Here is a 57,671-nt window from a genome sequence, read left to right as displayed (position 1 = left end):
GCTCCGGGGGCACACACGGGCCGGCACGGATCACGGTTTTCCCTTCCGCGGAAACGACCCGCATCAGGGCCTGTCGTCCTCCTCCGCAAGGCGTATGCATATGCCGTTGCGGCCTTTCCGCTTGGCCTGATACAGGGCATCGTCCGCCCGCTTGAAAAAGACTCCCAGAGTTTCCGGCGCGGAAAACTGCGTCACGCCGAAGCTGCACGTCAGTATTCCGCCATGAGGAAAGGTACGGCAGTCCCGCACGGTATCGCGAATACGCTCGGCAAGCACCAGAGCGCCTTCCCAGCCTACCATGGGAAGCAGAATCACGAACTCCTCTCCCCCGATACGTGCGACGATATCTTCTGCGCGGCAATGTTCCTGAAGCGCTTCCGCAAGGAACTTCAACACGGCATCCCCTATGTCATGGCCGAAGGCGTCATTGATTTTCTTGAAGAAGTCCACGTCCATCATGATCATGGAAACAGCCTGCCCGTGCCGGACGCTCAGTTTCATCCATTCTCCGGCCCGCTTTTCGAAGGCGCGGCGGTTGAACAGCCCGGTCAGCGGATCGGTATAGCTCATTCTGCGCAGTTCCGCCTGGGCGATTTCCAGCTCCGTAATCTTGTCGGCAAGCGTCTGTTCCATGAGCTTCATGTCGAAAACATCCACAAGATTCCCCACAAGTCCCTTTTCTCCCGTATGAGGGACGCAAAAGCCCTTGCTCCAGTACAGAATATGCCTGGGTCCCGCATGAGTATTGCACACGGATTCATAGTGAACGACACTCCCCGTCCTGATGGCCGCCATGTCCTCACGCTGACACCTTTCCCGCGATTCCCTGGAAAGATGGTCGAGTTCCAGCACCGTCCTGCCCAGCAGACCATGACGGTCGACATGATAGAACTCTTCGTACGCCTTGTTGAAAAAGCAGAAACGCGCATCGGCCGACTTGGCGAACACGGGCGTCGGCAGTTCATCCAGTACGGTTTCAAGAAAGCGCACCTTGCGGTATAACATCTCTATGGTTTCAGCGTCGGTATCTCTCATCATATTCACCATGAAACGATATCCGGCAGAAGACGGACCGCTTCTGACGACAGGCTTATTAAAAATTGCGCCGCGGAAGGCTCGGACGGCAGGCATGTATGCCCATCATAAAGAGGCGAAGGGTTCCACCATCGGGAAATACCGGCCTTCACCTCCTGAAAAAACGGCAAATATCATAGGGCTGTAAGCCACAAAAATTTCTTTGCAGTTCTCTTTATCACACGAAGTGCACTTCTGTTGAATCCTTCATACCGGAAAGAACATTCCGTCTCCGACAACTGTATTTTCCGCAGGGGCAGTCCGGGCCTCCCGTTTCAAAAGGATTTTTCAGCTTTCGGTACTTTCATCCATATTTTCTCCAAACTGCCTTGAAAATACACCGCTGTCAAGATTTCCGACCTGTCTCTTTTGCAAAGTTATTTACATCGGAAAAACATATTCAAACAACATGTACATCATTCATGACAACACACAACAAAATATATATTTATTGCACATGCCATCCATATTATTATATACATCAAACACAATATCAAACCCACAAAAAAATACATATTCGTTTACAACTTATGTCAAATCACAAAACGCATTTTATCATTTGTTCATTTTTCATATGTATAGCGATACAGAAAAACATGTTACTTTATGCCCGAGATATGAAAAGAATCATTCCATATTCATGTTACGGCATACGCTGACTTCGGAAAAGCCCGCGGCTCCCGGCGGACTTCATCCTCCCCGGATGCCGTCCGGCATCTCAATAACGGAAGCCGTGTCTCTTCCGAAAACATCATGCAGCCGGTACGCAGGCCGACAAAGCTCCGGCAAGCTTTCCGGCACGTTTCCTTCAACGAAACCGTGTTCCTGTACCGTACGGAAAGGTCGCATCACCGGACCCGTCATCCGTCAGAGCGAATACCCGGGCGAGGCAGATACGGCGCAAGCCGTGCCCGAAGGCCTTTTCCTCCCTCCGAAAAAACGTCTGCATGGCTCCGGGCAAGGCGCGGGTCCGAGTTCTCTTGCGTATGCGACAGCGTCCTCTCTTGCCGTCTGTCCGGGGAAACCGGCCTCCCCTTCCCTCCCGGCCGGAACGTATGGGTACTGGTGCAGGCAGCATACGTTTTTCCCCAGTCGTGCCGAGGAGCGTTTCCCCCAAAAAAGAGCGTCAGGCGGAGCCGGAGATTCCCCCTGTGCGCCTGTAAGGCGCTCTTTACCAGCCGCCCCCGAAGGCGCATGTGCGGTTGACATCGGCATTTCTGTTACCGGCGGCCCGTAAACGGGCTTCCGGCGTACGGGATGCTTGTTCGCCGTGCCTGTCCTCGTTCGGTGGATTCCTGATGTACTCGGTTCTCTTTGCCTTATGCTTGCCTGCGGTATCGACATAGTACCCGCGGCGCAAAAATTCCCGATTGCGATATTAAACTTCAACTCCCTGAACTGTTCGTATATCCAAAGGCGGCTCTTCCCTTTCCCATACCCAGCGAACGCCGATACGCTCATCCGGGCTTGAGACATCCTTGTGATGTGCTTCAGGGCGCAGCCCCCTTTTCCTGACAAGTCAAAAGAAGGGCTTATCACCTCCTCATGGCTATAAGTTTTCTGGCCCCAGCCTGGCCGGGGGCTTTTAGTCAGGACCACCCGTAAAACGGGTGGCTTGACCAGCCCTGTAAGGGCTTGTTACTTACTCGCGCCTTAAGGGCGCCGGCTTGAACTTCTCTGGTCGGCGCCCTGCCTTTTTTTCAACAGTTCAAGCCCNAGACAACTGGTTATCTCACAAAGGAACCCCTTTTTTAACTTATGTAAAGGCTTCGCCTTTTTGGAACTCCCCGCATAGCGGGGAGTTTTCAGTCTTAAAGTCAGGACCACCCGTAAAACGGGTGGCTTGACCAGCCCTGTAAGGGCTTGTTACTTACTCGCGCCTTAAGGGCGCCGGCTTGAACTTCTCTGGTCGGCGCCCTGCCTTTTTTTCAACAGTTCAAGCCCCCATGTACTTTGACTCGTAGCCTGCTCCTAAAGGAGCTTTCCCTGCTTTGGACTGAACGGATCCGTATATTCCCTGCACGTCCTCTTATCAAGCATGATATCTTCTCTATCCTGATCCCGTATATATTTCCTGATCGTTGCTTCGTTCAAACCTGCTGTGCTGACGTAATATCCCACGCTCCAGAATCTCCGATTGCCATACCGGTATTTCAGCTGGGAAAATTTATCAAAAATCATCAGTGAACTTTTACCCTTTATATACCCCATAACCGACGATATCGCATACTTTGGCGGTATCATGACAAGCATATGCACATGGTCTATCATCATATGTCCCTCAATAATTTCGATTCCCTTGTAATTACAAAGCTGTCGTATTATTTTTCCTATTTCTTCACGGTATTGCCCGTAAATCACTTTTCTCCTATACTTCGGAGTGAAGACAATATGGTACCTACACAGCCATTTCGTATGTGCCAGATTTTGTTCTTTCGCCATAAAAAAACACCTTTTCGATGTGGACGGGAGCCTGAACAACTCCGTCTTATCGAAAAGGTGTTTTTTTAGGTATAACCATTTTGTGGTCCACCCGCTAAGCGGGTGGTTTTCTGTTTCGGTCGCTTCCGCTCCCTCAACTGCCTAAAGGCCTTAAAAAAAGCGCGTCCGGCAGAGCCGGACGCGCTGATCATGCTGCGGGCGTGCCCGCGTCAGGGATTAGTCGTCGGTGGCGGCAATGCAGTCGCCGGCGTTGGCCACATAGCCGAGGGTACCTTCCACTTCCACTTCGCTGCTGCGGCTGCCGAAGGCGGCGGCGCCGGGCATACGGAAGCTGGAGCAGTCGGCGGGAGCGATGGCCACTTCAGGGGTGTGTTCGGCCTGAGGCACCCATTCGTAGGGCACGCGGTAGGCACGGTACACCATGTTCATGTTGCGGCCGTCCTTGTAGGGGTTGATGAATTCCCACACGATCTCATGGTCGGCGGTCACTTCGAGCAGGCGGCCGTCGGAACCTTCGGTGATGAGGGTGTTGCCGTTGGGCAGACGCTGAGCGGCGCTGATGAAGGGGCTGTAGAAGCGGCTGGCGTCCAGCGGAACCACGAAGCCGGCTTCGTGGGGAGTGTACTGCCACACGATGTCCAGCGTGATGGGATCGAATTCCAGAACGCGGGTGTAGTCGCGCTGAGCGGCCTTCACGCCGATGGGAGCGCCGGGGTTGGGGCTGTCGTAACCGGCCCAGCCGCCGTTGTCGAACACGAGGATGTTGCCCGCGCCGGGGAGCCCGTCGGGAATCATGTGCGCATGATGCTGACCGATGATCCAGCCGAGCTTGTGTTCGGGATGGCCGAGGCTGTAATCGGGGCCGACCTTCCAGACGATCTTGCCGGTTTCCTTGCTGATGATGAAGATGATGTTGGTTTCACGGCCGTCCATGATGATGTTGTCGGGATGGAAGCGTTCATCGCCGGCATCATACCACTTGTTGGGGCCGAGGGTGGACATGGAGTTGATGTGCATCCAGTCGCCGAGACCGGGAGCGCTGTCGATGAGGGAACCGCCGCGGTAGTTGGGGTTACGGCACATGGCGTTGCGGGCGGCTTCGGAGAAGCCCATTTCCTGCACATGATCGGAGGCCTGCCATTCCCAGATGATTTCGCCGTCCCAGTTCACTTCGTACACGACGTCGTCGAGCAGAGGCTTGTCGGAGATGTATTCGCAGTGAACGTCGCGGTGGCAGAGCACGAGGGTGTTGCCGGACATGGACTGAGGTTCATGGCCGGGAGCATAGTAGCCGGTGGTGCTGCCTTCACGCTGGAAATCGTGGTGCTGACGGGCCATCCACTGGGGCTTTTCACCCGGATCCTCAATGAATTCGGCCTGGTTGAATTCCCACACCACGTTGCCGTCCCAGTCCACCTGGATGAGGTCGACCTGGTCCTGAAGGCCGTACTTGGGGTTGCGGATGCCGCGGCTGCCGAGCAGATAACCGCCGGGGAAGATCTTGTTCGGGAAGCCGTGAACGCCCTTCCAGAGCTTGATTTCCTGGCCGTTCATGTCGATGAGCATGGCGCCCTGGCCCTTGACGGGCATGACGGTATAGCCGTTGTACGCCTTTTCAGGATTGTAAAGGGTAACACCGGTAGGGTAAACTGTAGGATGGCCCATGATAAAACTCCTTTATAAGAGTTAGGGGGGACGTTCCGGGGGCCGAAGCCCCCGGGAGCGGGAAAAGCATTAGAGTACTTCCGGACCCATGAGGGTGTAAGGCAGCCAGAGGGCGATATCCGGGATGAAGGTGATGAGCACCACCGCAAGAATCATCAGGCCCACGAAGGGAACGATGCCCTTGAAGATGGTTTCGATGGGGATACCCTTGGCCACACCGGCAAGAGCGAAGACCACCACGCCCACGGGAGGCGTGATCTGGCCCATTTCCATGATCATGACGGACACCACGCCGAACCACACGGGGTCGAAGCCGAGGGCAACCACGGTGGGGAAGATGGAAGGCAGGGTGAGCATGAGCATGGGGATAACGTTCATCATGCAGCCGAGGATGATGTAGATGACCACGATGATGGCGAAGACCCAGTAGCGGTTGAACGGCAGGGAGACGATGAAGTCGGCCAGCAGGAAGGGCAGACGGGTGGCGGCGAAGAAGTAGCCGAGGATGGCCACGCCCACCATGATGCCCATGATGCGGGCGGTGAGTTCGCCGGTTTCATGCAGAGAGGCGAGCAGGTTTTCCTTCGTCACCTTACGGCGGGCGAGGGCATACAGGAAGGCGCCCATGGCGCCGATGCCGCCGCCTTCGTTGGGAGAGCAGATACCGGCCACGATGCTGCCGAGCACCAGCACGAACAGGGCAAGGATGGGAAGCAGGCCCATGGAGGACTGAATCTTCTCCTCCAGGGTGTACTTGGGGCCGCGGGGAGCCAGCTCGGGATGACGCACGGCCATGTAGTAGATGTAGCCCATGAACATGAGGGCCAGCATGATGCCGGGCACGAGACCGGCCATGAACAGACGCCCGATGGAGACTTCCGTCACGATACCGTAAATGATGAAGCCCGAGCTTGGCGGAATGAGGATGCCCAGCGTACCGCCTGCGGCCAGAGAGCCCGTGGCGAGGGAGGGCGAATACTTGAGGCGCATCATTTCCGGCAGAGACACGGAACCCATGGTCACGGCGGTGGAGAGGGAGTCGCCGCACACGGCGGCAAAGCCCGTGCAGCCTGCAACGCCGGCCATGCCCATGCCGCCGGGCATGTGGCCTATCCACTTGTTGGCGGAATTGAACAGGTCGACGGAAATGCCGGAGTAAAGAATCATGCAGCCCATGAGCACGAAAAGCGGCAGGGCCACAAGGTTGTAGTTGGCGGAAGCGGCGTACGGCGTGGTACCCACGGCGGCCAGAGCGGCGACGATGTTACGGGAAACGGCCACCATGCCCATGGCGCCGATGATGCTCATGGCCCAGGCGATGGGCATACGGATGAACAGGAAGAGGAAGAGCAGGCCGAACGCTATGAGTCCGAGGAAGAGGTTGGAAATTTCGTAGGGGCTTTCACGGTACCAGAAAGGCAGATAGGCCAGCGCAAAGGCAAAGGCGACGCCGAGCACGAAGGGAACATAGTGGCCGGTGCCGATGCACTTGACGCTCTCGCGCAGGAACTGGAACAGCGCCACGACGGCCGTGAGGCAGAGACCCATCACGGGCATCCAGTAGTAGAATTCCAGAGGAATGTAGAGCTCCATGGACTGGGTGCCGAACTTGCTCAGGAAAGCGTCGTAGCTTTCGAAGGTGAGCAGCACCATGACGCCGAGCACCAGAGAGGCCACCGTCATGTCGCACCAGCGCTGCATACTCTTGGACATGCGCTCATAGATGAAGTCGATCATCATGTGACGGTCGTGCAGCTGAAGAACCGCCATGAAGGAGAAGGTGGTGAGCGCCAGAAGATTTTCCTGAAGTTCCAGCGAGCCGGGCACGCTGAAACCGAACAGACGGCAGCATACGTCCACGGTGATGAGCACGGGCAGAATGGCCATGGCCACATAGCTCAGCCAGCTCACCTTGGTGGTCAGTTTTTCAAGAAAGTCATGTATGCTCTGAAAAGCGGGAGAAAGGGAAACTTGTTCTGCCATGGAGACCTCGGCTTTTCACGATCCGCACCCGGGCGGACCGCACAGAAAAGGGTAGCCAGAAAACGTGCCTGTGATGAACGGACGGGAGGGAGACGGAACTCTCCCTCCCGCGACACATTACATCTTGTAGTCGCCGTACTTGCCGGCTCTCATCTCTTCGGTATAGAACTTGGAACGTTCCTGAGCGTACTTGTACACGGCGTCGATGACTTCGGGCTTTTCGCCTTCGCAGGAGGCCTTCCAGTCGTTGACGAACTGGCCGAGAGGCGCAAGGAAGGGAGCGCGTTCCTCATCGGTGAGATAGAAAAAGGTGTGGCCCTGAGATTCCATCCAGGCCGTGTCTTCCTTGGCGCCGTCTTCCAGAGACTTGCCCACGCCGAGCGCCATTTCCATGCCGCCGGTCTGCTTGAGATAGCTCTTCATGTCGTCGGGCATGGAGTCCCACAGGTCCTTGTTCGCTTCCATGGTGAAGGCCTGCACCATGATGTTGAGCATCAGGTGGTACTTGGTGGCTTCGGTGATCTTGTAGGACTTGAGGGGAGCGAGCGGGCAGATGACGCCGTCGCCCATGCCCTTGGACAGGGCAAGATAGGTATCGGGAGAGCTCATGCGGATGGGGTTGGCGCCGAGAGCCTTCACGAGTTCAAGCGCGACGGCGTCCCACACGATGATCTTCTTGCCCTTCAGATCTTCCATGGTCTTGACGGGCTTGAGGGTATGCAGCTGATACGCGGCGGAAGCCCAGGAAGTGAAATGCACGCTGTTGTCGGGAAGTTCGGCACGCGCTTCGGGGAACTTCTCGATGATGTCCTCAAGCACCAGGGAACCCACGATGGCGTTGGGGCACATGCCGGGAATGGCCACCACGTTCAGCAGGTTGTACTTGCCGGGATACACGGAGGGACGAAGCACGCCGAAGTCCACGCGGCCGTCGGTGATGGCCTGAGGAGCTTCGGATTCGGGATACAGGGAGTTGGTGGCAAAGTAGTCGAAGGTCAGCTTGCCGCCGAACTTTTCGTCCGTGGCCTTGAAATAGGGTTCCCAGTAGTTCACCACGGTGGGATGCTTTTCAAGGTAGCTGCCCATGAAGGACAGATGCTTGAACCCCTTGGCGGCCATGGCGGTTCCCGACATGGCCAGCATTCCGCCCACGGCCAGAGCAGCGGCCAGAGCTCCGAATCGTTTCAACATATCCGACTCCTTGTAATGTGAAAATTGTCCTTATACCTGCCGAAAAGCCGTCCCCAGGAACAGCTTCAAAGCCTCATTCATTAGAGTCTTAGTAAAATAAATATCAACCTTAAGTCAATAGGGAAAATTTTTTCCATGGCCTAATTCCATGAAATCATTACCGTAAAAATATCCTTTTCGCAAAAGGCAGCATGATGGAAAAACGCATAAAAATGTCGCTTTCCGGCGTTTCTCCTGGAAAAATCCGCTGCCTTCCCTCCTGAAAAAACAGTCGAAGGGAAGAAAAAGTCATGGAAAACGCCCTATTGGATAAAAAAAGCACGAAGCGCACCGCAGATGAGGGTCCCCCGCTCCCTGCTCCGGGACCTGCGGCCTGACCGGTGCGGGCACGGCTCCCTGCCGCCTGAGGCGACAGGAGCCCCGGACGGCTGCGCCCCGGGGCTCCTGAATTTCCGGCGGACACCTTCCGAGGCTGTCCGCCCGCTCCGAAGCCGCACGGCGTCGGAACCGATGCATCGCGGCCATGCCGCGTCCATGCTAGATCTTGTAGTCGCCGAACGCGCCCGAGCGGACCTGCTCCGTATAGTACCTGCTGCGTTCGCGGGCGAACTTCAACACTTCCTCGACAAGTACGGGGTCCATATTCCCGCACTCTTCCTTCTGCCAAAGATCGGTGAACTTCGCCAGAGGCGCGAGAATGGCGGCACGTTCCTCATCATTGAGATAATAGAAGGTGTGCCCCTGCTTTTCCATCCAGGCGGTGTCGTCCTTCGCCCCGTCTTCCAGAGACTTGCCGCAGGCTTCGGCCATCTTCAGGCCGCCTTCCTGCTTGAGCCAGGCGCGCATGTCGTCGGGCATGGAATCCCACAGGTCCTTGTTCGCTTCCAGGCAGAACGTGTTGACGCCGAGATTCAGGATGAGATGATGCTTGGTGGCTTCGGTGATCTTATAGGAACGAAGAGGGGCCAGCGGGCAGAGCACGCCGTCGGCCATTCCCTTGGAAAGCGCGAGATACGTGTCGGGAGAACTCATGCGGATGGGATTGGCGCCGAGAGCCTTCACATATTCCAGAGTGGTGGCATCCCAGGCAATGATCTTCTTGCCCTTCAGTTCTTCCGCATTGCGGATGGGCTTGAGGGAATGAATCTGATACGCGGCGGAAGCCCACGAAGTGAAATGTACGGAGTTCGGCGGAAATTCATCGCGCACGGCCTGGAACTTCTGGATGAGTTCCTCGGCCACCATGCTGCCCACGATGGCATTGGGGCACATGCCGGGCAGCGCCACCACGCCGAGCAGATTCATTTTGCCGGGAAAAACGGAGGGGCGTACTTCGCCGATGTCCACACGGCCGTCGGTCACGGCGGCAAACGCTTCCGATTCGGGATACAGGGAGTTGGTGGAGAAATAGTCGAAGGAAAGCTTGCCGTTGAACTGCTTTTCGGCAGCCGCGATGAAAGGCTTGAACACGTTCACCGTGGTGGGGTGCTTCTCCATGTAGCCGCCCATGAAGGACAGATGCTTGAACCCCTTGGCCGCCACGGCGGTTCCGGTAAAGGCCAGCATTCCGCCCATGGCGAGAACCATGGCCATCACTCCGAACTTTTTCAGCATATGCAAGCTCCTTTTTGTGAATTTTTTACCGATTTTTTCACCAACAAAAAACAGCGTCACGGCCTTTTTCCCGTGTATGATTTTTATAGTAGGGAAGCCAGCCCCCCGTCAACAGGAAAATTCCCGCCATCCCCTGTCTCCCTTGAATTTTCCGCCTCCGCAGGCCGGAAGGACGCTGAAGAAGATTCCGGCGGAAAACTCCTTTCTCCCGGACAGAAAAACCTGAACGGACCCTCTTATCGTGCTTTTTATCACAATACCTGTTTTCCCGTTCTTTCCTCAACCAACACTCCGTCACCCGGCGACCTTCTTCTTGTAAACATGCCTTTCATCCTCCCCCTGCCGCATGGCGGAAGCTTTCATTTATACGGTCCGCAGGCACATCTTGCGGAAGCGGCGCCGCTTTCCCCTGCGGCCGACGGCCCATGAGGAGAAAAACGCAAAAACGACACGGCCGCATTTCCCGTGCGTTTCCGCCTTTCCGGGAAACGGAAAACCTCTTCCCCTCCGATGCGGACCCGTGCCCGGACTCGCCTTCCGCATTCGTTCCGCGTGCGCCTCCCCTCCCCGAAGAAAACTCACTCAAGGGGGCCCGTCATGCAACATTCCCCGCCGTCATGCCTCAAAACGCAGCGGCCCGGCGCGTCCGGCGCAGCATACGCCCTCTTCCGCCTCCGCCGGACGAAGGATACAAAAAAACCGGCGCAAGGCCGGTTTTTCTTCTGCTTCAAGGCCGGAATCTATTCCGCCACAGGCTCGTAGTAGCAGCGCTTGGGGGAATGAATCTTGCCCGCCTTCTTCAGCTCGGCGCAGGCCTTGGACACTTCCTTGGAATCCACGCCGAGAATCTTGGCAATATCGCCGGGGCGGACGGGCTTTCCGGCTTCCTTCATGGCTTTGAGAACCTGATCTTCCATGCTAATCTCCTTTTTTGTACGGCGCATGAGCTGCGCCTGAGCCCTGCTTGTAGCCTTTCTCCCGACAAAAGGCAAGACTTATCAGGAAACATTCCTGATTATTTTTTCATCTCCGGCGGGCGAACCCCTGCGCAAGGCGGAGACTTCGCGCTTCCGCCGCAGAAAGGACAACGCGGAAAGCCGGTTCCGCGCCGAAAACGCCCCGCTTCAACACGGCAGCTCCGTGCTGCGGCCGATATGAGTATGGTATGAAGCTCTCCCTTCTTTTCACGGCATCGGCCCTGGCCCTGCTTTTTGCCTGCACACCCAAAGTGCCCGTATCGGGGCATACGGAACTTCCGGGCAGGCCGGGGCCAGCCTATATTCAGTGGCTTGAGGAACAGGCATGTCTGCGCAGGGCTGGGGAAGTGACCTCTGTCGTAAGCGGCTCCTCCCTGAACTGGCGCTGCGGTTCGCGCACGTCGCTTCTGCCCCAAACGGCAGGAACATGGTTCCGGGCCTCCCCCGCGCTTACGGCATGGACGGGGCAGGGTTCCTTTCTCTCCGCGCTCGCCAGGAAGAACACGGCGGAAGAACTTGCCTCTCTGGGCATACGGGGCCTCTATCTGTCCGGCATGGCCGACACCGGCGACGAATGGAAGGGGCGTTCCCCGGCCTGCGGACTGGGAGAGGATGCCACGGGGCTTTCCCTCGGCAGGACGGCAGGCGGCAATGAAGAATACGACGCTCTGCTCGCTTCCCTTGCCGGAGCGGAGCTCCTCGCCGGCGGAACGATGCCGCCCGCCCACACCGGCATGGGGCCGGACTTTTTCCTTGCCCTGCGCGCCGTGCGCGACTACCCCGGCCTGTATGCCATGCTGGAAGTTCCCGGTGAACTGCAGCATGTTCTGCCGGACCTTGCGCCGCAGGAGCAGGCCGCCCTTTCTTCCGCCGAAACGGACGCGCTCGCCGCGCGGGGCCTCATGGCGCCCGCCCTCGTGCAGGATGCGCCGGGTTTTGCGGAGGAGGCGCGGGGCTGGGCGGCCACAGGACCCGTCGTCGGGGTGGACGGCGTGAAAAGGCGCTGGATATACCGCTGGTACGCCAGCCCGGAACGGCCCGTTCTGTACTGGGACGACCCTTCCGGCGCGGCGAGACGCATCATGGAGGCGGCGCTCATCGAACAGGCGGGACTTCGTCATCAGGCTCTCGTCGGTCTCCACGCGGCGGCATGGATGGGGCTGGACGCCGTCTCCCCCGGTGAGACTTCCACCGCAAAGGATAATCTTGAGCCGGGCCTTTCGGCCCTGAGCACCCTTTCGCGCAACGCACACCGTTACGGCGCGGCCCTGCTCATGGAAGATTCCCTGCCCATGGAACGCCTGGCCGCCCTCCAGCGCTCAGGCGTGGACTTCTGCTTCGACTCCGTGCTCTTTCCCTCCCTGGAAAAATCCCTGCTGCTGCAGAATGCGGACCCCGTGCGGCGGAGTCTGCGCCGCTCGCTGAGGCTCGGCGTGGATCACAAGGCGCTGTGGCGCGCTGCCGCGGACGGGCTGCCCCGCCGTGCCGGGGAAGCGCTGCTTCCCCTCATGCCGGAAGGCTGGGCTTCGCTTCTGACGCCGCAGCACGGACAGGAGAAAGCGCCCCGCATCAGCGCCCCCGCTCTTGCCGCCGCAAGCCTGCGCCTCCCTCCCGGCAAAGCGCCGGAGCAAACGCCCGCATACGCCGTGGAGGACGCCCATATGCTCCAGATAGCGGCGCGGGCCTTTCTGCCGGGGCTGCTCATGATTTCCGGTTCCGATCTTTCGGGAGCCCTGCCGCTGGGAGAGGACTGGCCCGCCACGCCCCCGCTCTGGCAGATGGACCCCGTCCCCGCAAGCCGCCGGGGCCTGCCCTCCGGCCTCGCTCTGTACCGCCGCCCCGGCAGCGACGCGAAAGACAGGCTGAGAACCATGATCACCGCCCGGGAAAACTGCGGCATCTCCAAGGGAAGGCTCACCCTCGTGCCGGACTGCGCGGAGCAAAGCGTACTCGTCACGGTAAGCGTGCTTCCCTCCGGCGCAAGTCTGGTCTTCTTCGGCAACTTTTCGGAGAACGGCACGACCGTTGCCCCGGAATTTTCCCTGTGGGACGGCGCATCCTCAAGGGTCGATCTCCTTACCGGAAAAACCGTTTCCCCCGGAAAGGTGACGCTTTCTCCCCTGGGATGGAGGGCGGTTCTGCTGCGCTGACCCCTGCCGCGGCCCCGGAGAAACGCCGACGCGCGGAAAAGCGCATGAAAAATCGCCCGGAATACGGCGCGGGGCTTGCGCCGCCGTGGATATTTTGGGATACTTTCCACACTTGTCGACAGGTTTGAAGACCTTTTATGAACCTCAGCGGAGCCCGCCATGGACGAAAAGATAGAACGCACCGAACAGGACAAGGAAAAATTTTCCGCAGGCAACGACACTCCCGCCGCTCAGGAAACGGAAGCCCCCGCAAAGGAGGAGACCCCCGCCCCCGAGACCCCGCAGGCCGGGGAACCTGCGACGGAAGTCAAGGCGGAAGAATCTCCTGAACAGGGGGAAAACACGCCGCAGCCGGAAACGACGGAAACGCCCGGAGAAGAAGCGAAGGCGGCGGAAGATACTCCGCTGAAGCTCGCCGAACCCGTGAAAAAGCGCAAGGTCGTCCGCAAAAAGTTTTCCGCTGCGGCGGCGCCGGAAACGCCTCCGGCCCCGCCCTCCGGCCCCGCCGCAAAGGTATTCGACGCGCTCTCCTATGCGGGCCTGCCCCTGCTCATCGTACTTGCCGCCGCCATGACCTTCCTTGAAGTCTGGCAGGTGCGCGATCTGTGGTTCTCGGATGAGGTGCGCCTTGCCGACGCCTTCATGAATCTCCGCAACGGCGACTGGCTCATGCTCACCCTGAACGGCATACCCTACCCCGACAAGCCGCCGCTCTATTTCTGGTTCATGGAAGCGCTGTGCAGGATTCCCGGCGTCACCATGCCCATGGTCTTCTTCCTGGCCGTGGCCGTTTCCCACGCGCTGTTCATCGGTTCCATCTGGCTGCTGGCGCGGGGCACGGGTCACGACAGGCGCGAGGCCTTCGCCTCCGGTCTTGTGGCTCTGAGCTGCCTCTACATCAGCGGCGCGGCCTGCTATCCCCGCATGGACCTTCTTTTCGCCGCCGTGGTCACGCTGGGCATGACGTGCCTGTACCGCGGCTGGATCAAGTCCTTCGCACCGTTCTGGCTCACGGCGGGCTTCGTGCTCATGGGCGTGGCCACGCTCATCAAAAGCCCCCTCGGCATCGCCTTCGCCGTGGCTGCGAGCATTCTTTTCCTCTTCTGGCGCGGCACTCCCGGCCGCCTGAACGGACGCGACGGTCTGCCGGGCTTTCTGCTCATGCTTCTTGTGGTTGCCGCCTGGCTCGGCGCCCTCTACCTTGAAGGGCATCAGGACTATCTGCGCGACATGCTGGGCACGCAGCTTGCCGGCCGCGTACTGGAAGGCGGCCATCATGCAGAGCCCTGGTGGTACTACCTGGCCGCCATTCCCGTCATCTGGGCCCCCTGGGTGCTCATCATCCTGTTCGTGAACTGGTTCGCCGCGCTGCGCGGCATTCCCGGCGCGTGGAAATCCCGCAGGGAAAACGGCGGCTCGAGCTGGCTGTGGATATGGTTCTTCTCCGGCGCCGCCATGCTTTCCTGCGTACAGGCAAAAATGGCCGTCTACGCCCTGCCTCTGCTTGCGCCCCTCGCCGTACTCACCGGCCGCTCGCTGCTCCGCCTCACTCCCGGCCGCAGCCGCTGCTTCTTCAGCCTTGTTTCCGCCGTGCTGGCCGTAGCGGGCCTCGCCCTCGTGCTGGTGGACGTGTTCCCGATGCTCCGTCCGTACATCGGCGGCTTCCTGCCCCCGGTCCCGGCCATGGCCGATCCCTGGCTGGAAGCGCTGGAAGGCGTCATGTACATGGGCGGCATCCTCGTGCTGCTCGCCGTGGTGCTGCTCTTCTTCACCCGCCTCTCCCTGCCCGGCGGCGCGCTGCTCGTCACCGCCGTGGGCATGGTGCTGCTGCTCCAGCCCTATCACTTCTTCGTGGCTCCCTCCATGGACAAGCTTCTCAGCCCGCGCTCGCAGGCCGTCGCCATGGCCGAAAAGGTGAAGGAAGGCTACGCCCCGGCCGCGTTCCACGTCTATCCCGGAGCCTATGCCTGGCATATCAATGAGATCATCCCCTCCGAAGGAAAGCGCATCTCCGTGCCCGATCTCGCCAATGAAAAAGCGCGCGACGCATGGCTGAAGGAGCACCCCAGAGCCGTCATGGCCATGCCCGAAGCCGACTGGAAGGCATGGGCCGACAAGCCCGCCGGAGCGAAGACCGTACTCACGGCGTGGATGGTGCACAAGCCCTATGTGGTAGTGACCGTCGACGCCGCCCCCGCCCCTGCGGAAAGCCCGGCCGTGCAGGAAGTCCCCGCCGAACCCGCCGCCGACCCTGCAGAACAGGCCCCCGCTCAGGACGCTCCGGCGGAAGCTCCCGCTCCTGAAACCGCGACGCCTGCCGCCGAGGCTCCCGCCGAAGCCCCGGTTCCGGTTGAAGCTCCCGCTCCAGCCCCCGCCCTGTAAACAAAGCCCATGCCCGGCGCGACGGCAGGTCGCGCCGGGCATGTTTTTTCCGCACAGGCAGAACCTCAACCCGGACATATCATCATGACCTATCTCGCCCTTCTCTTCTGTGTCGCTCTGGCCTTCCTTCTCGGCGCCGTCCCCTTCGGACTGGTCATCGCCAAAACCTTCAAGGGCATAGACCCGCGCAAGGCGGGGAGCGGCAACATCGGTTCCACCAACGTCGCCCGGCTCTGCGGTCTGCCCTGGGGCATACTCACGCTTTTCTGCGACATCATGAAGGGCCTGCTGCCCGTGCTGCTGGCCGTGCATCTGCTGCCCTCCGCCTACATGCAGAGCGCCGTGGCTCTTGCGGCGGTAACGGGACATGTGAAATCCCCCTTCCTCGGCTTCCGCGGCGGCAAGGGCGTGGCCACCACCATAGGCGCGCTCCTGCCCCTGGCCTTCTGGCCGCTTCTCTGCGCCGTGCTCTGCTGCGTGGCCGTCATTGCCGTCACACGCTACGTTTCCCTCGGATCCATGGTCATGTCGGTTTCGCTCATCCTGTTCTACGCCCTGTTCGGCCGCTTCGACCTGGTGCCTCTCGCGGTCATTCTCTGCGCCATGATAGTATGGGCGCATCGCGCCAACATCGGCCGCCTTGCAAGGGGTGAGGAAAGCAAATTCCTTGCAGGAAAAAAGCGGTAAAATCCATAAAAAAAACCTGTGCATTGCAACAGCGGTAATACTGGACCTTCATCATCTTCTATGCTACGTTGCTTTTTAAGAGCAAAAGACCGTATGGTCCGATGTCTTTGCGTCCCATGAACGCGGGGCCACCCCGCTCCCGGCCTGGCCGGGGAAGGAATTGCTTATGCAGATCGAAGTTGTTTTCCGTAATCTCACCCCTTCCGATCCCCTGAAGAACTACGCCCTCAAGCGTTTCCAGAAGATAGACCGCATGGTCGGAGATGAGGCGGCCAAGCTTCTGGTCACCCTTTCCATGGAAAGCAACAGGCCGAAAGTCGACCTTCTGCTCACCGGGCAGGATCTGAACTTCGCCGCCAGTGAAAAGAACGACGACATGTACGCCGCCATCGACCTGTGCAACGACCGCATCGGACAGCAGCTCCGCAAGGCCAGCGAACGCCGCAGCCAGATCAACCGCGACACCATGGTGAACTCCCTCGGCGAAGCCGACGAATAGCTCGCCCCTTTTCCCCTTTTGAATTCCGCCCCCGGTCGCAACGCCGGGGGCTTTTTTGTCCGTGCTCGTGCTCCGCCCCGCTGCCCTGAAGGAAGAGAAAAATTCCCGTTTTTCCGCATCGCGGATGCACCGCGAACGCCTGAAATTTTTTACGTGACAAGCGAAGTCAAACAAAGTATTCTCTTCGCTCTATGATTTTGGAGGCTTCAAATGAGTCACGAAATAGATACGCACATCATGACGGTCGGCAAGGCCAAAATAGACAATCCGGCCATAGGGCCTTATGTCGACGATACTCCCATTCCCTTCTACCTTGACGCCGAACACGGCGGAGAAGACGTTCAGGGTCTTGAAGGCGCTCCCGTTTCCATCGAGCAGGCGGGGCCCCGCCAGCACGTCTACTATGATCCCGGCAAGACCAAGGCCGCCATCGTCACCTGCGGCGGCCTCTGCCCCGGCCTCAACGACGTCATCCGCGCCGTGGTTCTGGAATCCTACTACGGCTACGGCGTGCGTTCCATCCTCGGCATCCGCTACGGGCTTGAAGGCTTCATTCCCAAGTATCACCACGACATCATGGAACTGACGCCGCGCAACGTGTCCGAAATCCACACCTTCGGCGGCACCATTCTCGGTTCCTCCCGCGGCCCGCAGAGCGCCGAGGAAATCGTGGACGCGCTGGAAAGGATGAACGTCAACATCCTGTACATCATAGGCGGCGACGGCACCATGAAGGCCGCTGCGGCCATTCAGGAAGAAATCTTCCGCCGCAATCTGCACACCTCCGTCATCGGTATTCCCAAGACCATCGACAACGACATCAACTTCGTGCCCAAGTCCTTCGGCTTCGACACCGCCGTGGACGTGGCCACCTCCTCGCTGCGCTGCGCCCATACCGAAGCCATCGGCGCGCCTTACGGGGTGGGCCTCGTCAAGCTCATGGGCCGCGAATCCGGCTTCATCGCCGCTCAGGCCACGCTGTCGCTGAACATCGTCAACTTCGTTCTCGTGCCTGAAGTGCCCTTCAAGCTCGAAGGCGAAGGCGGCCTGCTCCCCGCTCTGGAAGAACGCCTGCGCAACCGTTCCCACGCCGTCATCGTCGCGGCCGAAGGCGCCGGGCAGGATCTGCTTACCGCCAGCGGCAAGACCGATGCTTCCGGCAACCGCGTCCTCGGCGACATCGGCCTCTTCCTCCAGAAGTCCATCAAGAACTATTTCGCCACCAAGGACATGGACGTCACCGTCAAGTACATCGACCCGAGCTACATCGTGCGTTCCGTGCCCGCCAACACCAACGACAGGGTCTACTGCGGCCTCCTCGGCAGAAACGCCGTGCACGCCGCCATGGCCGGCAAGACCAACATGGTGGTGGCCCGCCTCATGGACCGCTTCGTACACCTGCCGCTTCAGCTCGTCACGCGCCGTCGCCGCCAGATAGACATCAAGTCCAACTACTGGCGTTCCGTCATCGCCACCACGGGCCAGCGTCTCGCCTAAAAGGCGACGTCTTATGGTGCGCATCACGCGCCGGAGGCCCCCGCAGCAGAACGCTGCGGGGGCCTTTTCCTTTCCTGCGGACAGTTCTTCTTGCGAAGAGGGGCCAAATAGCCGATGATGGTTGAAGGGAGAATGCCCTCCCGGACAACCCCGTTTCCCATGAGCGAATTTCGACAGATCAAGGCGTCCGCCGGGTCCGGCAAGACCTATACCCTGACCAGTACCTTCCTCTCCCTGCTGGCCGGATCTTCCGGCGCGTCGTGGAGCCGCCCGCCCTCCGGCTGCGCCCTTGCCGAAGAAGACTGCTACGGCTGGCAGGAGATTCTTGCCATCACCTTCACCAACAAGGCCGCCGCAGAAATGCGTGAACGCCTGCTTCAGCGCCTGAAGACCATGGCCCTCGCTTCCAGAAAGGACGCGAAGGACGCCTTCTGGAAGCCCGCCAGAGCCCGCGAAACCGTGGACATGCTCATACGGAGCTACGGTTCCCTGAACATCCGCACCATCGACAGCCTGCTGCACCTCATGGTGCGCCTTTCCGCGCTGGACTTCGACCTTTCCCCCGACTTCGAGCCGCGCTTTTCCGACGAGGAGATCACCGGTCCCCTGTTCGACGACATGGCCGAACGCGCCCGCACGGACGAGGAACTCGGGGCCATTTTCCGCCGTGCCTGCCGCCAGATGCTGCGTTCGGAAAAGGTAAGGGGCTTTCTTGCGGGGGAACGCATACGCGACCGCGTGACGGCCATGGTATCCCTCATGCTTGCGGCGGACGGCTGGAGCGTCCGCGATCTTGCCTCCCCCGAAGAAGCGGAGGAACATTTTCAGGAAATTCTCCGCGGCATACAGAACGACGCGCGGGAACTGCGCGCCCGCCTGGAACAGGAGGAGCTTTCCGCATCCAAACACTTTCTGAACGCCCTCACGGCCTGCATAGAATGCGGCGGCCGCGCCTCGAAGCTCCCCTTCTCCTCCGCCATGCTCCAGAAGGAAAGCTTCGACGACTGCCTGCTCAAGGCATCAAAAGGCCGCGCCGGACTTGCCCTGCACGCCCTGTATGAAAGCATACGGGACGACATGCGGCATCTTCGCGTGCTCATGGGGGCCCGCCGCCTCATGCCCTTTGCGGAACTGGCGCAGGCCGTGTATTCCAGGCTGGAAGACGAGGAACGCCGCACGGGCATCATTGCCGCCTCGCAGGTACCGAGGCTCGCCATACGCGCCGCGGACGACAGCGAAGGCGTGAACGAACTCTTCTGCCGCCTGGGCGCGCGGGTGCGCCACATGCTCATCGACGAATTTCAGGATACCAGCCGCGACCAGTGGATGGCTCTTCAGCCTCTGGCGGAGGAAGCTCTCGCCAAAAACGGTTCCCTCACCATCGTGGGCGACGTGAAGCAGGCCATCTACGGCTGGCGCGGCGGCGACGCCGCCCTCTTCGACGAACTCGTCCGCAAAGGCTCTCCTCTGCTCTCCCTGGCGGGGCAGCCCACGCTGGAAACCCTGCCCTTCAACTGGAGAAGCCGGAAAAGAATCGTAGCCTGGAACAACGCGCTGTTCTCCCCCCTCGGAAACATGGAGGTGGCGCGGGAGCTGCTGCGTCCCCTTGCCGAAGGCGATGCGGAACTGCTGAACGAGCAGGCCGCGCTGCTGTGCGAAGCCTTCGACCGCGCCGCCCAGAGCGCGGAAAAATGCCGTTCCGGCGGCTTCGTAAAACTGAGCAGACTGGAAAAGGGCCGGGAGGAGGAGCGTCTCTCCCGTCTTCTGCCCGACATGGTGGAAAAGCTGGGATGCTCCCATTCTCTGGGAGACATCTGCATACTCACGCGCAACAACGAACAGGCGGCCAAGGCCTCTTCGTGGCTCATGGCGCGCCACATTCCCGTGGTGACGCAGGGGAGCCTGCTTCTGGCAGAGCAGCCCGTCATTGCGGGCATCGTCAGTCTGCTGCGCTTTCTGAACGACCCGGAAGACGATATCGCCTTCTGGTCCGCCCTGCTCTGCGAAGAGCTGCTCCCCCCGCTTCCCCATAAGGATGCCTTTCTTACCGGTACGGACCTTCTCGACTGGGCGGCCCGGCGTCCGCGCAGAAGAAGCATGGCTGCGCAGTTCTCCCAGGATTTTCCCGAAGCATGGGAGGCAGTGTTCGCCCCCCTGCACGACAACGCGGGACTGCTCACCCCTTACGACGCCGTCATGGAAATCGTGGAGCGCTGGAACGTCATGGAACGCCGCCCCGAAGCGGAAGGCTTCGTGCGGCGCTTTCTGGAAGTGCTCTTCTGTGCGGAGGAGGCGGGAATTTCCGACCTTTCGGGCTTCCTCGACCTCTGGGACGAAAGCGGCAGTCAGGAAAAGGCCCCTCTGCCCGAAAGCATGGAAGCCGTGCGCATCATGACCATGCACAAGGCCAAGGGGCTGGAATTCGATGTGGTCATTCTGCCCTGGCTCAACTTTTCCCTGGGCCGGGCCTCCGACGACAAGGCCCTGTTCTGGAAAAGCCGGGGCGTCGGTCTGCTCGCTCCTCTGTGCAGGGAAATGGGCCGCCCCTGGCTCAAAGACCGCATGGATACGGCCCGAGAATCCCTGCATCTCATCTATGTGGCCATGACGCGGGCCGTAAGCGAACTCTACTGTTTTCTGCCCGATGCCTCCGACGGCCCGGTCTCCCTCATGCTCGATACGCTCATCTCCCGCCAGACGGACGTGCTGAAGGAAGAGGGCGACGACCTTTACTGGGGGGACAAGCCGAAGGCTCCCGCGGAAGAGACTCCCCGCCCCGCCGCAGAAAGCGCCGCGCCTGCCGCCCCCGCGCCCGAAAACACGGTGATGCCCCCGGAAAAAGCAGATACCGAAACGCAGGAAGAGCAGGAGGATGCCTGGCGGCCCATGGGCTGGCTGCCGCGCCTGCGCATTTTCAAAAACGATCTGGAAGACTGGACGTTCACGGCAAAACGGCGCGGTACGCTCATCCATCACTGTCTGGAAGGCCTTCAGATTTCCGGCGTGGGAGAAGCTTCGGCAAGGCGCGATGCCGCCCTCGCCGCCGCGCGCGGCATATCCACCTTCCCTCTGCCCGTACCCGACAGGGAAAACGTGCAGAAAGAAGTGGAAGACTGCCTCGCCTGGTATGCCCGTCTGCCGGAAACGCCGCACTGGCTGGCCTTCGGCACGCCGGAACATTCCCTGCTGGATGGAGAAGGCAGGCAGTTCCGCGTCGACCTTCTGGTGGACGACGGCAAGGAACTCATCGCCGTGGAGTATAAAACCGGCACCTCCGGCGACCTGCCCGCAGACGGGCACAGGCAGCAGCTTCTGCATTATCTGGACCTTCTGGAAAAGGCCATGGGACAGAAGGCGCGCGGCGCGCTCGTCTACCTCGACCGCCGCGAAATTTTCCCGATTTTCCCCGGAGACAGCCATGACTAGCCGCCAGCGCACCTTCAGTCCCTTCCGTATTGTCCCCTGGGACGACGACTTCATGCAGCGCGTGCACGAGCTTGCCCACGATATGACCGGAGGAAAACCGGGCAAGGCGATCATCGTGTTCCCGCTCAACCGTCCCCGCCGCTATCTGCTGGACATCTATAAAAAGGAAGCGAAGGCACCGCTTCTTCTGCCGCACATCGTCAACGTGAGCCAGCTCATCGAAACCTGCATGGAAAGCTGGACGCGCACCGTACCGCGCATGGCGGGCACGCTGGATCAGGTGGCCGTGCTCAAGGACTGCCTGCTTGAGATCGGTCTGGACGAAGAGCGGGAAACGCCGCTGACAAAACTTGCCCGGAGCCTTCACGATGAAGACGGCATGGCCCGCTTCTTTCCCTGGGGCGTACGCCTCGCCCGCCTCCTGGACGAATGCGCCATGCACATGGTGGAGGCGGAAGATCTGCTCCATGTGGACGACATGGTGGCCCCGTATGCGGTAACGCTTCTGGGGAGCCTTGGTCGCATACAGGAACGCTGGCGCGCTCTTCTGCGCGGCCGGGGCATGAGCACCGCAGGTCTGGAAGCGCAACATGCGGCGCAGCTTGCCGGCGCCGGCCCCGACCTTCCCCTCAGGCTTCAGGGGCGCAGAATCATCATCGCGGGCTTTGTGCGGCTCACCCGTGCGGAAGATTGCCTTTTCCGCTATCTGTGGGAGCGCGGAGCCGCCGTCTGCCTGCATACCGATCCGGGCATTCTTTCCGGCGGCGGGCACTGGAGCTGCGTCGACCACAAGGAATGGCTCTCCCGCTGGAAGGCGCGGGGAGAGCTCTTCGGAGAAAGCCGCAACCGCGAGCCGCATATCCATTTTTATGCCGGGTATGATCTGCATTCCCAGCTTCGCGCCCTGAAAAGCGAGCTCACGGCAAGACCCTGCCGCGAGGAACGGCGGGCCGTGGTCATCTCCCACGATTCGCTGCTCATGCCCACGCTTCACCATATTCCCGAAAAGAGCATCAACATTTCTCTCGGTTATCCTCTGCAGCGTTCCCTGCTCGCCCAGCTTGTGGAAAGACTGCTCGACACGCGGCGCAGCATGGATGAAGAGGGGCGCGTGCACTGGAAAAGCCTCATGGCGCTCATCCGTCATCCCTATGTGCGTATGCTGGGTACGGAGGGAGAAGACGGCGCCATCCTGTCCCTGCGCCCCTTTCTCTCCCGTATGGAAGGCACGCTCCGCCGGGGCGGCCGCATGGTGGACGCCCTTACCTGTGCCTCCGACCTGGTGGACGACATTCTGGGAGATCTGGAAGGCGGCCCTCTCGCGGAAGGACTCTGCGAGGAAAACGGCCGTCTTCTGGAAAAGACCATGCGCGTGCTGGTGGAAGACTGGCGCAGCGTGACGACGCTGGAAGAGACGGCAGCCTGCCTGCGTTCGCTCTGCGCGCTGCTTCTGGAACACGGGCGGCATATCTGGCCGCGTTTTCCGCTGGACGGGGAATGCCTGGCAAGGCTCATGCAGAACGTCATCCCCGCCCTTGCCGACAACGCCATGACCAAAGAGCGCCTTTCGCAGGATTCGCTCTTTGCCATCGTGAGGGAAAGCCTTGCCGAACAGCGCGTGCCCTTCGAGGCCGACCCGCTTACCGGCCTGCAGATACTGGGCACGCTGGAAACCCGTCTGCTGCATTTCGACCGCGTCTATATGCTGGACGTTACCGAAGATGCCCTGCCCGGCGCGCCCGCACGCGATCCTCTCCTGCCCGACAGCCTGCGCCCCATGCTGGGCCTGCCGGACAACAGCCGCCGTGATGTTCTCGCAGCGCACACCTTTCACCGGCTCATCGCCGGGGCGAAGGAGGTTTTCCTCTACTGGCAGGAGGGCGTGCAGAGCGGCGTCATGGACGGCAAGAAACTCCGTTCCCGCCTGGTGGAGGAATGCATCTGGCGTGTGGAGCAGCGCGCGGGGCACATGCTCCGCCCCGGCGAAGAGCCGCTGCTTGCCGCGGCCTTTCCCATGGCGGAACCGCCCATGCCCGGGGAAGCGCCCATCGTGCGTACGCCCGCCATGAACGAACGTATGCTGGATATCCTCAGCCGCAAGATATCCCCCACGGCGCTGGACGCCTACCTTTCCTGCCCCGCCTTCTTCTTCCGCAAATATGCCTGCACGCTGCGCGAGGCGGAAGAAGTCATGGAAGGGGACGATCACCTCGGCGTGGGCATCATGCTCCATTCCGTACTGCTCCGGGCCTTTCAGCCCTTCCTCGGCAGGGCGGTGAAAACGGGGAGCATACCGGCGGAAGAGCTGGAAAAGCTTTTCCATGAGGAACTTGCCGCGAGCAGTCTCACCCTCAATCTCCCCGCACAGAGCCGCTTCATGCTGGAGGCCGCAGGCCCCTCACGCCTGAAGGACTTTGCCGCGCATCAGCCCGACGTGCTGGAGCTCATGGCGCTGGAACACAATGTTTCCGCCATGATAGAGGAAGGCGGACGCCGCTTCATGCTGGAAGGCAAAATCGACAGACTGGATCGCCGCGCTCCCGGACTGGTCATTCTCGACTACAAAAGCGGCAGTACGAGCCGTCAGCCGCATCCCTCCTTCTGGGGCGATGAAGAACTCTGGAACGCCATGGAGCACTGGCAGCCCGGCCTGACCGATCCTCTGCCCGAACTTGCCCGTACGCTGCCCAGCGTGCAGCTTCCCTGCTATGTATACCTGTGTATGCACGATCCTTCCCATGCCGATACGCTGCGCCGCGCCCCGCTCTGGGATGCGGCTCTGGTGCAGCTTGCCGACAGAGGCGATGAAATTCCCCTGCTCGGCGACGGCATCGACAATGAAACGCGCAACATCATCATGCAGGAACGCATTCCCGCCCTTCTGCGCTTTCTGCTGCGTCACATGGCCACGGCCACGGAGTTTTCCCTCCGCCGTACGGAACGCTGCGCCCGCTGCCCGTATCAGAGCTGCTGCCGCTGACAGGGAAAACTCTCCGTCTTTTCTCCGCCGCTCCCGCCCGGAGGAAGCCCTTCCCGAAAAAAAAACGGGCGCTCCGGTAACGGCCTGCCCGGGCACGGGAGTGCCGCCTGCCGTATCAGGCGCGACTTTTCGCGTCCTTGTCCAGCATATCCGCAAGGATATCACAGGTACGCTGCGTCATTTCCCTGCATACGGAAACAAAGAGTCCCTTTTCCGCAGCCTCGCGCATCACGCCGGGCTGCGTAATATCCATGCCGAGCATGTCCCTGCACATGCGGTGCGGCTGCTTTTCGGAAAAACGCCGCTCGAATTCCGCGACCTTTTCCAGAAGAACGGGCTTTTTAAGCTTTCCTTCCTCCATGGTGTCCGCACTGCCGTAGTAAAGCCCCAGCACAAGATGCGCGCCGCTGATGCAGCCGCAGATTTCGGCGTGCCCCATGCCCGTGCCCAGCGCAGAGGCCATGCCTATGGCCTGCGCATCGCTTATGCCGAGGCGCGAGGCACAGTGCAGGCACACCGTCTGCGCGCAATATCCAAAACGTGACGGAGCAGCCATATCTCTCCCCCTTATTACGGTTCATGGCCCCGCCTCTGACGGCAAAGGCCGGAAACATCTCCGGGAAAACGCCCGTCTCCCCGCTCATGCTTCCCGTTCTCCGGCTCCCGGGCGTGCCGAACGGGAAAAGGCATAGCCGTACTGCGTGAACATCGCCCGGGCATCCTCCACGGAAAAGCCCCTCCATTCTCCCGGCACTTCCGCATCCGCACGGGGCACGGCGCCCGTTTCCACCACCAGAACGTTGGCCCCCCACGACACCGCAAGAGCCGACGGCGGATGCACGCAGACATGCTCCGTGCGCGTGCCTCCGCAAAGGCGCACCACGGCTGCCACCAGGGCAAGACGTTCCTCCGGCACTTCCTCCCGGCCTTCAAAGGGCGTACCCGGCACATGGCTTCGGGCCATGACGCCGCTGATCGCAGCCCCGGAAGACAACGCCGTCAAAAATGCGTCGGCAATCTCCTCATTGCCGTGTTCCACGCCCAGAGGCTCCACCAGACAGGCCAGCGTCATGCCTTCCGCCCCTATGCTCTTCAACGCGGCGCGGCGCTCAACAGGATCAAAGGGCGTGTCTCTGCCCTCGCCGAGGCGCAGGGCATGGTACATGACTTCCACCCCGGCAGCCTTCAGCCTCCGTATGTCTTCCGTATTCTTCTGCCCCGTATTCGCCGCCAGCACGCAGCGTTCCGGCAAAAGAGCGCGGGCCTCCCTCGCCAGAGCAGAAAGGCGTTCCAGCCCGTAGTCTTCCGTGGTGCGGAGCACCAGCCAGGAGGCCCCCTCAAACGCATAGCGGCATACCGCTCCCAGAATTTCCCCCCGCGTCCATTCATGGGCCTTCCGTACCACGCCGAAGGCTTCCCCGAAGGCGCAGAACGCGCAGTTCATGGGGCAGGGAGCGCAGTCCACCCCTACCGCCGCCCACACACGCGCCGTATCATGGGCCACCTCTCGTGCCATGCCCCGGGCAAGACGTCCCAGAAAGGCGGCTTCGGGAGAATGGGGCGCATAGGAAAGCAGGCGCAGCACGTCCTCACGAAGGGGCATTTTTCCGGCCAGCGCACGTTCCCTCACCTTTTCCATGAAGGCGCGCTCCCCGGCCGGACAGTCATCCCGCGAAGCTTCGCACTCCTCTTGCACCGTCAGAAGAAAACGCATGACCCGTTCCAGATGATCCCGGTTCCGGGACAGGGAATCGATCCAGCGGTTCAGGCACTGACGCCCCCTCCCGGTCACGACGTACTTTCTGCGCGAGGGCCCTTCCCCCCTGTCGCTGATGCTTTCCAGCACGCCGTTCTGCTCCATCTCGCGCAACATGCGGTAGCAGCCCGTCATATCAGGCTTCCGGGAACCGAACAGTCCGGTATCCGCCAGTTTCCGCACAAGGACATAGCCGTGCATGGGTTCCCGTGCCAGAAGGGCCAGCAGTACGGGCTGAACGAAGCGGGGAAGATTTCCCCCGGAACAGGCGCAGGAATCCAATATATCCACTTTTCCCCCTCGTCATGGATGGTATCCGCAACATCCGACAGGACGACCGCGCTTCGGAACGGAAAAAACGCCCTGCCCGGAGTCCTTCCCAGCTCTCGGGAAACATGCGGAGCGGACCGCATCTGCCCGCTTTTTCCCCGCTTCCTTCGAAGGCTTCCCAAGCTTACGAAGGCGCCCTTTCCCTGAGAGCGGATATCGAATATAAGACTTAGTCCAATAGTAGAAAAAAACTTCCCTTCCGGCAAGATGTGCGGAAGAACCGGTTCAGCTTTTCTGCAAAAGGTTCTGCACGTCCCTGTCGTGCCCGAGAATGAGCACGCTCTCACCGGGCAGAAAACGATGGTCGGGGCCGGGCATGGGCTGAAGATGACCGTCCTTCTTCACACCGAGGACATTGACGCGGTATTTCTGCCGCACGGCCAGTTCCATGACGCTTTTGCCCTTCCACTCCTCGGGAACGGCCATTTCATAGATGGAATACTCGGGCGAGAGCTTCACATAGTCGAAGATATGATCGCTGCTGTAGCGCATGGCGGCCCATTCGGCCGTCTGTCCTTCGGGATACACCACCTTGTCCGCGCCGTTGCGCAGAAGGAACTTGGCGTGCACCTCGCGCGATGCACGGGAAACGACGAAGCGCGCCCCGCACTCCTTCAAAAGAGCCGTGGTTTCCAGAGAACTCTGGAAATTGTCGCCTATGGCCACCACGCAGAGATCGAAATTGCTCACGCCCAGAGAACGTATGAACGATTCGCTGGTGGCATCCGCAATCTGGGCGCTGGTCACGAAGTCCAGCGCGTCGTTGACACGTTCCTCGCTTTTGTCGATGGCGAGCACGTCGTGGTTGAGTTCACGCAGCTTTTTCGCCATGCGGCGACCGAAGCGCCCCAGCCCTATGAGCAATACGGATTTCATGCCGACACTCCTTTTCAGCCCACGGCCACATCTTCGGCGGGGTAACGGAAGCCGTCCTGCCGTATGCCCGAGGAAACCGCAAACAATACCGTAAGTCCGCCCACTCTGCCGAAATACATGAGCGCCATGACAATCATGCGCGACTCGTCGGAAAGATGGGGCGTCGCCCCCAGAGAAAGGCCCACCGTGGCTATGGCCGAGGCGGATTCGAAAAACGCCGTCATGAGCGGCAGCTCGTCCAGCGCCGAAAGAAGCATCCCCCCTGCCAGAAAAAGCAGAAGATAGCACAGAAATATGCCGGAAGCCTTTCGCAGCGCCATGTCGGGAAGTCTGCGACCGAAACCGCGCACGTCGTTCCGGTGCAGAAAAATGGCCATGAACGCCAGAAGAAGCACGGCAAGCGTAGTCACCTTGAATCCGCCGCCCGTGGAACCGGGCGCGGCCCCCACAAGCATGAGCAGTATGGTGACGAACTGCGAGAGAGGACTCAGGGCGGAAAGATCCACGCTGTTGAACCCCGCCGTGCGCGGACTTACGGACTGGAAAAGCGCGCTGAGCGCAGCTTCCGGCGCATTCATGCCCCAGCCTTCCCGCTGAAACTCAAAAAAGAAGAAAAAAAGAAATCCTCCGGCAGTCAAGGCTGCACTGCACAGCAGCACCAGCTTGCTCTGCAGGCTGTAACGCCTGAAATGCCGCCCGCAGGAACGCACGTCATGCATGGTAAGAAAGCCTATGCCGCCCAGCGTGATGAGCGAAGCGATGACAAGGCAGACAAGCGGGTCAGCCCCCCATGCCGTAAGGGAGGAGTACGGCTGCGCCGCCCCCATGAGGTCGAATCCGGCGTTGCAGAAGGCGGAAACGGCATGGAAAAGCGCCATCCACAGTCCCTGTCCGAGGCCCATCTGCGGGCAGAAACGCAGGGACAGAAGCGCTGCGCCGAAAAGCTCCACGGTCAGCACGGTGCGGAAAATAAACCCCGTCAGGCGTACTATCCCCGCAAGATGCGGCGCGGAAATGGATTCCTGCATCACCCAGCGCATACGGAAGCCGATTTTCTGACCGGCCAGCACGGCTACGGCCACGGCCATGCTGATGACGCCGAGCCCGCCCATCTGAATGAGCAGCAGAATGACGGCCTGCCCGAACCATGACCAGTAGCGCATGGTGTCGTGCACCACAAGGCCGGTGACGGTAATGGCCGAGGTTGCGGTGAACAGCGCGTCACCGAAAGCGGCCCCCAGTCCGTCCCTGGTGGTGAAGGGGAGCATGAGCAGCCCCGTTCCGCAGAGAATGAGCAGAAAATAACCGAGGATGATGATCTGCGAAGGACTGAGACGCTCTTTATTCCAGAATGGCATATGCTTCTCCGGTCGCCGGGAAAAAGCCGTGAAGGGCGGAAAACGGCGCGCCCTGCTCCTAGTAGCATGTACGCAGGCCGCAAGGCAAGCAGCATGCGGGAAACAGGGGCGGATTTTACAGGCAGGAAAAGGACGAGGCTCTCCTACCGGCCCGCCGTACCCGGCAGAAGGGCCTGCTTTCTGGTCTCTTCCGTCAGAAAGCTCTGAGAGGAAAGGCAGGCAAGGCTCCCCCTTCCGGCCAGTTCCATCAATGCGTCGAACATGGCTTCCTTATACTGCCCCCAGAACCTTTCCGCCTTGCTGACATTGGCCCTGCATGCTTCAGGAGCGAAAACGGAAGCGCATACTTTCAGAGCCGCCGCATAGTTTTCATTCAGTCCCCTGTCCCAGTGCTCACAGACCTCGGAGGCACACTGCATCATGTCCATGTCGGAAAGGGCATGCTCCATGCAGACATCGTACCCCGGAGCAAGCTCCTCCCCGGCATTTCCCGTACCGGAAAAGAAGACGGCCAGCAGCATGAAAAATCCTTTTATTCCAGTTCTCCCGAAATCCGGGCGTCTGTTTTCCCGGCTTCCGGCTAAGCGACCGCCCGCCGCCGACGCCGTACCGCACAGAGTACGCCTTTCCCCCGCATATTCAAAAGCTGCGATTGCTCCGGAAAGCATGAAAACTTCATAAGCCACGAAATATTCCCCTGTTCATCGTGCGATGCTCCGGGAAAAAAGCGCCGATCATGCTTCCGCCGGGAAATCGCCGGAAAATCTGCCGGACGGAGGAAATCAGCTTCCGGGAAAAGAGCATACAAAGAGCCGCATCGCAGGGCCGGTCGGAAAAACTTCCTTCAGCACGCGGAAGTTGAATACTAAAAGCAGCCCCTCTGTTACGAAAAAGCGGCGGAACTTCCCGGCAGACACCGGAAAAACAGGACCTTCCGCATGCAAAAAAGGGAAGGCGCTGCCTTCCCCTTTGCTTCTTTTTCCGCACTGTTCCGGCAAAAAGCCGGAGACCCCGGTTCAACATGCCGAAAGCCCTGTGACGGCCTTTCAGCCCTGCTGCGACTCCGAAGGTTCGATATAGGTGGTTTCCAGGTCGTCGAAGGCCGTGAACTCCGGCCGGTACGCCAGTTCCACCGTACCGGTGGGGCCGTTTCTGTGCTTGCCGATGATGATTTCGGCAATGCCGGTCTTCGGGCGGTCGCCCTTCTTGTTGTAGGCATCCTCACGATGAATGAACATGATGAGGTCGGCGTCCTGTTCGATGGCGCCGGATTCACGCAGGTCGGAAAGCACGGGACGCTTGTCCGTACGTTCTTCCACCTTACGGTTGAGCTGGGAAAGCGCGATGACGGGAACCTTGAGTTCCTTGGCAAGGGCCTTGAGATTGCGCGATATATCGGAAATTTCCAGTTCTCGGGAATCGTTGCGGGCGGAGTGCATGAGCTGGAGGTAGTCCACCATCACAAGGTCAAGTCCGTGTTCGGCCTTGAGGCGGCGGCAACGCGCACGCAGCGCCAGGGGGGTAAGGCCCGCCGTATCGTCAATGAATATCTTCGCGCGGGAAAGAGCATCGGCCGAAGCGGAAAGCTTGGCCCAGTCGTCGTCTTCCAGAAAGCCTCTTCTCACGCGGGAAAGTTCCACCCTGCCCCAGGCGCAGAGCATACGGTCCATAAGGGATTCCTTGCTCATTTCCAGGGAGAATATGGCCACCGTGGCCCCGCCGCTCAGAGCGGCGCGCATGGCCACGTTGAGGGCGAAGGCCGTCTTGCCCATGGAGGGACGGGCCGCAAGAATGATGAGGTCGGTGGGCTGAAGCCCCGCCGTCATCTTGTCGAGCTGCATGTAGCCCGTAGGCACGCCCGTGGTCACGCTCTTGTTGTTGTAGCGGGCGAGAAGTTCGTCGAACACGGAACGCACAAGCTCGCTGCTGCTGCTGAACGTCTTGCTGTTGGCGCGTTCGGAAATGGAAAATATGGCGCGTTCCGACTCATCAAGGAGCGTGGGCACGTCCTTGGTGGCGTCGTAACAGTTGCTGATGATCTGGGCGGAAGTTTCGATGAGAGTGCGCTGCATGGCCTTGTCGCGCACGATCTTGGCCCAGTGTACGGCGTTTGCGCCGCTCACCACCGCGCGGGAAAGGTCGCCCAGGTACGCGGCGCCGCCGGCGGCCTCAAGCTGGGAATGATTCACCAGCCAGTCGAACACCGTCACTTCGTCCACCGGGGTGTTCTGCTCGAAAAGAGCCATGAACGCCCCGAAGATGATGCGGTGCGCGGGAATATAAAAATCCGTATCCCGAAGCTGGTCGACGATTTCCTGCAGAAGATCCGGACGCAGAAAAACACCGCTCAGAACGGCCTGTTCGGCTTCTTCGCTGTGCGGAGGCACGCGGCGCAGAAGGTCGTCGCGCGCGCGTTCGGAAAGATCGCCTTCCTGGCGGGAAGAACGACGAGAGCCGCCGCTCCGCGAAGGAGCAGCGGCCTCATTCATGACGGTATCCGGGCTGTCCATGACTCGTCAGGCTTCCGAAGAAGCTGATCAGGCATTTTCAGCAGGAGCTTCCGCTTCGGCGGCAGGGGCTTCCACGGGAGCTTCTTCTTCAACGATGTGCTTTTCTTCAGACACGATCTTCACGGTGAAGGCGGGAACCACGTCGGCGTGCAGACGGGCGCGCACATGGTGTTCGCCCAGAGTGCGGATGGCGCCGTCGAGCAGCAGACGATGGCGGTCCACTTCAATGCCCATGGCGGCAAGGGCGTCGCCGATCATGGCGGGCGTCACGGAGCCGTAGAGCTTGTCGTTTTCACCAACACGCATGGTGATGGTCACCACCACGCCTTCCAGCTTGGAAGCGAGGTCGGCGGCAGCAGCGCGAAGGGCGTCCATACGGGCCTGCAGCTTCTTGCGTTCCAGTTCGAACACGCGGATGTTGGCGGGAGTGGCAAGGCTGGCAAGCTGCTGAGGAAGCAGGTAGTTGCGGCCGTAACCGGGCTTGACATTGACGATGTCGCCGAGGTGACCGAGCTTTTCAACGTCGGCACGAAGGATAACTTTCATTTTGCTCTCCTATGCCGTTAGATGTTGGTCTTCTTCTTCACTTCGCTGGAATGGGCGGAAGTGTAGAACAGCAGGGCCATCTGGCGGGCGCGCTTGATTTCGGTGGTCAGAGCGCGCTGATGCTTGGCGCAGGTGCCGGTAATGCGGCGGGCGACGATCTTGCCGCGTTCGGTGATGAAGTCGCGGAGGATGTCGGGACGCTTGTAATCGAGAGCCAGTTCGGCGTCGGCGCAGAAGCGGCAGAACTTGCGGCGAGGAGCAAACTTCTTACGGAAAGCCATTACGCGACCTCCTCGGTGGCTTCAACGGAATCAGCCAGCTTGACGGTCATGAACTTGAACACGCCGTCGGTGATGCGGATGATGCGTTCCAGTTCAGCCACGAGCTGAGAAGGAGCGGCGTATTCGAGGCGGACATAGAAGCCGCGCATCTGCTTACGGACAGGATAGGCCAGATCGCGCATACCCCACTGATCCACGAGAAGCATTTTGCCGCCTTCGCGGACAACCACTTCATCCATGGTCTTCAGGATGGTTTCGCGCTCTTCCACAGACAGCTCCGGAGAAAGGAGCAGCAGGGTTTCCATTTTGCGCATGTAAGATCTCCTTACGGTCAGAGGTCCGCCGCTTCCGACTTCCTGCCGGAAAACCATACGGCGAACAAGGTGAATTGCTGTATTTACTCAGGAGGGGCCTTTCTGTCAAGCCCCCCTCCCCCGCCCCCCGGAGAAGTCTCTCCGCTTCTTCCTGCATGAACTTGCCGGAAGCCGTGCGGAAAAAAGGCGCCCGGCAGGAATCAGAGCCTGCCGGACGCCGGAAAACCGTTATGAAAAGGCGCCGTCGCCCTTTCAGATATCCATGATGATGCGATTGGTGCTCAGCACGCCGAGCACGGGAGCAAGCAGCCTGTCGGGCACGCTCACGGTCTCGCGCGGGCGGGGATTCACGGGCGAGGTCACGCCTTCAAGGGTGAAGGCCTTCTGCGAACGCGCGATGAAGGCCGCAAGATCCTCCACGTTCATGGCAAGCCCGGGGAGAATCTCCGGCGCAGGTTCGCGGTATTCCACAATGAGCTTGCTGCTGTCGGCTCCGCCCGTCCATTCATAGCGGGCCACGAGGGTATCCCCCTGCCAGGCGGCCTTTCCGCCCTGCGCGAACAGAGGCGTCCACGGGTCCATGGAGGCGGGACGCACATACACATGCACGGTGGCGTCGTTCGGAGCGATGCCGTTGTTCTCGTACAGCACCTTCAGCGACTGGAAGTCCACGCCGATGGCCCGCACCTCCCAGATCATGTCGCTGGGGCTTTCCGCCAGCACGGTGACGAGCTGCGAACCTTCTCCGGCCTGGAGGGAAACCCAGGCGTCCACGGAAAGCGTGCGCAGCATACTGTTTTCATAGGGCACGCGGCACAGCGTATAGCCGGAAAGCACCTGATCGTAGCCGGGAGCGGCCTTCACGCTCACTACCGGGGAATAGGTGGAAACGAAGGCTCCGGTGGAAGCGTCCACACCACGATACATGGAAGATCCGGCACAGCCGCAAAGCATCGTTGCAGCGGCCAGAAGCGCACAGGCAAACATATGTTTCATGAGAATACCTCTTTTCGGCAACAGGGTGACATGTTCTCCCGCTTTTTCGGGAGGATTCCATCATAAGACTATCCCGCGGCGTTGGCAACGGTGCGGGGAGAGAGAAAACGGCCTTGCTCTCCGCGCGGGCAGATGGCATGTTCGGAACATGAACATCACCGTAGCCATCAGCGGCGGCGCAGACAGCCTCTTTGCGCTGCTTTATCTCAAGGAACAGGGCCACTCGGTCACGGCTCTGCACGCCCGTTTTCTGCCCTCGCCCCCCGGCGGCGATCCCGTCCCCGCCATGAGGGAACTCTGCCGGAGCATCGGGGTTCCGCTGCGCGTGGTCGATCTTGCAGAACCGTTCCGCCGTTTCGTCATGGAACCCTTTGCTCTCGCCCATGCCGCCGCACGCACGCCGAATCCCTGCGCGATCTGCAACCGCGCCATGAAGTTCGGCCTGCTGCTCGATGCCGCCGCGGCATACGGGGAAACCTACGCCACCGGCCACTACGCCTCCATGGAAGAGCACCCCGTGTACGGGCGGAGCCTGCGCGCCGGAAAAGACGCCGCCAAGGATCAGAGCTACTTTCTTGCGCTGGTGCCCGTCGAGAGGCTTCGCCGCTGCCTGTTCCCCCTTGCCCCGTGGAAAAAGCCCGACATCCGCGCATGGCTGGCCGACCACGGGCATACGCCTCCGCTGCCTTCCGAAAGTCAGGAAATCTGCTTCATCCCCGGCGACGATCACTACGCCTGGCTGGAAGCGAGGCAGAAGGAGGGGCTGAACCTGCCAGGGCCCGGTCCCGTGCTGCTTGCCGGAGAAAACAAGATCATCGCCCGTCACCGGGGACTCTGGCAGTACACCGAAGGCCAGCGCAGAGGACTGCGCATCGCCTGGAAGGAACCGCTTTATGTGCTGAAGCGCCTTCGGGAAGAAAACACCCTGGTGGTGGGGCCGAAGCATGTTCTGCCCGTGACGTCCTGCTCCGCCGGGGAACTCAACCTCATGGTCGCGCCGCATCTGTGGCCGGAAAAACTCTTCGTGCGCGTGCGCTACCATCAGGCTCCGGTACCGGCAGACGTCACCATCAACGAAGACCGTATGCACATTGCCTTCGCCTCGCCTCAGCAGCCCCCCGCTCCCGGACAGGTCGCCGCCGTGTACGACGGTGAAGGCTTCGTTCTCGCCGGCGGCGTGCTGGACTGAGTGCCCGGCCAGAATGCCGCAAAGCCGCCTGCTTCCCGGCACGGACGCCCCCAGAACCTTCCTGCGGAGAAAGAAACCTTGGGCTTTTCTGCAGAAAGTTTTTCAGGAATTATTCCTGATTTATGACCGGAATCACTTGATTCCGCGGGCCAGTGCGTCTATGATGCCACCCATTCGGCTTCGGTCTTCCCTGCCTCCGGCACGGAAGTACGACTTGTGCCCATGCCCTTCCCGCCGGGGAACGGCACGCACGGCACACATCCGGCCGATGCACCCAACGCACCGGAAAAGCGTGTCTTTTTCCTGCGCTTTGGTAACATTGTTGAAAAGGCATGAAGCCGTCGGGCGGCACAGAGCGCAGACGCGTCATGCCTCGGGCCATATTCTTCCGCCCCTTCCGACGAAAAGGCGGAATCCGTTGCGGCGCGACAGGGAAACGGCGTTTTTCCCGTCCGCTCTTCACGACAACGCGCACCAGTGAGGATCGTACATGATTGGCATTTCCAAGCTTTACTGCGGGCAGGTGGAACCGTCCGACGCTCTGCGTTACGGCCGCCATTCCGGCAAGCTGCCTTCCCACCTTCTCCAGTTCTCCGCCGACAAGAAGCCCGTGGTGGTCTGGAACATGACGCGGCGCTGCAACCTGAAATGTGTGCACTGCTACGCCCAGGCCGAAACGGACAAGGGCGTGGACCCCATTTCCACAGAACAGGCCAAGATCATGATCGACGACCTCGCCGCCTACGGCGCGCCGGTCATGCTCTTTTCCGGCGGCGAACCCACCATCCGCAAGGATCTGCCGGAACTGGCGAGCTATGCCACCGCGAAGGGTATGCGCGCCGTCATCTCCACCAACGGCACCCTCATCGACCGCGCCATGGCCAAGGAACTCAAGGCCGTGGGACTTTCCTATGTGGGCGTTTCCCTCGACGGCGGCGAAGAGGTGCACGATCATTTCCGCGGGGTGAAGGGTTCCTTCCGCCGTGCTCTCGAAGGTCTGGACTACTGCCGCGAAGAAGGCATCAAGGTCGGTCTGCGCTTCACCATCAACAAGCGCAATGCCGTGGAAATTCCCAAAATTTTTGACATTCTGCGCGAGCGCGACATTCCCCGCGTGTGTTTCTACCACCTGGTGTACTCCGGCCGCGGCACGGAACTCATCAACGAAGACCTGAATCATCAGGAAACCCGCGCCATCGTGGACCTCATCATGGACAAGACGCGCGAGTGCTTCGACGCGGGCACGCCCAAGGAAGTGCTCACCGTGGACAACCATGCCGACGGGCCCTATGTGTGGATGCGCCTGCTCAGGGAAGACCCGAAGCGCGCCGAAGAAGTGTTCCAGCTTCTGCAGTTCAACGAGGGCAACAGCTCCGGCAGAGGCATCGGCTGCATTTCCTGGAACGGCGATGTTTCCGCCGACCAGTTCTGGCGTCACCATGTGTTCGGCAATGTGCTCGAACGCCCCTTCTCCGAAATATGGGACGACCCGAACATCGAACTTCTGCACAAGCTCAAGGACAAGAAGCCTCACGTGAAGGGCCGCTGCGCCAAATGCCGTTTCCTCAATATCTGCGGCGGCAACTTCCGTTCCCGCGCCGAAGCCTACTACGGCGACGAATGGGCGGAAGATCCGGCCTGCTACCTCACCGATGAGGAAATCGGCATCAAGTAATCCGCACGCAACGGGGAGGCTCAGGCAGAGCCTCCCCGTTGCCGCTTTTTCATCCTCTCCGTCTCCGCAGCAACAGCCATGGCCCTTCCCGTTCTTGACGACTACCTTTTTGCAACCCTTGCCGTATGTCCGAAGACGGCTCCTTTTTCCATCCATGACCTCATGGAGCCCGTTGCCGCATACCTTCATCTTACGCCCGACGATCTTGCCGTAAAACTGTCCAGCGGAGGTTCAAAACATAAGAATCAGATACGCTGGTCTCTCGTCTTCCTTACCATGGCACGTCTGCTGCTCCGCGTACGAAGGGGCATGTACCAGATTACGCCCGACGGTGTTCACTATCTGTCCGGTCACCATGCCCTGACCAGAAAAGATCTGCAGCAGTTCCCGGAATATCGTCTATGGATCAAAAACTCCAACAAAAATGACGAAAAGGATCATGACGACTCCGGCATGACGAAAAAAAATGATGCTCAGGACATGACGCCGGAAGAATCCATCGACAACGCCATGGAGACCATCAACGCAGCTCTTGCTTCGGAACTGCTTGAAGCGGTCAGGCACAATTCTCCCCAGTTCTTTGAGCAGCTGGTCGTGGACCTCATGCTGGCCATGGGATACGGAGGTTCCGTGGAAGATGCCGGAAAGGCCTTCAAGACGACATGCGACGGTGGCATCGACGGTATCATCAAGGAAGACAGACTCGGTCTGAGCAGTATCTATCTTCAGGCAAAACGCTGGGAAAACACTGTGGGCAGACCCGACATACAGGCTTTTGCCGGAGCGCTCATGGGCCGCCATGCCACACGGGGCGTGTTCATCACGACATCGAAATTCTCAAAGGAAGCTCTGGAATACGCCCGGCTGCTTTCCCAGGCTTCTCTGGTGCTGATCGACGGCGAAAAGCTCGTTCAGCTCATGATAGAGTACAACATCGGCGTTTCCGTCTACAAAACCTATAAGGTCAAACGACTCGATTCGGATTATTTCAACGAAGATGCCTAGCCCTTGGTCCGTCGGACTTCCCATCGGGGCTCGCCCGATAAAAAACTCACTGCAAAAGTTCTTTCATGACCATTTCCCTTCTTCTCGGCGAACAGATCGCGGCCATGCTGCTCATGGTGCTCATGGGCTATGCCGTGGTGAGGCTCGGCCTGCTCAGGGCCGAACAGAGCGCGCCTCTTGCGGCCGTGGCCCTGTACATCGTGGGCCCCTGCATGATGCTCGACGCCTTTCAGGTGGAATTTTCCCAGGACAAGCTTCACGGACTCTTTCTGTCCCTTGCGGCGGCCGCCCTTGCTCAGGCTCTCGCCATTGCGCTGAACGCGCTCATACGCCGTCCCCTCAGGCTCGATCCCGTGGAGCAGGCCTCCGCCATCTACTCCAACGGCGGCAATCTCATCATTCCCATCGTCATCCATGTGCTGGGGCCTCAGTGGGTGCTGTACACCAGCGGCTTTCTCATCGGACAGACGGCCCTGTTCTGGACGCACTGCTACACGCTGCTCAAGAAAAACGGGCAGGTGCACCTCAGAAACATTCTCTTCAACGTGAACATCCTCGCCATGGCGGCGGGCGCGCTGCTCTTCGTCACCGGACTGCACTTTCCCGAAATTCCCCGGCTCGCGGTACATGCCACGGGTTCCATGATCGGCCCCCTGTGCATGATCGTCACGGGTATGCTCATAGGCTCGGTGAGCTTCCGCCGCATTCTCGCCTACAGAAAGCTCCCGCTCATCGTGGCGCTGCGCCTTGTGGTCTTTCCCCTCGTCACGCTTCTGCTTTTCCGTGCAGGCGGCCTTTCCTCATGGGTGAAGGACGGCGACACCATACTGCTCATCAGCTTTCTTGCGGCCGCCGCCCCCTGCGCCTCCACCGTCACGCAGATGTCGCACCTCTATGGTCACAACGGCGAATACGCAAGCCTCATCAACGTGGTGTCCACACTGCTCTGCGTGATAACCATGCCCGTCATGGTCTATCTTTTCCAGATCTGACGTTCTCCGCGGCGCTGAGAACACCCAGCTCCGGGAGATGTTCCTCCGGTGTGACTCCGGCCCTTTTCAAAGCCGGGGGCCGGTGTTATCTTCTCTCTCGTTTTCATCGACCGTCAACGCGCCGTACGGCGCAAAGGATACTTCCATGACCAGTCTTTCCTTCCATCGCGGCCGCCGTCTGCGCCGCACGCCCGCGCTCCGCGACATGGTGCGCGAAACCTCCCTTTCCGCCGCCGACCTCATCATGCCCTATTTCGTGGTGGACACCCCCGACGAACACTTCCGTCAGCCCATCGCCTCCATGCCCGGCCAGTACCAGCTTTCCCTTGCGGAACTGGAAAAGGAAATCGGCAAGGCCGTGGAAACGGGCCTGCGCTCCGTGCTGCTCTTCGGCATTCCCGCCGAAAAGGACCCCGTGGGCTCCGGCGCCTATGCCAGAGACGGCATCGTCCAGCGCGCCACGCGCATGATCAAGAAGAACTGGCCCGACCTTGTCGTGGTCACCGACCTGTGCCTGTGCGAATACACCTCCCACGGGCACTGCGGCATCATTGCCGACGGCGACAAGACCGGCCATGTGCTCAACGATCCCACCCTCGACCTTCTGGCGAAAACCGCCGTTTCCCAGGCCGAAGCCGGTGCCGACATCATCGCTCCCTCCGACATGATGGACGGGCGCGTGCTCGCCATCCGCAACGCTCTGGACAAGGCGGGATTCGAGGAAATTCCCGTCATGTCCTATGCCGTGAAGTATGCTTCCGCCTACTACGGTCCCTTCCGCGATGCGGCCGAATCCGCTCCTCACTTCGGCGACCGCCGCACCTATCAGATGGATCCCGGCAACGTGCAGGAAGCGCTTCGCGAAATGCAGGCCGACATTGAGGAAGGCGCGGACATGTTCATCGTCAAGCCCGCCGGTCCCTATCAGGACGTGATCCGTCTCATGCACGACAGCTTCGACGTGCCGCTCGTATCCTATCAGGTGAGCGGCGAATACTCCCTCATCTGCGCCGCCGCCCAGAACGGCTGGATCGACCGCAAGGCCGTGATCATGGAATCGCTCATCGGCCTCAAGCGCTCCGGTTCCAAGATGATCATCACCTACTTTGCCGCGGAAGCCCTCCGCGAAGGCTGGATCCGCTGATGAACGGCCATAACGACGCCATGGGTTCCCTGGGTGCCTGCCATCCCGGCGGGCACCCCATGGGGAGGGGAAGGCACGGCGAAAGGCCGCGCCTTCTGCCCGACGGTTCTCCCAAGTGCCGCCTCATCGCCTGGGAAGTGACGCGCTCCTGCAACCTGGCCTGCAAGCACTGCCGGGCCGAGGCGCATCCCGAACCCTACCCCGGGGAACTTTCCACCGCCGAAGCCAAGGCCCTCATCGATACCTTCCCGGAAGTGGGCGAGCCCATCATCATCTTCACCGGGGGCGACCCCATGATGCGTTCCGACGTATATGAACTTGCCGCCTATGCCCGCGACAGGGGGCTGCGCTGCGTCATGTCGCCCAACGGCACGCTCATCACCGAAGAGGCCGCCCTCAGGATAAAGGAAGCCGGGTTCCAGCGCTGCTCCATCTCCATCGACGGAGCCGACGCCGCGAGCCACGACGCCTTCCGCGGCGTGCCCGGAGCCTTCGACGCCTCCATGCGCGGCATCGAATACCTCAAGGCCGCGGGCGTGGAGTTTCAGATCAACACCACGGTCACCAAGAGCAACCTCCATTCCTTCAAGGACATCTTCCATCTGTGCGAACGCATAGGGGCCGTGGCGTGGCATATCTTCCTGCTGGTCCCCATGGGCCGTGCGGCGGAAATACAGGAAGAGGTCATTTCCGCCGAGGAATACGAGGAAGTGCTGCACTGGTTCTATGACTTCCGCAAAACGACATCCATGTATCTCAAGGCCACCTGCGCGCCGCACTACTACCGCATCATGCGTCAGCGCGCCCGCGAGGAAGGCGTGAGCGTGACCATGGAAAACTTCGGCATGGACGCCATGACGCGCGGCTGCCTCGGCGGCACGGGCTTCTGCTTCATCAGCCATACCGGCCAGCTCCAGCCCTGCGGCTATCTCACGCTCGACTGCGGCAACGTGCGCGACACCCCCTTCCCCGAGCTCTGGAAAAAAACGCCGTGGTTCCTCAGGTTCCGCGACCAGAGCGCCTACAAGGGCAAGTGCGGCGTGTGCGAATACCACAAGGTATGCGGCGGCTGCCGCGCCCGCGCCTACAGCATGACCGACGATCCCATGGCGCAGGAACCCCTGTGCCTGTACCAGCCCAGGTCGGCCGCAAAGTAAACCGTTCCTCCCTCCCGGGAAGCGCGCCGTTTTCATGCGGCGCGTTTTCCCGGGAAGGCGCGGATTCTCAGTAAGCATACAAGACCGGCGGAAATTTCTTCCGCCCCTCAGGCAGCAAACGTCCGGGCAGGCCCCGGACCTTTTCCCGCACGACACTCCGCCCGTCTTTCTCCGCAGAAACGGGCCATACAGGAAGAACGCCTCCCCCCTGGCCTCAAGGAGCTTCGCGATGTCTCAGACCGAATCCATGGACCTCATCGACAAGAAACTGCTGGACATCATCCAGACGGATTTTCCGCTGGTTCCCCGCCCCTATGAGGAGCTGGGGAGAAAGCTCGGCATTTCCGAAGAGGAAGCGCTTTCCCGGGTGAAGTCCATGAAGGAAAGAAAGATCATCCGCCGCCTGGGGGCCAATTTTCAGTCCGCCAGGCTGGGCTTCCGCTCCACGCTGTGCGGCGCGCATGTACCGGAAGAGAAGCTCGACGCCTTCATCGCCGATGTGAACGCCCTGCCCGGGGTGACGCACAACTATCTGCGCAACCATGAATTCAACATATGGTTCACGCTCATCGGTCCTTCCTGGGAGGACGTGTGCGCCACCATCGCAGGGATTGAGGAACGTACCGGCGTTTCCGTCATGAACCTGCCCGCCGAGAAACTTTTCAAAATACGGGTGGACTTCCAGATGGAGGAATAGCCCTGCAAGGCTCCCGCAAGGGGGCCTTTTCTTTTGCCTCATGATCGCCGGGGCCGAACGATACGCAGGCTCAGGGCCTTCCGCCCGCTTTTCTCCCGGGGGAGAACCGCTGCTCCGCTTCATTGACATGCCCAGCCCTCACCGCTAGGCTGAAGACGGGTCGGCATACGGCACGGCGGGGGCGGCGCGTTCTGCTGCCGCATCCCCGGAACACGCCGTGGCCGGATGCGTTCATCCTCATCTTCCAGAGGAGGTGCCATGCTCCAGGCCTTTCAGAACATGTTCGATCTTCTCGGCTGCGAAGAACCCCTGGGAACAGGTTACGCGCAACAGGCCCCGGAACATTCTCTCACGCCCGTCCCGGGGGGCGGACACGCCTGCCTCATCAATTATCTGCGCCTTGCGCGCGAAAAAAAGACCTGCGTGCACTTTTCCTCCGCCGTTCCGGGCTGCATGGGCGGATGGGTGTATCTCGGCTACACGCTTCCCGCGCCGGAACGCATCGTGCACTTCGTTACCACAGGCTGGCGGGGCGGCGAAGGTGAACATTATCTTCCCTCTCCCGATTCCATGCGGCGCTTTCTGCAGGATATCGACATCCAGCCCGCTCCCGCGCCCTTCTGCACGGCCGCGCCCCTTTCTTTCTGCCGGGAAGAACCGCAGCTCGTCACCTTCCGATGCCGCGGCGAAGTGCTCAGCGGCCTTTCCCTGCTTGCCTGCTTTGCGCTGGATGATCACCACGCCGTCGCCATGCCCTTCGGTTCGGGCTGCGCCCATATTTTCGCCTGGCCGCTGCACTACCGGAACAGGGGCATGAAAAAAGCCGTGGTCGGCGGAACCGATCCTTCCTGTCGTCCCTTCATGGGGGTGGACGAACTTTCCTTTACCGTAACCTTCGAGGTGTTCCGCGCCATGGCCGAGGCCGCGCCCCGCTCCTTCCTTACCGGAAAGACCTGGGCCGCCGTACGGAAAAAGATAGAGAAAAGCCGCAGGGCATGGGAATCGTAACGCGGCGCCAAGGCCGCTTCGGCAAACGGCGCCGGCCTCTGCCCCGGGAACGAATGACGGGTGCTCGAAAAAAAGCCCCGCAAGGCTCCCGGAAGCCGGAGTCCGGAGCCGTGAGGGGCGAAAAGGCCGCCTGGAGCGGGGCGCGGCACACGCCGCAGAAAGGCGGAAAAAACCTGCGCCGCAACGGCTGCGCCGCATCCGCGCCCTTGCGCCGGGAAAAATTTTCGGAAAGCGTGAATTATTACTTTCTTTCGCAAGGGGGATAAAGTATAAGAAACAAGAGCGCAATGCGTCAATGGGATGCCTTTCTGCCGAAAATATGGCAGAAGGTTCCTTTATTTTTAATCTCCCAGAAATTTTCCATAGAAGGGCTCTTTCATGAAAACCAAGTTCATCTTTGTTACCGGCGGCGTGCTTTCCTCCCTCGGAAAAGGCCTGGCCGCGGCTTCGCTGGGCGCGCTGCTGAAGGCTCGCGGGCTTTCCGTGACCATCCAGAAGCTCGACCCGTACATCAATGTCGACCCCGGCACCATGAACCCCTTCCAGCACGGCGAAGTGTACGTTACCGACGACGGGGCTGAAACCGACCTCGACCTCGGCCACTATGAACGCTACCTCGACGTTTCCCTTTCCCAGAACAACAACACCACCTCCGGGCGCATTTACTTCAACGTCATCAACAAGGAACGCCGCGGCGACTACCTCGGCGGTACCGTGCAGGTGATTCCCCACATCACCGATGAAATCAAGCGCACCATTCTGAGCCTCACCGAGGGCGACAACGCTCCCGACGTCGCCATCATCGAAATCGGCGGCACCGTGGGCGACATCGAAGGCCTGCCCTTCCTGGAAGCCATCCGTCAGCTTCGTTCCGACATCGGCCGCAACAACTGCCTGAACATCCACCTCACTCTCGTGCCCTACCTGCACGCCGCCGGGGAATACAAGACCAAGCCGACCCAGCACAGCGTGAAGGAACTGCTTTCCATCGGCATTCAGCCCGACATCATTCTCTGCCGCTGCGAACAGACCATTCCCGCGGACCTCAAGAAAAAGATCGCCCTGTTCTGCAACGTGGACGAAGACGCGGTGTTCACCTCCGTGGACGTGAAGAACGTGTACGGCGTGCCGCTCAAGTTCTATGAGGAAGGCTTCGACCAGAAGGTGGCCATCATGCTGCGCCTGCCCGCCCGCAACGCCGATCTTTCCGGCTGGCACAAGCTCATGCACGACTTCGACGAAGCCGCCAAGAGCAAGGTGACCATCGCCATCGTGGGCAAGTACGTCGACCTCAAGGAAGCCTACAAGAGCCTGCACGAAGCCCTCGTCCATGCGGGCGTGGCCAACCATGTGTCCGTGAATCTGAAGTACGTCAATTCCGAAGAGGTCAATGCGGAAAACGCCGCCGCCACCTTCAAGGGCTGCGACGGCATTCTGGTGCCCGGCGGCTTCGGCTACCGCGGCGTGGAAGGCAAGATCGAAGCCATCCGCTATGCCCGCGAAAACAAGGTGCCCTTCTTCGGCATCTGCCTCGGTATGCAGTGCGCCGTGATTGAATTCGCCCGCCATGTGGCCGGACTGACCAAGGCCAATTCCGAGGAATTCGATCCGCTCACCGACGAAAAGGTCATCTACCTCATGACGGAATGGTACGACTTCCGCAAGAACTCCGTGGAAGTGCGTGACGAAGCCAGCAACAAGGGCGGCACGCTCCGCCTCGGCGCGTATCCCTGCACGCTTCTTCCCGGTACCAAGGCTGCGGAAGCCTACAAGCAGGAAAACATTTCCGAACGCCACCGCCACCGCTACGAGTTCAACAACGCCTTCCGCGAAACCCTCAGCCAGCACGGCATGGTGTTCAGCGGCACGTCTCCCGACGGCACGCTGGTGGAAATCGTGGAACTGCCCGATCATCCCTGGTTCGTGGGCTGCCAGTTCCATCCTGAATTCAAGTCCCGTCCCATGCGCGCTCATCCGCTCTTCCACGACTTCATCGCCGCTGCGGTGAAGCAGTCCAGGAAGCGCTGATATTCCGGGCGGGAAAACTCATTCCCGCCTTCTCGCCGGACAGGGCGCCGCATTCATGCGGCGCCCTTTTCTTTTTTCCGTCTGCACAGGGTACCTTTCCAAAGCCCCGTGGTCTCCGCCTCGTCAACACCGCCGATACCTTCGGGCACATCCGTCCCCTCATACATGAAACGCACGCCTGCCGCTCAACGGCAGAAGCGCGCAGCGCAGTCCCTTCCCCGTCCTGCGCTGAGAGGAAGAAACGGATTTTCCCCGGGACGGAAAACAAAAGCCGCGCCCGATCAGACGGAAGCGCGGCCTTTCCGCATGAAAAGGACCTTTCTCTAACTGCAGGAAGGGCCTTTCTCCACTCTTTTTTCCAGAAAAATCAGATTTTCGGCAATAAGGCCCTCAAAAAGCGTGGATGCCTTGCCTGCATCGCGGAAGCCCAGTCTGCGGTACAGCCTTGCCGCAGGTTCATTATGCTCCCAGGTGTCGAGACGTATGACATCGCAGCCGCGCCGGGCCGCCTCGTCCAGCGCAAAGCGCACCATGCGCGAACCTGCGCCCTTTCCCGCCTGAGAAGGCGGAACGCAGAGCGTGTGGATGACCAGCACCTTGTCCGGCTCTGCGGGATACCGCCAGTCGATGGAAGCATACACGTCAAGCTGCACATGGTTGAGGAGCATACTCGCGCAGACCTCTCCGTTCTCCTCCAGCACATACAGCGTGCCGTCCGCCACACCCTTTTCCGCCACGCTTCTTGTGGGATACACGCCCAGTTCCCAGTTGGTCGTGCTGCCGTGCTCCCGTTCAAAGGTCAGAAGCTCGGTATAGTGTTTTTCCACGACATCAATATCGTGTTCCGCCGCTCTGCGTATCATGCTTCATCGCCTCCTCTGCATGTTTTCCGGCCCATCCGTCGGCCTTCACCGGCCCCCGTGCGCTTCCGTCCCGAAAGACGCGGGGGCCGCGGACATCTCATCAATAAAAAATCCGGGGGTATTTTCCCCCATGAAGGAGACAAAAATCCCCACGGAGCCCGGAAGCGCCGTGGGGATCATCTCAAAGCATTACAGGTTTCTGCCGCAGCACTTCTTGAACTTCTTGCCGCTGCCGCAGGGGCAGGGATCATTGCGGCCCACCTTCACGCCGTTGTAGAGGTGATGTTCCTCCGGCTCCTGTGCAGGGCCGCCCATGGCGGCGGGATCCGTCTTGTGACGAAGGTTCAGGGCAGGTTCGGGCCTTGCCTCCGCTTCCTGCGCGGGAGCTTCGGGAGCGGTCTGTTCCTGCTCTTCCTCTTTCCGGTCGCTTTCCTGCGGGTTCTGCTGTTCCGCCTCGGAGGAAACGGGCTGTTCCGCCGTCGGTTCCTGCGCGCTTTCCGCCGCAGCTTCACCACCTTCCGCGCCTTCCACTTCGCCCGGTTCCACACGACGCATACGCACATGTGTCAGGGAGGTGAGCGCACCTTCATGGATGCGGAACAGCATTTCCTTGAACATGGCAAGGCCTTCGCTCTGATATTCGCGCTTGGGATCGCGCTGGGCGTAGCCGCGCAGGCCTATGCCTTCGCGCAGGTAGTCCATGGCGCGCAGATGATCCTTCCAGCAGCGGTCCAGAGCTTCCAGCAGGAAGTAGCGCAGGATGTCGCCGTACACGGGGCCGGCCTCCTCGCGCAGTTCCTGGAAGATGCGTACCACGGCCTCGCGGGCCTGCTCCTTGCCGGGAATGGCGCTCATGGTCATTTCGGGCATGGCGCGGGCAATATTGAACACTTCCAGCAGGCGGCCGTTGACTTCCGCGCACATTTCGGCGTCGGGAGCTTCCTTGATGGCTTCCACAGGCTGATAGATATTGTCGAGAAGCTCGTCCACGAACTCGAACAGCACGCCTTCCACATCGGGCAGCTGCATGAGGTCGCGGCGCAGGCTGTAGATCACCTCGCGCTGCTGGTTCATGACGTTGTCGTAGTCGAGCAGCGTCTTGCGGATTTCAAAGTTGTGGCCTTCCACGCGCTTCTGGGCGTTTTCAATGGCCTTGGACACCATGCGGTTCTCAATGGGTTCGCCTTCCTTCATGCCCAGCTTTTCCATGAGGCCGGAAATGCGTTCCGAACCGAAGATGCGCATGAGGTTGTCTTCCAGCGAAAGATAGAAGCGGGAGGAACCCGGGTCGCCCTGACGGCCGGAACGGCCGCGCAGCTGATTGTCGATACGACGGCTTTCATGGCGTTCCGTACCCAGAATATGCAGACCGCCCAGTTCCTTCACGCCTTCGCCGAGCACGATGTCGGTACCGCGCCCCGCCATGTTGGTGGCGATGGTCACATGTCCCTTCTGCCCTGCCTGGGCCACGATGGCGGCTTCCTCGGCGTGATGCTTGGCGTTCAGCACGCTGTGCGGCACGCCTTCCTTTTTCAGCATGGAGGACAGAAGTTCGGAAGTCTCGATGGAAATGGTGCCCACCAGAACGGGCTGCCCGCTCTTGTACAGTTCCTTGATGGACTCGATGATGGCCTGGTATTTCTCCCGCTGGGTGCGGAAGATGAGATCGGGCATGTCCTTGCGGATCATGGGCTTGTTGGTGGGAATGGTGATGGTTTCCAAGCCGTAGATCTGGTCGAATTCCACCGCTTCCGTCTGAGCCGTACCCGTCATGCCCGCCAGCTTGTCGTACATGCGGAAGTAGTTCTGGAAGGTGATGCTGGCCAGCGTCTGGTTCTCGGCCTCGACCTTCACCTGTTCCTTGGCTTCCAGAGCCTGATGCAGGCCGTCGCTGAAACGACGGCCGGGCATGAGGCGGCCCGTGAATTCGTCGACGATGACCACCTTGCCTTCGTCGCTCACAATGTAGTCCACATCGCGCTTGAAGCAGTGATGGGCCTTGAGCGACTGCAGGATATGGTGCTGATAGGAAATGCTGGCCGGATCGAACAGGTTTTCGATGCCGAGCATCTTTTCGCACTTGGCCACGCCCGCATCGGTGAGCATGGCCGTCTTGGCCTTTTCGTCTATGGTATAGTCTTCCTGAGCGGCAAGATGACGGACGACGGCATCCATGGCCTGATACAGTTCCGTGGACTCGTCGCTCGCACCGGAAATGATGAGCGGGGTACGGGCCTCGTCGATGAGAATGGAGTCCACTTCGTCCACGATGGCGTAGTTATGGCCGCGCTGCACCAGCTGTTCGGCATAGAACTTCATGTTGTCGCGCAGGTAGTCGAAGCCGAACTCGTTGTTGGTACCGTAGGTGATGTCGCACGCATAGGCGGCCTTGCGCTCCTCGTCGGACAGCCCCTGCACGATGACGCCCACGGAAAGCCCGAGGAAGTTGTACAGGCGTCCCATCCACTCCGCGTCACGGCGGGCGAGGTAATCGTTCACCGTGACCACATGCACGCCCTTGCCGGAAAGGGCGTTGAGCACCACGGGGAGCGTGGCTACCAGGGTTTTGCCTTCGCCGGTCTTCATTTCCGCGATCTTGCCCGCATGAAGCACCATGCCGCCCACAAGCTGCACGTCGTAGTGACGCATACCCATGACGCGGCGGGAAGCTTCGCGCACAAGGGCGAAGACTTCGGGCAGCACGTCGTCCAGCGTACGGGCGCCGCTCTGCACCGCATCGCGGTATTCCGCAAGCTTTACGGGAATCTCCTCGTCGGAGAGCGCCTGCATCTGAGGTTCAAGCGCGTTGCACTTTTTGAGTTTGGGGCGCAGAGAACGGAGGTAGCGTTCATTTCGGGTGCCGAATATTTTGCCGATCAGGAACTTGATCATGGGAATCTCCAGAAAAGGACGTTGAAACAAGGCAGAAGATAAGTCATGCCTCCCGGTTTGGCAAATGTTCCCGGGGGACTTTTCCGTCTTATTTTCCGGCAAAGCGGCATTTCTCCGCCACATTTTCCCCGCTGACGGAAAAAACGCCTTGCCGCAGCCGGAAAAGACGCGTCTTTTCTCCCCGAACCGGGACGAACGCGGGCCGTCCTTCTTCGCCATGCCATCCGGGCCTGCCGCCCTCCCCCGCCTCCGCCGGACTGGACAAAAAAACGCGCCTGTTTCATGATGAATCAACATGCCCGTTATCCCCGGCGTGCGGTGCGCCGGGCCGCAGCGACCTCTTCCAAGCCCCTTAAGATATACGCCATGCTGAATATTCCCCGACCGCTTACCGCTCTTTTCTGTCTCCTCGCCGCAGCGGCCCTCGCCGGCGGCTGCTCCACAAAGAACACAGGCTACCAGAACGGACGCTACCGGGGCACCAGCCCCTACACGGTGCGCGGCAAAACCTATTATCCGCTCAAGTCCGCGCACAATTTCGTGGAAACGGGCATCGCCTCCTGGTACGGGCCCGGCTTCCACGGCAAGAAAACCTCCAACGGGGAACGCTACAACCAGAACGAAATGACGGCGGCGCACAAGCTTTTGCCCTTCGGCACCATGCTGCGGGTAACCAATCTGGAAAACGGCAGGGTCACGGAAGTCCGCGTCAACGACAGGGGGCCCTTCGTGGGCAGCCGCGTCATCGATCTTTCCCGCGCCGCCGCCAGGGATCTCGGTATGCTCGGCAAGGGCACGGCCCGGGTACGCATCGTCGCTCTGGAAAGCGACGGGGAACCCGCGCTGGTCACTCCCGACGGCGACATGCTGGGACTTTTCTATGTGCAGATAGGTTCCTTCCGCGAACGCCCGCGCGCCGTGAATCTCGCGGACTTCATGCGCACGCAGGGCTACGGCTGCCGCATCGCCAGACACGACGGCAACGATCTCAACTTCGTCCAGCTCGGCCCCTACCATTCCCGCTCCAGCGCGGAAAAAACGGCCCGTTCACTGAGTCTCACCTATCGCGGACTCTTCGTCATTGCGGAATAGCCCTGCCCTTTCAGGAGATTCCATGCCCGTACCTTCCGAAGGCCCGCGCGCCAGATCCGGCGAACATGCAGGCCCCGTCCTCGGCCTGAGCGACGAGGAACTCGCGCTCTGTGCCAAATCCTGCGTTCTTCTCAACCGGCAGATAGGCATAGGCTCGGCCCTTACCTATCTTTTCGGCATACTGAGCGAGCACTTTCCCCTCACGCGCATCTTCTGCGGTTTCCGGCGTTACAAGACCTCCATCTTCACGCCGCTTGCCGATACGCTCTCGGATACGCACAACCGCGTGCGCACTCTGGCCACCACGAATTTCACCCAGGACCAGATCAATCTGCTCATGGGCTCGGATTCCCTGCGGCCGTACACCATCAACAACGCCTCCATGCTCAAGAACGCCCAGACGAGCCTGCGGGAGGAGGATCTTGCCTCCTACCTGCGCATTCCGCTCTTCACCGTGGGCGAGGCCACCTTCCAACTCATCTTCTGTTCCAACATCGCCAACACCTTTTCCCAGAAACTTGTGGACAAGCTGCTCGAGCTCGTCACGCCCCTCGGAGAAAGCCTCCGGGAAGATTTCATGAACAACGGCGACCTGCGCCCCGCCGAACGCATAGGCAATCCCGGAGGAAGCGCATCCAACCGCCTCCGCGCCATGAAGGGAATGCACGATCTCTACACGCAGATGGCGCAGGCGGCCTCCACCGACTGCACGGTGCTCATTCTGGGAGAAACCGGCACCGGCAAGGAACTGGTGGCCAGTGCGGTGCAGGAACTGTCGCTGCGCTCCAGCCGTCCCTTCGTCAAGGTGAACTGCGGGGCCATCAACGAGCAGCTTGTGGACAGCGAACTTTTCGGCCATGAGCGCGGAGCGTTCACCGGAGCCTACGGCGCCCATACCGGCTATTTCGAGGCGGCCAACGGCGGCACCATCTTTCTCGATGAAATAGGCGATCTGCCCCTTTCCCTTCAGGCCCGTCTTCTGCGCGTGCTGGATCAGCGGGAAATCCGCAAGGTGGGCGGCACGCACGCCGTGCCGCTGGATATCCGCGTCATCGCAGCCACGCACCGCAATCTCATGGAAATGGTCCGGCAGGGCAAATTCCGCGAGGACCTCTGGTACAGACTCAACGTCTGCGTGCTCCACATTCCGCCGCTGCGTGCGCACCGGAGCGACATTCCCGCGCTGGCACGGCTTTTTCTCATCGAAAAATCCAAGATCATCGGCGTCAATTTCCCCAGCCTCACGCCGGAACAACTGGAAAAGCTCTGTCAGCACAACTGGCCCGGCAACGTGCGCGAACTTGAGCATCTCATGGAAAGGGTGCTCGTGCGCCTCAAGGGCGGACAGTTCAAACTCGACGATATTCTCGACAGCGAACTGTCGCACATCCACAGACTGGACAGAACGCTCACCGTTCCCCCGCCCGCGCAGGGCTGCGGCGAACACTTCGTCTGCCCGTACGCGGGGGCCGCTCACGCCCCTCGTCAGCAGGAAGGCACGGATGAGCAGTGGCACGGCCCCGTCGCCCTGCGCAATCTGCTGCGCTCCACCCCGTGGCCTTCCCTGAAGGATCTGACGGAAAGCTACATCGACGACGCCCTGCGCCACACCGGAGGACGCATCGGCGGGGACGACGGCGCGGCCGCCCTGCTCAATGTGCACCCCAACACGCTCCGGGTACGCCGCCAGAAAAAGAAGCAGACCGACGGCGCGTAGAAAAACGCTTTCCTTCCGGCATGAGAAAAGGCCCGCAACGAGAACATTGCGGGCCTTCATCATATCAGACGGTTATTGCCGCAGGATCAGTACAGACCAAGCACGCCGCCGCCGATGAGAAGCACGCTGGCCACGCACAGGGGAATCCAGATGAAGGAGATGGTCACACCGGCCTTCAGCCAGTCTCTCATGGAGTAATAGCCGTACTGGTAGGTGACGAGCTGCACGGCGTCGATGACCAGCACCAGCGATGCGGAAGCCAGGAAGCCCAGCGGCAGAGCCAGCACCACGGGGTTGAGGCCCTTGCTCTGCGCAAGAGCGATGATCATGGGCATGAACACGGCGATGATGGCCGTGGAGTTGGTGACCAGCAGGTGAATCCACATGGCGAAGAAGCCGATGATGAGCATGAGCAGCCAGGTGGGCAGTTCCAGCAGGCCGCCCAGCAGGGTGTTGCCCATCCAGGCCGCCGCGCCGCTTTCCCAGAGGGACATGCTGAGGGAGCAGGCGCCGCCGATGAGCATGAGGATGCTCCAGCCCATGCGGGGACCGGCATACTTCCAGTCGATGAGGTCGACGCCGGGCACGAAGAGCACCGCACCGCCGAGCACGGCGAGAATGGGCAGCGGAATGTGGTGGATGCTGTCGGTGCACCACAGGACGATGTTCACCAGCATGAAGATGGCGAACTTCTTTTCGTCGCGGCTCATGGGGCCGAGTTCCTTCCAGGCATCTTCAAAGCATTCCGTGCCTTCCAGGTAGTCGAGTTCCAGCGGGAAAAGCTTGAGCAGGATGAACCAGACCACGGGAATGAGCACTATGACCACCGGCATGCCGATGGCGGCCCACTGCAGGAAGGACATGTCCACACCGGCCATGTCGCGCAGAAACTGCATGGTGAGGATGTTCATGGAAGCGCCGGTGGGCGTGGCGATACCGCCCATGAGCACGCCGATGGGCAGACCGATCATGATGGCGCGGGCAAAGTTGCTGCCGTTGGCCTGGCAGCGGTTCTGCTCAACGATCTTGAGGGCGATGGGGGCCAGCATCACCACCACGGGCACGTCGGCCATGAATGCGGAAAGAATGGTGCCGCCGGCGATGAAGCAGAGGAGCAGACGGGCGGGATTGCCGCCCGCAAGGCGGGAAATCCAGAGCGCCACGCGTTCGGAGAAGCCGGAACGGGTGAAGGCGAACGTGACGCAGAACATGCCGAAGCAGAAGAACACGATGGGGTTCGCGAAGTTGGCAAGGGCCTTGTTGAACGGCGCAGCCCCGGAGAGAGGCTGAAGCATGGTCATGAGGATGGCGGCCACGGCGAGAGGAAGCGCGTCGGTCACCCAGATGATGACGGCCGCCACCATGAGGGCTATGGAGCACTGCCCCTGATGGGAAAGACCTTCCACGGGGCCGAACCCGTAGGCGATGGCAAAATAGGCGACGATTGCCGCAAGGAGCTTTACGGCGCGCTGCGGGGAAAAGGGAATGGCGGTGATGATTTCTTCTTTCTCAGACATGCAAGTTTCTCCGAACTGAAATTTCTCGTCAGAATCCCGCTGGGGGGAAGATTCCGGCATCGAACCCCGCAACCGGAATCTCCTCGGAGACATCCGGCGCCGGGTTCGGACCGACTCAGTGAATGCTCCAGCCTTCGTCCACGAAGAGGGCCTGGCCCGTAATCATGGCGGCGTCGTCGGAAGCGAGGAAGGCCACGGCGGCTCCGATTTCCTCAGGCTGCACGAGACGGCCGAGCAGCATCTTGGGATGCACGGAAGAAGAGGACCCCATGGCCCTGGTCATTTCCGTGGCCACGATGGCGGGGCCGACGGCGTTGACCGTAATGCCGAGGGGCGCCCATTCCAGAGCCAGAGCGCGGGTGAGCACGTTGATGCCGCCCTTGCTCGTCTGGTAGGGAACGCGCTTGTCCAGCACGTTGGTGGACAGGCTGGAGGTGATGTTGATGATGCGTCCGCCGTGCGCCATGTGCTTCACCGCCGCCTGGGCCATGAAGAAGGGAGCCTTGAGGTTCACGTTCAGAATGGTATCCCAGCATTCTTCCGTCACTTCCAGCGCAGGCACGGGGCGGTTGACGCCCGCGTTGTTCACCAGAATATCCAGTCCGCCGAGTTCGGCGACGGTATCGTCCAGAGCGACGGGCAGTTCCGCCGTACGCGTGATGTCCATGACGCGGATGACGGCCTTGCGGCCCAGTTCCCGAATGAGGCGCGCCGTTTCCGTGAGGCCTTCACCGTTGATGTCCCAGCAGGCCACGTCGGCCCCGCGAGAGGCGAGCGTGAGGGCTATGGCCCTGCCCAGTCCGCGACCGGCTCCGGTCACAAGCGCCTTTTTTCCCTGCAATCCTTGTCCGTTCATAACCTATCTCCTTATGCCGCTTCCTGCCCTGAGGCTCAAAACCGGCGTATTACCGTGAAGACAACATCCGCCCCTAAGCATTTTTCATGCCAACTTGTGAAAAACTGAAAAATCAATACGTTGGAAAAGATATTCAACCAGAACGATTGCTATTTTTTAGTATTTCCAATTATAAAAAAAGGAGTTTTCTCTCCTTTTTTTGTCATGAAAAAAAATTACCGTCCGAAGTGCATTCTTACCAAATGATATTTTTATCAAGAAAAACGCCTCTCGTAAAAATATAACACTTTTTAGCATTCATATATCCATTTTTTGTCATATTCAGCCATAAACACTTACAGAACAAAAGTTGCATTTTTCACAAAACTTGTTGTTTTTATTTGATATTCAATTATGGCACGCATTTTGCTTTATAAGAGGCATGTCACCCCGGCTCCACCCGCTGACGGAGCCTCAAAAAACTTTCAAGGAGCGTATCATGGCCATACACGGCATTCCTACCGGTGTTCATCGCTACGACAAGGAACTGGTTTGCGAAGGTTATAACTTGTTCAGCCCCTATTTCAGGAACGAGACCCACCTCATCAATATGGAAGGTGAAATCGTCCACACCTGGAAGACCGACTACTTCCCCGGCCTGTTCGCTCACCTCATGCCCAACGGCGACCTTGTCCGCGGTATCCGCGTGCCGAATCAGGCCGTGCTTTTCGCCGGCACCACGGGCGGCTTCGAACGCTACGACTGGGACGGCAACCTGCTCCAGCGCTACATCAAGAACGACCACGAAACCCAGCAGGTGCTTTCCCACGCCTTCTGCCCCATGCCCAACGGCAACACCATCGTCATCTGCCTTGAAAAGAAAAGCAACGAGGAAGCCTATGCCAAGGGCCGCATTCCCGGCACCCTTCCCGAAGACGGCGAATGGTTCGAAGGCAAACAGCACAAGGGGCTCTTCCTCGACTATCTGATGGAAATCGACAAGGACAACAACGTCGTCTGGGAATGGCACCTCTGGGATCATGTGGGCGACGCCCCCGACGAATTCAACCTGAACTACATTCTGCCCCCGGCGGCCCACTACTTCTCCACCGTGGACTGGGTGCATTTCAACGCCGTGGACTACGACCCCATCCATGACCGCGTGTGCATGACCTGCCGCAACTTCGGCGAATTCGTCATCGTCGACCGCAAGACCGGCAAGCTCATCTACCGCTGGGGCAACCCTTCCACCCATCTGCGCGGCCGCAAGCCCGGCTGGCTGGACGACGGCGATCAGCAGCTCTTCGGACCCCACTGCGGCACCTTCATCAACGAAGGCAAGCACATCCTCATCCACGACAACGGCTGGTTCCGCCCCAAGGGCAACCGTTCCCGCGCTCTGGAAGTGGATATTGAAACCGGAAAGATCGTATGGTCCTACGAGTCCCACAACCCGCAGAACTTCACCTCTCCCTACCAGAGCTCCGTGCAGCGCCTGCCCAACGGCAACACCCTCATCTGCTCCACCGGCTCCGGCCAGATCTTCGAAGTCACTCCCGGACCTCAGCCCCGCGTGGTGTGGGAATTCGTCTGCCCCTGGCTGCAGGACGGCCGTACCGTCAACTACCTTGACGACACCGACGTGCTCTACAGCACCACGTCCCACATCATCAAGGAAGGCCACATGAAGAACATGATCCACCGCGTCTACCGCTACGCCAAAGATTACCCCGCCTTCCAGGGCAAGGACCTCTCTCACGGCGTGCCGATCGATCCCTCCATCGTGCGTCTGTGGGAAATGGAACCCTTCAAGTCCGGTTACGCCCGCGCCAAGCAGAACCCCTGGCCTCAGCCCATCGCCTACCGCGAAAACCCTGAAACGAAGTAACCTGCTCCCGGAGCCGCCCGAAGCGGCTCCGGGTCATATTCCCTGCCTGCGGGGCGAGGTTTCCCGCCCTCCGGTCGCGCTTCCGCTTTTCTTCCGACTCTGAGAAACGGAAGCGGCGACCCGGCCACGATTCCTTCCGGACAACAACATCCGTGCCCCGCCGCGACCCGCCATCCCCTTACCTGCCATGACGGGTCGCGTCCTTTTAACCTCCTGAGCCTCAAATCATGCCGCAGGCGGTTCAACAGGCGCTCCTCCCGGAAATATCCCGGCATCTGAAAGCTGCGCCGGCAGCCCTTACCTTCTGCCTTTCCGAAAACGCGCAAGAGGCAGCTCTTCTGTCCGTTACGACAGCATTCCCACAGAAAAAACGCGCGGCAGAAGAGCGGCGGGCATATTCCGTTTCCGCCGCATCCGTGTCGACGCTTCGGGCGCGCCGTCAGTGTTTTTCCCGTATTCTGCGGGCTTCGGCCCGCTCGGCCTGAACCGCGGCACGCGCGTCCTCTTCCCCGCGGCCTTCAAAAAGTCTTCCCCGCACCACGACCCCGCCGCCGTAGCGGGAACGCAGCGCATCCACGGCCCGGTTCAGTCTGTCGCGCCTTTTTTCCTCTTCCCCTTCGGCCTCCTTTTCCGGCATGAGGGAGAGCTGTGTCGGGGCTCCGGCTTCAAAGCCGGAAACGCCCACACCCACAAGGCGCACCCGGCCTTCCAGTTCCAGATGGTCGAGAATGGCGCGGGCCGTTTCGTAAATGGCCTCGGTGCTGCATATTCTGCGCTCCAGCGTGACCTGCCGCGTGATCTGATGAAAGTCGGCATATTTTATCTTCAAGGTCACCGTGCGCCCGGCAAGCCCCTGCCGCCGGAGCGAGGCCCCCACCCTTTCGGCATGACGCAAAAGCCAGGTACGCAAAAGTTCCTTATCCAGCGTATCCTCATCCAGCGTCACTTCCGCGCTTTCCGACTTGGGGGGAGAATACGGCACCACTTCCCGGGGATCATCGCCGTGGGCTCTTTCCCACAGCACGGCGCCTGCCTTGCCGTAGCGTTTCCGCCAGAAGTCTTCCCCGTAGCGCGAGACGTCGGCGCAGCGCCTCACCCCCATGCGGGCAAGTTCCGCGGCAAAATGCCGCCCTACTCCGGGCACGGCCGTAACGGGAAGCGCGGCCAGAAAAGCGGAAACCTCTTCGGGGGCAAGAAGAAAAAGGCCGTCGGGCTTACGCTGCTCGGAGGCGATTTTTGCCAGAAACTTCACCGGGGCTATGCCCACGGAGCAGGTCAGGCCTCCCGTGGCCTCCTTCACTGCAGCCTTGAGGCTGCGGCCCATGTCCTCCACAGGACCGAACAGCCGTTCAAGCCCCGTGGCGTCGAGATAGGCCTCATCCACCGACGCCATTTCCACCCTGGGAGAAAAGCGCGCAATGGTTTCACGCACCAGAGCGGACATTTCCGCATAGCGCCGCATTCTCGGCCTGAGGTACACGGCATGGGGGCAGCGTCTCCTCGCCTCGGCAACGGGCATGGCGGAGCGGATGCCGAAACGGCGAGCCTCGTAGGAGCAGGTGCTCACCACGCCACGGTGTTCCCCGCCCACCACCACGGGCTGTCCCCGCAGATCGGGATTGTCGAGCTGCTCAATGGATGCGAAAAAGGCGTCCATATCCATGTGCATGATCCAGCGCCCGGGGCGAAACAAGGCCGCAACCTCCTGAAAAATCTGTTTCCCGGCCGACAACGAAACGGAAAGCTTTCCGTTTCCGGCGCCGTTTCACCGCCGGAGACAGGACTCTTCCGCACTTCATCCCCGCCGCGGAACGCCTCTTTTTCCACAGGGAAAAGACCATGGAAAAAAAGGTCCGAATATGAAAATATCGTTACAGACAGCCGCCTTCCGAGGATTGTCCTTGACAAGGGGGGGGGCACTCTCTAAGGATGAAGTACCCGTTTCTCATCATGCCCCTGCGCAGGAAAAAGGGCAACCCGGAGTCATTACCGTTCCCTCTATTTTTTCTTTCATAAGGAGTCAGGATCGTTGGCCAAAAAGAAATCTATGCAGAAGTGGACCGTGGAGGATTCCGTCGATTTGTACGGCATCCGCAACTGGAGTTCCGGGTATTTCGACATTTCTTCCAAAGGCGAGGTGGTCATCCGCCCCTTCGGGCGTGAAGGCGGCCCTGAAGTCAGCGTGCTGGAAATCATCCACGAGCTCAAGGCCCGCGGCTATGATCTGCCCGTCCTGCTCCGCATCGAAAACATCCTCGATTCTCAGATTTCCCTTCTGCACCAGACGTTCCGCTCCGCCATCAGCGAACTCGGCTATAAAGGCGACTATCGCGGCGTGTTTCCCATCAAGGTGAATCAGCAGCAGCAGGTGGTGGAAAAAATCACCCAGTACGGCGCCGCCTATCATCACGGCCTCGAAGTGGGTTCCAAGGCGGAAC

General features: G+C 60.3%; 43 protein-coding genes and 1 pseudogene (1 of these 44 only partly in view). 21 read left to right on the top strand and 23 right to left on the bottom strand.

The genetic code is table 11. The features are described from left to right. Window positions 1-63 precede the first annotated feature (63 nt). The 7 genes and pseudogenes from CZ345_RS02940 to dctP (CZ345_RS02905) form a co-directional block, all read right to left on the bottom strand. Window positions 64-1,038, bottom strand: a complete 975-nt coding sequence (locus CZ345_RS02940) for a sensor domain-containing diguanylate cyclase (RefSeq protein ID WP_204224208.1) — start codon at window positions 1,036-1,038, stop codon at window positions 64-66. A gap of 1,256 nt (window positions 1,039-2,294) precedes the next feature. Continuing rightward, a pseudogene (locus CZ345_RS17295) lies at window positions 2,295-2,538 on the bottom strand (transposase); the annotation flags it as partial. 507 nt (window positions 2,539-3,045) lie between these two features. After that, the gene (tnpA, locus tag CZ345_RS02930; RefSeq protein ID WP_077071289.1) at window positions 3,046-3,516 is read right to left on the bottom strand and encodes an IS200/IS605 family transposase; all 471 of its coding nucleotides are present in this window, start codon (window positions 3,514-3,516) and stop codon (window positions 3,046-3,048) included. Window positions 3,517-3,732: 216 nt separating this feature from the next. Then, window positions 3,733-5,181 carry an aryl-sulfate sulfotransferase gene (locus CZ345_RS02925; protein ID WP_077071704.1) on the bottom strand — a complete coding sequence of 483 codons (1,449 nt, stop codon included), beginning with the start codon at window positions 5,179-5,181 and terminating at the stop codon, window positions 3,733-3,735. A gap of 69 nt (window positions 5,182-5,250) precedes the next feature. Next, window positions 5,251-7,164, bottom strand: a complete 1,914-nt coding sequence (locus CZ345_RS02920; protein WP_083717094.1) for a TRAP transporter large permease — start codon at window positions 7,162-7,164, stop codon at window positions 5,251-5,253. A gap of 117 nt (window positions 7,165-7,281) precedes the next feature. Beyond that, a complete protein-coding gene (dctP, locus tag CZ345_RS02910; protein WP_077071703.1) occupies window positions 7,282-8,355 on the bottom strand; it encodes a TRAP transporter substrate-binding protein DctP in 1,074 nt (357 codons plus the stop codon). Window positions 8,356-8,892: 537 nt separating this feature from the next. Beyond that, window positions 8,893-9,969: a TRAP transporter substrate-binding protein DctP gene (gene dctP, locus CZ345_RS02905; protein ID WP_077071702.1), complete on the bottom strand. Its 1,077-nt coding sequence runs from the start codon at window positions 9,967-9,969 to the stop codon at window positions 8,893-8,895. Here dctP (CZ345_RS02905) and CZ345_RS16485 point away from each other — a divergent pair, their 5' ends adjacent. After that, on the top strand, window positions 9,970-10,398 hold the full coding sequence (locus CZ345_RS16485; protein ID WP_144277221.1) for a hypothetical protein: 429 nt from the start codon (window positions 9,970-9,972) through the stop codon (window positions 10,396-10,398). It abuts the gene before it with no gap. A 311-nt stretch (window positions 10,399-10,709) separates the two neighbouring features. Here CZ345_RS16485 and CZ345_RS02900 read toward each other — a convergent pair whose 3' ends face one another. Beyond that, window positions 10,710-10,886, bottom strand: a complete 177-nt coding sequence (locus CZ345_RS02900; RefSeq protein ID WP_077071701.1) for a helix-turn-helix domain-containing protein — start codon at window positions 10,884-10,886, stop codon at window positions 10,710-10,712. 248 nt (window positions 10,887-11,134) lie between these two features. Here CZ345_RS02900 and CZ345_RS02895 point away from each other — a divergent pair, with 248 nt between their 5' ends. The 7 genes from CZ345_RS02895 to CZ345_RS02865 all read left to right on the top strand — a co-directional run bounded on the left by CZ345_RS02895 (window position 11,135) and on the right by CZ345_RS02865 (window position 24,567). Next, a complete protein-coding gene (locus tag CZ345_RS02895) occupies window positions 11,135-13,096 on the top strand; it encodes a hypothetical protein (protein ID WP_077071700.1) in 1,962 nt (653 codons plus the stop codon). 159 nt (window positions 13,097-13,255) lie between these two features. Beyond that, window positions 13,256-15,478 (top strand): ArnT family glycosyltransferase, encoded by a 2,223-nt coding sequence (locus CZ345_RS16835; protein WP_077071699.1) that lies wholly within the window; start codon window positions 13,256-13,258, stop codon window positions 15,476-15,478. A gap of 84 nt (window positions 15,479-15,562) precedes the next feature. Then, on the top strand, window positions 15,563-16,165 hold the full coding sequence (gene plsY, locus CZ345_RS02885; protein WP_077071698.1) for a glycerol-3-phosphate 1-O-acyltransferase PlsY: 603 nt from the start codon (window positions 15,563-15,565) through the stop codon (window positions 16,163-16,165). Window positions 16,166-16,331: 166 nt separating this feature from the next. After that, window positions 16,332-16,664, top strand: a complete 333-nt coding sequence (gene hpf / locus CZ345_RS02880; RefSeq protein ID WP_077071697.1) for a ribosome hibernation-promoting factor, HPF/YfiA family — start codon at window positions 16,332-16,334, stop codon at window positions 16,662-16,664. Window positions 16,665-16,874: 210 nt separating this feature from the next. Further along, a complete protein-coding gene (locus CZ345_RS02875; RefSeq protein WP_077071696.1) occupies window positions 16,875-18,161 on the top strand; it encodes an ATP-dependent 6-phosphofructokinase in 1,287 nt (428 codons plus the stop codon). 159 nt (window positions 18,162-18,320) lie between these two features. Beyond that, window positions 18,321-21,587, top strand: a complete 3,267-nt coding sequence (locus CZ345_RS02870) for a UvrD-helicase domain-containing protein (RefSeq protein WP_077071695.1) — start codon at window positions 18,321-18,323, stop codon at window positions 21,585-21,587. Then, window positions 21,580-24,567, top strand: a complete 2,988-nt coding sequence (locus tag CZ345_RS02865; RefSeq protein WP_077071694.1) for a PD-(D/E)XK nuclease family protein — start codon at window positions 21,580-21,582, stop codon at window positions 24,565-24,567. The genes CZ345_RS02870 and CZ345_RS02865 overlap by 8 nt, the downstream gene beginning before the upstream one ends. Window positions 24,568-24,682: 115 nt before the next feature. Here CZ345_RS02865 and CZ345_RS02860 read toward each other — a convergent pair whose 3' ends face one another. The 10 genes from CZ345_RS02860 to CZ345_RS02805 all read right to left on the bottom strand — a co-directional run bounded on the left by CZ345_RS02860 (window position 24,683) and on the right by CZ345_RS02805 (window position 33,534). Then, complete coding sequence (locus tag CZ345_RS02860) at window positions 24,683-25,123, bottom strand: C-GCAxxG-C-C family protein (RefSeq protein WP_077071693.1); 441 nt, start codon at window positions 25,121-25,123, stop codon at window positions 24,683-24,685. An 84-nt stretch (window positions 25,124-25,207) separates the two neighbouring features. After that, window positions 25,208-26,614, bottom strand: a complete 1,407-nt coding sequence (locus CZ345_RS02855) for a helix-turn-helix transcriptional regulator (RefSeq protein WP_077071692.1) — start codon at window positions 26,612-26,614, stop codon at window positions 25,208-25,210. 264 nt (window positions 26,615-26,878) lie between these two features. Next, window positions 26,879-27,529, bottom strand: coding sequence for a potassium channel family protein (locus tag CZ345_RS02845; protein ID WP_077071690.1), 651 nt, complete (start codon window positions 27,527-27,529; stop codon window positions 26,879-26,881). 14 nt (window positions 27,530-27,543) lie between these two features. Next, entirely contained in the window at window positions 27,544-28,887 is a 1,344-nt protein-coding gene (locus CZ345_RS02840; RefSeq protein WP_077071689.1) for a TrkH family potassium uptake protein, read from the bottom strand. A 143-nt stretch (window positions 28,888-29,030) separates the two neighbouring features. Continuing rightward, on the bottom strand, window positions 29,031-29,408 hold the full coding sequence (locus CZ345_RS02835; RefSeq protein WP_077071688.1) for a lysozyme inhibitor LprI family protein: 378 nt from the start codon (window positions 29,406-29,408) through the stop codon (window positions 29,031-29,033). Window positions 29,409-29,933: 525 nt separating this feature from the next. Next, on the bottom strand, window positions 29,934-31,376 hold the full coding sequence (gene dnaB / locus CZ345_RS02825; RefSeq protein ID WP_144277219.1) for a replicative DNA helicase: 1,443 nt from the start codon (window positions 31,374-31,376) through the stop codon (window positions 29,934-29,936). Between the two features lie 48 nt (window positions 31,377-31,424). Beyond that, window positions 31,425-31,943: a 50S ribosomal protein L9 gene (gene rplI / locus CZ345_RS02820; RefSeq protein ID WP_077071686.1), complete on the bottom strand. Its 519-nt coding sequence runs from the start codon at window positions 31,941-31,943 to the stop codon at window positions 31,425-31,427. Between the two features lie 17 nt (window positions 31,944-31,960). Continuing rightward, on the bottom strand, window positions 31,961-32,224 hold the full coding sequence (rpsR, locus tag CZ345_RS02815; protein WP_077071685.1) for a 30S ribosomal protein S18: 264 nt from the start codon (window positions 32,222-32,224) through the stop codon (window positions 31,961-31,963). Continuing rightward, on the bottom strand, window positions 32,224-32,538 hold the full coding sequence (gene rpsF / locus CZ345_RS02810) for a 30S ribosomal protein S6 (RefSeq protein WP_077071684.1): 315 nt from the start codon (window positions 32,536-32,538) through the stop codon (window positions 32,224-32,226). The genes rpsR and rpsF overlap by 1 nt, the downstream gene beginning before the upstream one ends. Before the next feature lie 252 nt (window positions 32,539-32,790). Next, window positions 32,791-33,534: a DUF4851 domain-containing protein gene (locus CZ345_RS02805; protein WP_077071683.1), complete on the bottom strand. Its 744-nt coding sequence runs from the start codon at window positions 33,532-33,534 to the stop codon at window positions 32,791-32,793. Between the two features lie 148 nt (window positions 33,535-33,682). Here CZ345_RS02805 and CZ345_RS02800 point away from each other — a divergent pair, with 148 nt between their 5' ends. From CZ345_RS02800 to CZ345_RS02760, 9 genes are all read left to right on the top strand, one after another. After that, window positions 33,683-34,723 (top strand): tRNA-specific 2-thiouridylase, encoded by a 1,041-nt coding sequence (locus tag CZ345_RS02800; RefSeq protein WP_077071682.1) that lies wholly within the window; start codon window positions 33,683-33,685, stop codon window positions 34,721-34,723. 490 nt (window positions 34,724-35,213) lie between these two features. Further along, window positions 35,214-36,398 carry a 12,18-didecarboxysiroheme deacetylase gene (gene ahbC / locus CZ345_RS02795; RefSeq protein WP_077071681.1) on the top strand — a complete coding sequence of 395 codons (1,185 nt, stop codon included), beginning with the start codon at window positions 35,214-35,216 and terminating at the stop codon, window positions 36,396-36,398. 78 nt (window positions 36,399-36,476) lie between these two features. Beyond that, window positions 36,477-37,403, top strand: a complete 927-nt coding sequence (locus CZ345_RS02790; protein WP_077071680.1) for a restriction endonuclease — start codon at window positions 36,477-36,479, stop codon at window positions 37,401-37,403. A gap of 65 nt (window positions 37,404-37,468) precedes the next feature. Next, on the top strand, window positions 37,469-38,395 hold the full coding sequence (locus tag CZ345_RS02785; protein ID WP_077071679.1) for an AEC family transporter: 927 nt from the start codon (window positions 37,469-37,471) through the stop codon (window positions 38,393-38,395). Between the two features lie 145 nt (window positions 38,396-38,540). After that, window positions 38,541-39,539 (top strand): porphobilinogen synthase, encoded by a 999-nt coding sequence (gene hemB, locus CZ345_RS02780; RefSeq protein WP_077071678.1) that lies wholly within the window; start codon window positions 38,541-38,543, stop codon window positions 39,537-39,539. After that, window positions 39,539-40,696, top strand: a complete 1,158-nt coding sequence (gene ahbD, locus CZ345_RS02775; RefSeq protein WP_077071677.1) for a heme b synthase — start codon at window positions 39,539-39,541, stop codon at window positions 40,694-40,696. The genes hemB and ahbD overlap by 1 nt, the downstream gene beginning before the upstream one ends. Window positions 40,697-40,925: 229 nt before the next feature. Further along, window positions 40,926-41,393 (top strand): siroheme decarboxylase subunit alpha, encoded by a 468-nt coding sequence (gene ahbA, locus CZ345_RS02770; protein WP_239446596.1) that lies wholly within the window; start codon window positions 40,926-40,928, stop codon window positions 41,391-41,393. 258 nt (window positions 41,394-41,651) lie between these two features. Next, window positions 41,652-42,401 carry a DUF169 domain-containing protein gene (locus tag CZ345_RS02765; RefSeq protein WP_077071676.1) on the top strand — a complete coding sequence of 250 codons (750 nt, stop codon included), beginning with the start codon at window positions 41,652-41,654 and terminating at the stop codon, window positions 42,399-42,401. Window positions 42,402-42,779: 378 nt separating this feature from the next. Continuing rightward, the gene (locus CZ345_RS02760; RefSeq protein ID WP_077071675.1) at window positions 42,780-44,429 is read left to right on the top strand and encodes a CTP synthase; all 1,650 of its coding nucleotides are present in this window, start codon (window positions 42,780-42,782) and stop codon (window positions 44,427-44,429) included. Between the two features lie 323 nt (window positions 44,430-44,752). Here CZ345_RS02760 and CZ345_RS02755 read toward each other — a convergent pair whose 3' ends face one another. After that, a complete protein-coding gene (locus CZ345_RS02755) occupies window positions 44,753-45,292 on the bottom strand; it encodes a GNAT family N-acetyltransferase (RefSeq protein ID WP_077071674.1) in 540 nt (179 codons plus the stop codon). Window positions 45,293-45,481: 189 nt separating this feature from the next. Next, complete coding sequence (secA, locus tag CZ345_RS02750) at window positions 45,482-48,184, bottom strand: preprotein translocase subunit SecA (RefSeq protein ID WP_077071673.1); 2,703 nt, start codon at window positions 48,182-48,184, stop codon at window positions 45,482-45,484. Window positions 48,185-48,466: 282 nt separating this feature from the next. On the opposite strand from secA, the gene CZ345_RS02745 reads away from it, so the two are divergent. Together CZ345_RS02745 and CZ345_RS02740 are read left to right on the top strand one after the other, a co-directional pair. Continuing rightward, window positions 48,467-49,276 carry a septal ring lytic transglycosylase RlpA family protein gene (locus CZ345_RS02745; RefSeq protein ID WP_239446595.1) on the top strand — a complete coding sequence of 270 codons (810 nt, stop codon included), beginning with the start codon at window positions 48,467-48,469 and terminating at the stop codon, window positions 49,274-49,276. A 22-nt stretch (window positions 49,277-49,298) separates the two neighbouring features. Next, window positions 49,299-50,993 (top strand): sigma-54 interaction domain-containing protein, encoded by a 1,695-nt coding sequence (locus CZ345_RS02740; RefSeq protein ID WP_077071671.1) that lies wholly within the window; start codon window positions 49,299-49,301, stop codon window positions 50,991-50,993. 86 nt (window positions 50,994-51,079) lie between these two features. Here CZ345_RS02740 and CZ345_RS02735 read toward each other — a convergent pair whose 3' ends face one another. Together CZ345_RS02735 and CZ345_RS02730 are read right to left on the bottom strand one after the other, a co-directional pair. Beyond that, window positions 51,080-52,510, bottom strand: a complete 1,431-nt coding sequence (locus CZ345_RS02735) for an SLC13 family permease (RefSeq protein WP_162274918.1) — start codon at window positions 52,508-52,510, stop codon at window positions 51,080-51,082. Window positions 52,511-52,625: 115 nt separating this feature from the next. After that, entirely contained in the window at window positions 52,626-53,366 is a 741-nt protein-coding gene (locus CZ345_RS02730; protein WP_077071670.1) for an SDR family NAD(P)-dependent oxidoreductase, read from the bottom strand. A 478-nt stretch (window positions 53,367-53,844) separates the two neighbouring features. Between CZ345_RS02730 and CZ345_RS02725 the strand changes: the two genes are divergently transcribed. Continuing rightward, entirely contained in the window at window positions 53,845-55,233 is a 1,389-nt protein-coding gene (locus CZ345_RS02725) for an aryl-sulfate sulfotransferase (protein ID WP_077071669.1), read from the top strand. A 439-nt stretch (window positions 55,234-55,672) separates the two neighbouring features. Here CZ345_RS02725 and dinB read toward each other — a convergent pair whose 3' ends face one another. Continuing rightward, window positions 55,673-56,926: a DNA polymerase IV gene (gene dinB, locus CZ345_RS02720; RefSeq protein ID WP_338039501.1), complete on the bottom strand. Its 1,254-nt coding sequence runs from the start codon at window positions 56,924-56,926 to the stop codon at window positions 55,673-55,675. Window positions 56,927-57,280: 354 nt separating this feature from the next. On the opposite strand from dinB, the gene speA reads away from it, so the two are divergent. Then, window positions 57,281-57,671, top strand: the 5' portion of a protein-coding gene (speA, locus tag CZ345_RS02715; protein WP_420538661.1) for a biosynthetic arginine decarboxylase. Its footprint extends 1,511 nt past the window's final position; only the first 391 of its 1,902 coding nucleotides appear in the window; the start codon lies at window positions 57,281-57,283; the stop codon falls past the right edge of the window.

It is taken from the genome of Mailhella massiliensis (assembly GCF_900155525.1).
GTDB lineage: Bacteria > Desulfobacterota > Desulfovibrionia > Desulfovibrionales > Desulfovibrionaceae > Mailhella > Mailhella massiliensis.
This window is presented reverse-complemented; position numbering and strand designations above follow the sequence as displayed.

Coding starts and splice junctions, on each gene's coding strand:
- CZ345_RS02940 (WP_204224208.1), bottom strand. CDS start 1,038: ATGATGAGAGATACCGACGCTGAAACCATAGAGATGTTATACCGCAAG.
- tnpA (WP_077071289.1), bottom strand. CDS start 3,516: ATGGCGAAAGAACAAAATCTGGCACATACGAAATGGCTGTGTAGGTAC.
- CZ345_RS02925 (WP_077071704.1), bottom strand. CDS start 5,181: ATGGGCCATCCTACAGTTTACCCTACCGGTGTTACCCTTTACAATCCT.
- CZ345_RS02920 (WP_083717094.1), bottom strand. CDS start 7,164: ATGGCAGAACAAGTTTCCCTTTCTCCCGCTTTTCAGAGCATACATGAC.
- dctP (WP_077071703.1), bottom strand. CDS start 8,355: ATGTTGAAACGATTCGGAGCTCTGGCCGCTGCTCTGGCCGTGGGCGGA.
- dctP (WP_077071702.1), bottom strand. CDS start 9,969: ATGCTGAAAAAGTTCGGAGTGATGGCCATGGTTCTCGCCATGGGCGGA.
- CZ345_RS16485 (WP_144277221.1), top strand. CDS start 9,970: ATGCAAGCTCCTTTTTGTGAATTTTTTACCGATTTTTTCACCAACAAA.
- CZ345_RS02900 (WP_077071701.1), bottom strand. CDS start 10,886: ATGGAAGATCAGGTTCTCAAAGCCATGAAGGAAGCCGGAAAGCCCGTC.
- CZ345_RS02895 (WP_077071700.1), top strand. CDS start 11,135: ATGAAGCTCTCCCTTCTTTTCACGGCATCGGCCCTGGCCCTGCTTTTT.
- CZ345_RS16835 (WP_077071699.1), top strand. CDS start 13,256: ATGGACGAAAAGATAGAACGCACCGAACAGGACAAGGAAAAATTTTCC.
- plsY (WP_077071698.1), top strand. CDS start 15,563: ATGACCTATCTCGCCCTTCTCTTCTGTGTCGCTCTGGCCTTCCTTCTC.
- hpf (WP_077071697.1), top strand. CDS start 16,332: ATGCAGATCGAAGTTGTTTTCCGTAATCTCACCCCTTCCGATCCCCTG.
- CZ345_RS02875 (WP_077071696.1), top strand. CDS start 16,875: ATGAGTCACGAAATAGATACGCACATCATGACGGTCGGCAAGGCCAAA.
- CZ345_RS02870 (WP_077071695.1), top strand. CDS start 18,321: ATGAGCGAATTTCGACAGATCAAGGCGTCCGCCGGGTCCGGCAAGACC.
- CZ345_RS02865 (WP_077071694.1), top strand. CDS start 21,580: ATGACTAGCCGCCAGCGCACCTTCAGTCCCTTCCGTATTGTCCCCTGG.
- CZ345_RS02860 (WP_077071693.1), bottom strand. CDS start 25,123: ATGGCTGCTCCGTCACGTTTTGGATATTGCGCGCAGACGGTGTGCCTG.
- CZ345_RS02845 (WP_077071690.1), bottom strand. CDS start 27,529: ATGAAATCCGTATTGCTCATAGGGCTGGGGCGCTTCGGTCGCCGCATG.
- CZ345_RS02840 (WP_077071689.1), bottom strand. CDS start 28,887: ATGCCATTCTGGAATAAAGAGCGTCTCAGTCCTTCGCAGATCATCATC.
- CZ345_RS02835 (WP_077071688.1), bottom strand. CDS start 29,408: ATGCTGCTGGCCGTCTTCTTTTCCGGTACGGGAAATGCCGGGGAGGAG.
- dnaB (WP_144277219.1), bottom strand. CDS start 31,376: ATGAATGAGGCCGCTGCTCCTTCGCGGAGCGGCGGCTCTCGTCGTTCT.
- rplI (WP_077071686.1), bottom strand. CDS start 31,943: ATGAAAGTTATCCTTCGTGCCGACGTTGAAAAGCTCGGTCACCTCGGC.
- rpsR (WP_077071685.1), bottom strand. CDS start 32,224: ATGGCTTTCCGTAAGAAGTTTGCTCCTCGCCGCAAGTTCTGCCGCTTC.
- rpsF (WP_077071684.1), bottom strand. CDS start 32,538: ATGCGCAAAATGGAAACCCTGCTGCTCCTTTCTCCGGAGCTGTCTGTG.
- CZ345_RS02805 (WP_077071683.1), bottom strand. CDS start 33,534: ATGAAACATATGTTTGCCTGTGCGCTTCTGGCCGCTGCAACGATGCTT.
- CZ345_RS02800 (WP_077071682.1), top strand. CDS start 33,683: ATGAACATCACCGTAGCCATCAGCGGCGGCGCAGACAGCCTCTTTGCG.
- ahbC (WP_077071681.1), top strand. CDS start 35,214: ATGATTGGCATTTCCAAGCTTTACTGCGGGCAGGTGGAACCGTCCGAC.
- CZ345_RS02790 (WP_077071680.1), top strand. CDS start 36,477: ATGGCCCTTCCCGTTCTTGACGACTACCTTTTTGCAACCCTTGCCGTA.
- CZ345_RS02785 (WP_077071679.1), top strand. CDS start 37,469: ATGACCATTTCCCTTCTTCTCGGCGAACAGATCGCGGCCATGCTGCTC.
- hemB (WP_077071678.1), top strand. CDS start 38,541: ATGACCAGTCTTTCCTTCCATCGCGGCCGCCGTCTGCGCCGCACGCCC.
- ahbD (WP_077071677.1), top strand. CDS start 39,539: ATGAACGGCCATAACGACGCCATGGGTTCCCTGGGTGCCTGCCATCCC.
- ahbA (WP_239446596.1), top strand. CDS start 40,926: ATGTCTCAGACCGAATCCATGGACCTCATCGACAAGAAACTGCTGGAC.
- CZ345_RS02765 (WP_077071676.1), top strand. CDS start 41,652: ATGCTCCAGGCCTTTCAGAACATGTTCGATCTTCTCGGCTGCGAAGAA.
- CZ345_RS02760 (WP_077071675.1), top strand. CDS start 42,780: ATGAAAACCAAGTTCATCTTTGTTACCGGCGGCGTGCTTTCCTCCCTC.
- CZ345_RS02755 (WP_077071674.1), bottom strand. CDS start 45,292: ATGATACGCAGAGCGGCGGAACACGATATTGATGTCGTGGAAAAACAC.
- secA (WP_077071673.1), bottom strand. CDS start 48,184: ATGATCAAGTTCCTGATCGGCAAAATATTCGGCACCCGAAATGAACGC.
- CZ345_RS02745 (WP_239446595.1), top strand. CDS start 48,467: ATGATGAATCAACATGCCCGTTATCCCCGGCGTGCGGTGCGCCGGGCC.
- CZ345_RS02740 (WP_077071671.1), top strand. CDS start 49,299: ATGCCCGTACCTTCCGAAGGCCCGCGCGCCAGATCCGGCGAACATGCA.
- CZ345_RS02735 (WP_162274918.1), bottom strand. CDS start 52,510: ATGTCTGAGAAAGAAGAAATCATCACCGCCATTCCCTTTTCCCCGCAG.
- CZ345_RS02730 (WP_077071670.1), bottom strand. CDS start 53,366: ATGAACGGACAAGGATTGCAGGGAAAAAAGGCGCTTGTGACCGGAGCC.
- CZ345_RS02725 (WP_077071669.1), top strand. CDS start 53,845: ATGGCCATACACGGCATTCCTACCGGTGTTCATCGCTACGACAAGGAA.